General features: G+C 65.1%; 42 protein-coding genes. 17 read left to right on the top strand and 25 right to left on the bottom strand.

Annotated features, from left to right (window positions below):
- The first annotated feature begins 20 nt into the window (after positions 1-20).
- Together ACYOEI_RS33335 and ACYOEI_RS33330 are read left to right on the top strand one after the other, a co-directional pair.
- A complete protein-coding gene (locus ACYOEI_RS33335; protein WP_462854340.1) occupies positions 21-578 on the top strand; it encodes an RNA polymerase sigma factor in 558 nt (185 codons plus the stop codon).
- Positions 575-2,278, top strand: coding sequence for a LamG-like jellyroll fold domain-containing protein (locus ACYOEI_RS33330; RefSeq protein WP_462854339.1), 1,704 nt, complete (start codon positions 575-577; stop codon positions 2,276-2,278). The genes ACYOEI_RS33335 and ACYOEI_RS33330 overlap by 4 nt, the downstream gene beginning before the upstream one ends.
- Here the strand turns inward: ACYOEI_RS33330 and ACYOEI_RS33325 are convergent.
- Positions 2,242-2,505, bottom strand: a complete 264-nt coding sequence (locus ACYOEI_RS33325) for a hypothetical protein (RefSeq protein ID WP_462854337.1) — start codon at positions 2,503-2,505, stop codon at positions 2,242-2,244. The genes ACYOEI_RS33330 and ACYOEI_RS33325 overlap by 37 nt on opposite strands.
- 53 nt (positions 2,506-2,558) lie before the next feature.
- On the opposite strand from ACYOEI_RS33325, the gene ACYOEI_RS33320 reads away from it, so the two are divergent.
- The 4 genes from ACYOEI_RS33320 to ACYOEI_RS33305 all read left to right on the top strand — a co-directional run bounded on the left by ACYOEI_RS33320 (position 2,559) and on the right by ACYOEI_RS33305 (position 7,532).
- A complete protein-coding gene (locus tag ACYOEI_RS33320; protein ID WP_462854335.1) occupies positions 2,559-2,762 on the top strand; it encodes a hypothetical protein in 204 nt (67 codons plus the stop codon).
- Between the two features lie 252 nt (positions 2,763-3,014).
- Complete coding sequence (locus ACYOEI_RS33315; protein WP_462854334.1) at positions 3,015-4,076, top strand: DUF1559 family PulG-like putative transporter; 1,062 nt, start codon at positions 3,015-3,017, stop codon at positions 4,074-4,076.
- Between the two features lie 151 nt (positions 4,077-4,227).
- On the top strand, positions 4,228-6,093 hold the full coding sequence (locus ACYOEI_RS33310) for a DUF1592 domain-containing protein (protein ID WP_462854332.1): 1,866 nt from the start codon (positions 4,228-4,230) through the stop codon (positions 6,091-6,093).
- Positions 6,090-7,532, top strand: coding sequence for a DUF1552 domain-containing protein (locus ACYOEI_RS33305; protein ID WP_462854331.1), 1,443 nt, complete (start codon positions 6,090-6,092; stop codon positions 7,530-7,532). The genes ACYOEI_RS33310 and ACYOEI_RS33305 overlap by 4 nt, the downstream gene beginning before the upstream one ends.
- Before the next feature lie 55 nt (positions 7,533-7,587).
- Here the strand turns inward: ACYOEI_RS33305 and ACYOEI_RS33300 are convergent, their stop codons facing one another.
- The 3 genes from ACYOEI_RS33300 to ACYOEI_RS33290 all read right to left on the bottom strand — a co-directional run bounded on the left by ACYOEI_RS33300 (position 7,588) and on the right by ACYOEI_RS33290 (position 9,963).
- A complete protein-coding gene (locus ACYOEI_RS33300; RefSeq protein WP_462854329.1) occupies positions 7,588-8,064 on the bottom strand; it encodes a hypothetical protein in 477 nt (158 codons plus the stop codon).
- Positions 8,065-8,272: 208 nt separating this feature from the next.
- On the bottom strand, positions 8,273-8,656 hold the full coding sequence (locus ACYOEI_RS33295; RefSeq protein WP_462854327.1) for a hypothetical protein: 384 nt from the start codon (positions 8,654-8,656) through the stop codon (positions 8,273-8,275).
- Positions 8,657-8,901: 245 nt separating this feature from the next.
- Complete coding sequence (locus tag ACYOEI_RS33290) at positions 8,902-9,963, bottom strand: RNA ligase (ATP) (protein WP_462854326.1); 1,062 nt, start codon at positions 9,961-9,963, stop codon at positions 8,902-8,904.
- A gap of 388 nt (positions 9,964-10,351) precedes the next feature.
- Between ACYOEI_RS33290 and ACYOEI_RS33285 the strand changes: the two genes are divergently transcribed.
- Positions 10,352-11,056, top strand: coding sequence for a DUF72 domain-containing protein (locus ACYOEI_RS33285; protein WP_462854323.1), 705 nt, complete (start codon positions 10,352-10,354; stop codon positions 11,054-11,056).
- Positions 11,057-11,485: 429 nt separating this feature from the next.
- Positions 11,486-14,023: an ATP-binding protein gene (locus ACYOEI_RS33280; RefSeq protein ID WP_462854322.1), complete on the top strand. Its 2,538-nt coding sequence runs from the start codon at positions 11,486-11,488 to the stop codon at positions 14,021-14,023.
- A 106-nt stretch (positions 14,024-14,129) separates the two neighbouring features.
- Here the strand turns inward: ACYOEI_RS33280 and ACYOEI_RS33275 are convergent, their stop codons facing one another.
- The 3 genes from ACYOEI_RS33275 to ACYOEI_RS33265 all read right to left on the bottom strand — a co-directional run bounded on the left by ACYOEI_RS33275 (position 14,130) and on the right by ACYOEI_RS33265 (position 16,860).
- The gene (locus ACYOEI_RS33275) at positions 14,130-15,599 is read right to left on the bottom strand and encodes a sulfatase (RefSeq protein ID WP_462854321.1); all 1,470 of its coding nucleotides are present in this window, start codon (positions 15,597-15,599) and stop codon (positions 14,130-14,132) included.
- A 461-nt stretch (positions 15,600-16,060) separates the two neighbouring features.
- The gene (locus ACYOEI_RS33270) at positions 16,061-16,606 is read right to left on the bottom strand and encodes a helix-turn-helix transcriptional regulator (RefSeq protein ID WP_462854320.1); all 546 of its coding nucleotides are present in this window, start codon (positions 16,604-16,606) and stop codon (positions 16,061-16,063) included.
- A 17-nt stretch (positions 16,607-16,623) separates the two neighbouring features.
- Positions 16,624-16,860, bottom strand: coding sequence for a hypothetical protein (locus ACYOEI_RS33265; protein ID WP_462854319.1), 237 nt, complete (start codon positions 16,858-16,860; stop codon positions 16,624-16,626).
- 483 nt (positions 16,861-17,343) lie between these two features.
- On the opposite strand from ACYOEI_RS33265, the gene ACYOEI_RS33260 reads away from it, so the two are divergent.
- Positions 17,344-18,099 (top strand): GDSL-type esterase/lipase family protein, encoded by a 756-nt coding sequence (locus tag ACYOEI_RS33260; RefSeq protein ID WP_462854318.1) that lies wholly within the window; start codon positions 17,344-17,346, stop codon positions 18,097-18,099.
- A gap of 69 nt (positions 18,100-18,168) precedes the next feature.
- Here the strand turns inward: ACYOEI_RS33260 and ACYOEI_RS33255 are convergent, their stop codons facing one another.
- From ACYOEI_RS33255 to ACYOEI_RS33235, 5 genes are all read right to left on the bottom strand, one after another.
- Positions 18,169-20,391 (bottom strand): vWA domain-containing protein, encoded by a 2,223-nt coding sequence (locus ACYOEI_RS33255; protein WP_462854317.1) that lies wholly within the window; start codon positions 20,389-20,391, stop codon positions 18,169-18,171.
- A 47-nt stretch (positions 20,392-20,438) separates the two neighbouring features.
- Complete coding sequence (locus ACYOEI_RS33250) at positions 20,439-22,421, bottom strand: vWA domain-containing protein (RefSeq protein ID WP_462854316.1); 1,983 nt, start codon at positions 22,419-22,421, stop codon at positions 20,439-20,441.
- A 319-nt stretch (positions 22,422-22,740) separates the two neighbouring features.
- Positions 22,741-24,543 carry a hypothetical protein gene (locus tag ACYOEI_RS33245; RefSeq protein ID WP_462854314.1) on the bottom strand — a complete coding sequence of 601 codons (1,803 nt, stop codon included), beginning with the start codon at positions 24,541-24,543 and terminating at the stop codon, positions 22,741-22,743.
- 68 nt (positions 24,544-24,611) lie between these two features.
- Entirely contained in the window at positions 24,612-24,914 is a 303-nt protein-coding gene (locus ACYOEI_RS33240) for a S24 family peptidase (RefSeq protein WP_462854313.1), read from the bottom strand.
- A 16-nt stretch (positions 24,915-24,930) separates the two neighbouring features.
- Positions 24,931-25,500 (bottom strand): Uma2 family endonuclease, encoded by a 570-nt coding sequence (locus ACYOEI_RS33235; protein ID WP_462854312.1) that lies wholly within the window; start codon positions 25,498-25,500, stop codon positions 24,931-24,933.
- A gap of 162 nt (positions 25,501-25,662) precedes the next feature.
- Between ACYOEI_RS33235 and ACYOEI_RS33230 the strand changes: the two genes are divergently transcribed.
- A complete protein-coding gene (locus ACYOEI_RS33230) occupies positions 25,663-26,700 on the top strand; it encodes a GNAT family N-acetyltransferase (protein WP_462854310.1) in 1,038 nt (345 codons plus the stop codon).
- On the top strand, positions 26,687-27,715 hold the full coding sequence (locus ACYOEI_RS33225) for a polysaccharide deacetylase family protein (protein ID WP_462854309.1): 1,029 nt from the start codon (positions 26,687-26,689) through the stop codon (positions 27,713-27,715). Before ACYOEI_RS33230 ends, ACYOEI_RS33225 begins: the two co-directional genes overlap by 14 nt.
- Positions 27,716-27,948: 233 nt before the next feature.
- On the opposite strand, the gene ybiA is transcribed toward ACYOEI_RS33225, so the two are convergent.
- From ybiA to ACYOEI_RS33190, 7 genes are all read right to left on the bottom strand, one after another.
- The gene (gene ybiA, locus ACYOEI_RS33220; RefSeq protein ID WP_462854307.1) at positions 27,949-28,392 is read right to left on the bottom strand and encodes a riboflavin biosynthesis intermediates N-glycosidase; all 444 of its coding nucleotides are present in this window, start codon (positions 28,390-28,392) and stop codon (positions 27,949-27,951) included.
- 119 nt (positions 28,393-28,511) lie between these two features.
- Positions 28,512-28,946 carry a TIGR03067 domain-containing protein gene (locus ACYOEI_RS33215; protein WP_462854306.1) on the bottom strand — a complete coding sequence of 145 codons (435 nt, stop codon included), beginning with the start codon at positions 28,944-28,946 and terminating at the stop codon, positions 28,512-28,514.
- 124 nt (positions 28,947-29,070) lie between these two features.
- A complete protein-coding gene (locus ACYOEI_RS33210; protein ID WP_462854305.1) occupies positions 29,071-29,706 on the bottom strand; it encodes a hypothetical protein in 636 nt (211 codons plus the stop codon).
- Between the two features lie 321 nt (positions 29,707-30,027).
- A complete protein-coding gene (locus ACYOEI_RS33205) occupies positions 30,028-31,077 on the bottom strand; it encodes a prenyltransferase/squalene oxidase repeat-containing protein (RefSeq protein ID WP_462854303.1) in 1,050 nt (349 codons plus the stop codon).
- Positions 31,078-31,161: 84 nt separating this feature from the next.
- Positions 31,162-31,992: a metallophosphoesterase gene (locus ACYOEI_RS33200; RefSeq protein WP_462854301.1), complete on the bottom strand. Its 831-nt coding sequence runs from the start codon at positions 31,990-31,992 to the stop codon at positions 31,162-31,164.
- A gap of 38 nt (positions 31,993-32,030) precedes the next feature.
- On the bottom strand, positions 32,031-33,977 hold the full coding sequence (locus ACYOEI_RS33195; RefSeq protein WP_462854299.1) for a hypothetical protein: 1,947 nt from the start codon (positions 33,975-33,977) through the stop codon (positions 32,031-32,033).
- Between the two features lie 183 nt (positions 33,978-34,160).
- On the bottom strand, positions 34,161-35,099 hold the full coding sequence (locus tag ACYOEI_RS33190) for a zinc dependent phospholipase C family protein (RefSeq protein ID WP_462854296.1): 939 nt from the start codon (positions 35,097-35,099) through the stop codon (positions 34,161-34,163).
- A gap of 259 nt (positions 35,100-35,358) precedes the next feature.
- Between ACYOEI_RS33190 and ACYOEI_RS33185 the strand changes: the two genes are divergently transcribed.
- The 3 genes from ACYOEI_RS33185 to ACYOEI_RS33175 all read left to right on the top strand — a co-directional run bounded on the left by ACYOEI_RS33185 (position 35,359) and on the right by ACYOEI_RS33175 (position 38,027).
- Complete coding sequence (locus ACYOEI_RS33185; RefSeq protein ID WP_462854295.1) at positions 35,359-36,270, top strand: dihydrodipicolinate synthase family protein; 912 nt, start codon at positions 35,359-35,361, stop codon at positions 36,268-36,270.
- A gap of 407 nt (positions 36,271-36,677) precedes the next feature.
- Positions 36,678-37,460 (top strand): 5'/3'-nucleotidase SurE, encoded by a 783-nt coding sequence (surE, locus tag ACYOEI_RS33180; protein ID WP_462854293.1) that lies wholly within the window; start codon positions 36,678-36,680, stop codon positions 37,458-37,460.
- A gap of 12 nt (positions 37,461-37,472) precedes the next feature.
- A complete protein-coding gene (locus tag ACYOEI_RS33175) occupies positions 37,473-38,027 on the top strand; it encodes a hypothetical protein (RefSeq protein ID WP_462854291.1) in 555 nt (184 codons plus the stop codon).
- On the opposite strand, the gene ACYOEI_RS33170 is transcribed toward ACYOEI_RS33175, so the two are convergent.
- The 6 genes from ACYOEI_RS33170 to ACYOEI_RS33145 form a co-directional block, all read right to left on the bottom strand.
- Complete coding sequence (locus ACYOEI_RS33170; protein ID WP_462854289.1) at positions 37,957-38,700, bottom strand: hypothetical protein; 744 nt, start codon at positions 38,698-38,700, stop codon at positions 37,957-37,959. The genes ACYOEI_RS33175 and ACYOEI_RS33170 overlap by 71 nt on opposite strands.
- Before the next feature lie 115 nt (positions 38,701-38,815).
- Entirely contained in the window at positions 38,816-40,015 is a 1,200-nt protein-coding gene (locus ACYOEI_RS33165; RefSeq protein WP_462854287.1) for an alpha/beta hydrolase, read from the bottom strand.
- Between the two features lie 75 nt (positions 40,016-40,090).
- Positions 40,091-40,264: a hypothetical protein gene (locus ACYOEI_RS33160; protein ID WP_462854285.1), complete on the bottom strand. Its 174-nt coding sequence runs from the start codon at positions 40,262-40,264 to the stop codon at positions 40,091-40,093.
- 147 nt (positions 40,265-40,411) lie between these two features.
- Positions 40,412-40,825, bottom strand: a complete 414-nt coding sequence (locus ACYOEI_RS33155) for an RrF2 family transcriptional regulator (protein ID WP_462854284.1) — start codon at positions 40,823-40,825, stop codon at positions 40,412-40,414.
- 120 nt (positions 40,826-40,945) lie between these two features.
- Positions 40,946-42,061 (bottom strand): DUF1559 domain-containing protein, encoded by a 1,116-nt coding sequence (locus tag ACYOEI_RS33150; RefSeq protein ID WP_462854283.1) that lies wholly within the window; start codon positions 42,059-42,061, stop codon positions 40,946-40,948.
- A gap of 82 nt (positions 42,062-42,143) precedes the next feature.
- On the bottom strand, positions 42,144-42,599 hold the full coding sequence (locus ACYOEI_RS33145) for a hypothetical protein (protein ID WP_462854281.1): 456 nt from the start codon (positions 42,597-42,599) through the stop codon (positions 42,144-42,146).
- A gap of 1,146 nt (positions 42,600-43,745) precedes the next feature.
- Here ACYOEI_RS33145 and ACYOEI_RS33140 point away from each other — a divergent pair.
- From ACYOEI_RS33140 to ACYOEI_RS33130, 3 genes are all read left to right on the top strand, one after another.
- Positions 43,746-53,246 (top strand): beta strand repeat-containing protein, encoded by a 9,501-nt coding sequence (locus ACYOEI_RS33140; RefSeq protein WP_462854280.1) that lies wholly within the window; start codon positions 43,746-43,748, stop codon positions 53,244-53,246.
- Positions 53,247-53,270: 24 nt separating this feature from the next.
- The gene (locus ACYOEI_RS33135; RefSeq protein ID WP_462854279.1) at positions 53,271-54,371 is read left to right on the top strand and encodes a hypothetical protein; all 1,101 of its coding nucleotides are present in this window, start codon (positions 53,271-53,273) and stop codon (positions 54,369-54,371) included.
- A gap of 1,127 nt (positions 54,372-55,498) precedes the next feature.
- A partial coding sequence (locus ACYOEI_RS33130) for a hypothetical protein (protein ID WP_462854277.1) occupies positions 55,499-57,671 on the top strand: 2,173 nt, incomplete at its 3' end.

The following is a 57,671-nucleotide window of genomic DNA, read 5'->3' as shown; positions in this document are numbered from 1 at the left end:
ATCCGTGATCACTGACGACCATGCTGGAACGTTCCGAGATCGATGCGATTATCGACGAGACCCTCGGGGGGGACAGGGAAGCCTTCCGGAAGATCATCCGGGAATACTCGCTCTCCCTTCGGAGCTACATCGCGGCCTCGGTGCACGGGATGGACGCCGTCGATGACCTGGCGCAGGAGGTCTACCTCGCGGCGTTCCGCAACCTCCGCGAGTTCCGCCGGGGCGACGACTTCGGGGCCTGGCTCCGGGGGATCGCCCGGAACAAGGTCTATAAACATTTCCGGAGCTCGTCCCGCCGGAACAAGGCGATGGGACGGTTCCTGGACCGGGTCGCCGGCCTGACGGGGACACGGCTGGAACACGCGGTCTCCGGCGACCGTTCGGAATCGATCGAGGTGTTGCTCCTCTGCATCGGGAGGCTCCCCGACCGCCTGCGTCAAGTCGTGCATGGCGGACTCGACGGCGACAAGCCGGCGGACCTGGCCGGCGCGATGAACACGACGGTCGGGGCCATCTACCGGCTCCACTACCGGGCGAACCAACTCCTCCGCGACTGCATGCAAGGCCTGGACGCATGATGGACGACGACCTGATCGAGCTGATCTCGGCGTGGCGAGGGGCGGAGCTCGCACCGGCCCGCGGCGAGGCCCTGATCGCCCGGCTCGAGCAAGACGAGGCGTTCGCGCAGGCCTTCGTCGACGAGATTCGCATGTTGGGGATGCTCAAGGCCGTCCAGTCGACCGAGCCCCGCTGGCTCGCGCTGCACGAGGCGCTCGGGTGGGGGGAGTTGGCAGATCGAGGAGGGGAGCAGGACGACGAAGAGCGGGCCATGAGGTTCCTCGAAGGGAGCTCGCCCCGCCGGTTCACGCGACTCGGCATGTGGCGGACGGGGGCCGTGGCGGCGACCTTGCTGTTGGCCGTGCTGGCCTGGGCCTCGTGGTCGAAGGGCCTCCTCGGCCCCGCCTGGAGCTGGCCGGTCGCGGCCAGGCCGGGGAACGAGCTGGCCGTCCTGTCGAAGCTCGAAGGGATCCGCTGGGAGTCGACGGACGGCCGCGGGCCTGCCGAAGGGGAGCTCCTCGCGTCGGGTCGGTTCCAGGTCCGCTCGGGGCGGGCGGTGCTGGTCTTCCTCAATGGCGTGACCCTGACCCTGGACGGCCCGGCGGACATCGACCTCGTCTCGATCAACCGGGTCTACTGCCGCCGGGGACGGCTGCGGGCGAGGGTGCCGAAGGGGGTCGATGGGTTCGTCGTCGCCAGCAAGGGGTCGGCGGTGGTCGACCTCGGGACCGAGTTCGCGATGAACGTCGAAGATGGCGGGAAGTCCCGGGTCATGGTCTTCGAAGGGGCGGCCCAGGCTTCGCTGCTCGACGCCAAGGGGTTCCCCAGGCGAACGCAGCGTGTGGAGGAGAGCAAGCAGTTCGACGTCGACTCCACCGCCGGCCGCATCGCCGAGTCGGCCGCGAAGCCGGACCAGTTCCTGCCCGCCGCGGACCGGGGTCTCCCCGCCTTGCGGCTCGACCCGGCCTATGCCCGGGCCGTCATGGGCTTGAAGCCGCTCAGCTACTGGCGATTCGGGGCGATCGGGACGGACGGGATCCCCAACGAGGTCCGTAACGGACCTCCGCTTCGCGCCAACGGCTCGGTCCGGGTCGAGTCCGGGCCCCAGACACCCAACGGCCACGCCGTCTTCACGTCCGCCGCCCCGGAGCCGTACCTGACGACCAACACCCCCTGGAAGCTCACCCGAGGGACCCGGCACGCGATCGAGTTCTGGTTCCTGTCCGAGTCGATCGGCTGCGCCTCGCTCGTCGGGCTGTATCCGGCCGAGGCCGATCTCCCAAGGACGCTCAAATACAAGCATTTCATGCTGGTCGAGACCACGGCCTACCCGACCCTGTCACTGGAGAAGCCCGCGTCGGTCCGATTCCTCCGTCGTTGGCTCCGCGACGTCGACCTCGCGGCGGAGGACGACTCCCTTTTTTCGCAGAACATCTACGTCCCCGGCCGCTGGCACCACGTCGTCGCGCAGCGGAACGGCCCGCGGATGGAGTTGTATCTCGACGGCGTCCTCGACCAAACGACGACCCCCGAGATCGACCCCCCGGGCATCGGCTATCACCTGGTGATCGGGAGGAGGACCGCCGAGCCGACCCAGGTGGAAGAGAGCCGGCCGTTCGTGGGCCGGTTGGATGAATTGGTCCTGTACGATCACCCTCTGACCCCGGACGAAGTCCGGGCCCACTATCGGCTGGCCATGCCGCCGGCCGGGGCCAGGTGACTCCCGGGGCGGTGGACGCCCGCCGAGGCCCGAGCGGCCCCGGGCCCCGCCGTCGCCCAATCCTTGCCGAACTCTTTCCAAGCCCGAGACGATTTTGCCCGGCCGCTCGCGCCTTCGAAGCCGGGACGCCCCCGGCCAGGCCCGGCGGCGTCTGGGGCGATGCGCCCTCGAATCAGGAGCCACGAGCCTCGGACGAGGCCCCGGCGGATCAGGCTCATTGCGATCACGCGAATGAACGTCCAACTCCCCTTCGATTGTCAGTTCTGGAGACCTTCGATCGATGCGATATCCTCAGTCATCCTCGATCGGCCTGGCCCTGTCGATCCTCCTGGGACCGCTCGTGGGATGCGGCAACGACGCGAACTCCTCGATGGAGGTCCGTCGGACCGCCGAATTCCAGAAGGCCGCGCTCAACTCCCGAGACGCGATGATCGAACATATGAAGTCCCAGAAGAAGCCAAAGGGGTCATCCCGGAACCGTTGACCGCCACCGGGGCTTAGGCGAATCGGCCACGATCAGCCCAGCCCCGATCCGGCTCCCGATACCTCGACGCATCGTCGACGGAAACACACAAACGACGGTCAAGGCCTGGCCCCGAAGTCGGACCCGGGGCCGATACCTACCTCCCCGATCCCTCGGGCGGGACGGCCGTCCCGGGGAATTCGGGTGCCTTCGCCCGGTCTCATCGGCATGGTCCGGCTATCATCTCGTCCTCTCTTGATTTCGGAGCCTTTTATGCATTCCAATCGACGCGGATTCACCCTGATCGAGTTGCTCGTGGTCATCGCGATCATCGCCGTCCTCATCGCCCTGCTGCTCCCGGCCGTGCAGTCGGCCCGCGAGGCGGCGCGGCGGATCCAGTGCGTCAACAACCTCAAGCAGTTCGGCCTGGCCCTGCACAACTATCACCAGGCCGTCGGCTCGTTCCCGATGATGAACGGCATGGCCCACTCCGATCCTCCCGCGAGCAAGGGCACGGAGACGGGTTGGGGCGTCTTCGGCGCCCACGCCTTCATGCTCCCCTACCTCGAGCAGAACGCGATCTACAACGCCTGCAACTTCTCCTGGACGAGCTTCATCTTCCCCGACGGGAGCGGGAACGGCTCGATGTCGGCCTCGAACATCACGGTCTGGCACACCAAGATCGCGTCGTACATGTGCCCCTCCGACGGCCAGGTCGGCATCAACAACATCTGTAGTTATCAGGGGAATTGCGGCACGGGCACGAATTTCGAGAACACGTTCGACACCAACGGCCTCTTCGCCAACCACACGGCCTACAGCATCGCCACCGTGACCGACGGCACGTCCAACACCATCGCCGCCACCGAGTCGCTGGTCGGTGCGTCGGGGACGCAGCGGCACCGCTGGTCGAAGTCCGGCCTGATCGGCGGGAGTAATGCGCCGGCCGCCATCAACATCCGCGACGCCCGCACGAACCTCTCCGGCATCCTGGCCCAGGCGGCCCAGTGCCAGGCGGCGATCACGAGCCCCAGCCCGTTCTCCAACAAGGGATATTGCTGGCAGGTCGGGGCCCCCGGGTTCACGATGACCAACATCATCTTCACCCCCAACTCGTCGCAATTCACGTTCTCGACCTGCCGGATGACCTGCAACGACGGCTGCGGGGTCGACTTCGGCCAGTTCCAGATCCCCTCGAGCAACCACCCCGGGGGCGTCAACGTCGTCTTCGCCGACGCCTCGGTCCGGTTCGTGAAAGACACCGTCAACCAGCTGACCTGGATCGCCCTCGGCAGCCGCGAAGGGGGCGAGGTCATCTCCGCCGACGCCTACTAATCCCTCGCTTCGATCCGAAACCCGGTGTTTTCTTCAACACCGGATTTCTGTCGCGGTCAACATCGACGACCCCCTCGGGGCTGTCGTCGCCTCCTCCCTCAGAACCCCGGTTTCTCGGAAGAGGCCGGGGTTCTGGCAACGAAAGAGGCTTATGCTCGGCCGATTCGGAACGACCCTACTGCTCCTCCTGCCGAGCGGCACGGCCCTGGGGGAACCCGCGGGATTCGACACGGAGGTCCGGACGGTCCTCGCCAAGCACTGCCTCGCCTGCCACGGGGCGAAGGCCGCGAAGGGGGGGATCGACCTCACTCGGCTTGCCGAAGGGGGTCCGGTTGGCCCGGACACCGAGCTCTGGGCCCAAGTGGCCGAGGCGATCGGCGAGCGGACCATGCCCCCCGAGGGAAAGCCCGCGCCCAGTGAGGCCGAACGCCAGCATGCGGTCGTCGGGATCGAGCAGATGCTCGAGTCCCTCGAAGGCCCCCGCGACCCCGGGCGTCGAGTCCTCCAACGCCTGACACGAGAGCAGTACAACCACACCATCCGCGACCTCCTCGGGGTCGACTCCCGGCCTGCCGACGGCTTCCCCACCGACGGCGCGGGGGGCGGCGGGTTCGACAACAACGGCTCGACCCTCTTCATCCCGCCGATCCTGCTGGAGAAGTATCTGGCCGCCGCCGACGACGTCCTCGCGCGAGCCGACCCCGCCCGATACCTCGCGGCCAGGCCCGATCAGGGCACCGATACATCCAAGGACGCCGCCGCCCGGCAATGCCTCGAAGCCTTCGCCGCGCGGGCCTATCGCCGACCCGTCGCCGCCGAGGACGTCGAGGGCCTCATGCGGCTCTTCCGCCGGGCGGATGCCCAGGGCCGACCGTTCGACGAGGCGATCCGGCGTGCCCTCCGAGCGGTGCTCGTCTCGCCGCACTTCCTGTTCCTCGTCGAGCGAGACCAGGACGTTACGGAGCCTTACCGCGTCGGCGAATACGAGCTGGCCTCCCGGCTCTCGTACTTCCTCTGGTCGTCGATGCCCGACGACAGGCTCCTCAATCTCGCGAAGGACGGCACGCTCCACGAGCCGGAGGTCCTCGACGCGCAAGTGCGTCGGATGATCGCCGACCCGAGGTCTCGGGATTTCGCCAGGGACTTCGCCGGCCAGTGGCTCGGGGTCAAGGCGTTGACCAACCCGGCGGGGCCCGATCGCTCGAGCTTCCCCGAGTTCACCCCCGAGCTCCGCGACGCGATGGTCGAGGAGGCGATGACCTCGTTCCACGCGATGCTCCTCGAGGACGCGCCGGTGCTCGACCTGCTCGCGGCCGACCACGTCTACGTCAACGAGGTCCTCGCCAAGCACTATGGGCTCACCGGGGTCACCGGGCCCGAGCTCCGCAAGGTGGCGATCGACGACCCGAGCCGGGGCGGGGTCCTCGGGATGGCGGCGATCCTGACGATGACGTCGTACGCGCAGCGGACCAGCCCCGTCCTGCGTGGGAAGTGGATCCTGACGGAGCTCCTCGGGACTCCCCCCCCGCCGCCTCCGCCGAACGTCAAGGTCCTCCCCCTGGACGACAAGCCGGTCGACGGCCTGAGCTTCCGGGCTCGCCTCGAGAAGCATCGCGAGCAGGTCGCCTGCGCCTCGTGCCACGCCAAGCTCGACCCGCCCGGCTTCGGCCTCGAAGGTTTCGACCCCCTCGGCCGGCTCCGGACCGAGGTCGGCGGGCAGCCGGTCGACGACTCGGGCTCGCTGGCGACCGGCGAATCCTTCCGGGGGGCCGCCGAGCTGAAGCGGATCCTCAAGGGACGTAAGAAAGACCTCTTCGTCCGAAACTTGACGAAACGCCTGCTCTCCTACGCCCTCGCGCGCGGACTCGAACCATTCGACGCGCGGACCGTCAAGGAGATGATGGCGAAGCTCGAGTCTCGCGAATACCGCAGCCAGACGCTCGTCGAGGAAATCGTCCGGAGCTTCCCGTTCCAGTACCGTCGCAACGAACCGATCCTCGCCGGGGGGAACCCATGAGTCAGAAGAACCATCGAGTCACGCGCAGGACGGTGCTTCGAGGCGTCGGCGTCGCCCTCGGGCTGCCGCTCCTGGACGCCATGCAACCCCGCCCGACCCTGGCGCTCTCCGCCGGGGCCTCGGCCTCGCCCACGCGGATGGCCTTCCTCTTCTTCCCCAACGGGATCAACCAGGACACGTGGACGCCCGCCAAGACCGGGCCGTCGTTCGAGCTCTCGCCGGCCCTCCGGCCCCTCGGCGAGATGAGGCGTGAGGTCCTCGTGCTGACGAACCTGACGAACCTGGCCACCGACACCGGCGACGGCCACTACGTCAAGGACGCCGCCTTCCTGACGGGCACCACCATCACCCGGACGACCGGCGCCGAGCTGAACTCCAACGGCATCTCGGTCGACCAGCTCGCCGCGAAACGCCTCGGGAACCTGACGCCGCTTCCCTCGCTCGAATTGGCGGTCGAGCCGGTGACCACGGGAGTCGATACAGTCGTCGGCTATACCCGCCTCTACGGTTCGCACATCTCCTGGTCAACTCCGACGACCCCGGTGGCCAAGGAGATCAACCCGAAATTGGCGTTCGACCGCTTGTTCCGCTCAGACGCCGAGGGGCGCCGGGGGGATGCCGACGAGGATCGCAGCGTGCTCGACCTCGTCTCGGGCGACGCCGGTGCGCTCCGGTCTCGGATCGGGGGCGACGATCGTCGGAAGCTCGACGAATACCTCGACTCGGTGCGCGCCGTCGAGCGGCGGATCGCCTTCGAAGCGCGGGATCGCCGGGCCCAGGTCCGCGACGACCCCGAGGCCCGGAAAGACCTCGAGGCGCTCGGTGGCCAGGTCGACCTCTTTCATGTGGATCCCGGCAAGCTCCGCAAGCGGCAGATGGACCACACCCGGCACGCTCGCCTGATGCTCGACATCATCCTCCTGGCGTTCCAGACCGACTCGACCCGGATCGCCAGCTTCATGTTCGGCAACGCCGTCAGCGGGAAAGACTTCTCATTCCTCGAAGGCGTCAACGCGCAGCACCACGACGTCTCGCACCACGAGAACGACGCTGCCAAGCTCGAGCAATACACCAAGATCACCGCCTGGCACGTGGAGCAATACGCTTACTTCCTCGGCCGGATGGCGACGATCCGTGAGGGCGAAGGGACGCTCCTCGACCACTCGATGGTCCTCTTCGGCTCGGCCTTGCGCGACGGCAACACCCACAACCCCCACAACCTCCCGATCCTCCTCGGCGGCCGAGGCGGGGGGACGCTCGCACCCGGGCGGCACGTCGCGTACGGCAAAGACACTCCCCTGTGCAACCTCTACGTCTCCATGCTCGACCGCGTCGGCGCCCCGGTCGAACGCTTCGCCGACAGCACGGGCCCGCTCCCCGGCCTCGACGACCCGGCCTTCGAAGCCCCCGCCGGCGCCCGGGACAAGGCCCCGGCCTGACGAGTTGAACGACCATTCCAAGAGGTCGAGGGCCGGCTCAACGGACGCCGGCCCACTATACCCCGGCCCGCTTGATCCCCACCTTCACCAGATCACCCTGCGTGGCCTGCTTCCACCAGATCTGGCCGGGCTCGAGGGAGAGGACCCATTTCTGTTTCACCTCGCCCTTGCCGCTGTCCTGCGCGTTGCCGTAGCCATTGCTATACCCATACAGGGCCATGCCCCAGGGGAAATTGTCCCGCTCGCTCCCGTCGATCGCCCCGGGCTCACCCAGGTACAAGTCGACATAGGTCGCGTTCCCCGCGCCCGAGAAGCAGTAACTCGGCACGACCGGCGACGACCGGTTCGTCAGGAACGCGTCCCCGCGACCGGGGCGGAGGAAGCCCTGGTCGCTCGTCTCCCAGTCGCCCGACTGATACCGCGTCTTGTCGCAGTTCCAGAACTTCAGATTCGTCGCCGTGCTCGGCGTCCAGACGGTCATGAAGAACGCCTTCGCATGACTGTCTTCGATCATGATCAAGGTCTTGTTCATCGTTCTCCCCCTTGGCAATCGCGGTCGACGGCCGGCCCACGCGACAACGGCCCGGCCCCCACGACGTGAGGTCGGGACCTATGCCGTCCGGTTCGAGACCCTCCACCGTGTTATCAACGAAAGCCGGGGCGATCGGACACGACTGCCCAAAATACTTTTCGCATCCCGAGAATGAGGAAGGAACGATCCCTGACGTGAACCTGCGAGATCAGGCCCAGTAGGGCGTTTCGGCGACCACCTGATCGTCGTCCTCGTACACAATCTTGCCGGGCCTGGCCGACTTGACGAGTCGGACAGGCACGCCGTGTTCTTCGAGGATCGCGGCGATGTCCCAGAGGCGTCTGACCACGGATCGCCTCGCGCCGGGATGGAACCAGCTAACCGCCTCGCGGGACCATTCGCCCGAGCTGAGTTTCGCGGAGAACGGGGGGCAGGTCAGGTTCTCGTTGAGCCAGTCGTACGTCTCTTCCAGCCACTCGGCTTCGTGGCGATAGAGACGTCCGGCGTCCTTCAGGATGCGTGCTTCCGTGATGATGCCCGTCAGCCAGGCCGCATTCGCATCATCGCTCCCGACGACGAATCGTATGAACATCGCCGACAGCTCCCCGACGCCGGTCGTGCGGACGAAGGTCCGCACGTCCCGATGGCGCAAAGACGTCGACACAACACGAAACAGCCGGGTTCGTCGACGTCGACGGGAGGGACGTCACCGAATTCAGATGAGGATCATCCCCCGGTGAGTGGGGTACTCTTGCCCCGCGGATTTCGCGGATCCGTTTTCCCCTTATGCCATCGAGGGGGAAGCCCCACAGGGGAGAGAGCCAAACCCAGAAGTTATCACTCGTCATATTTCAGCAAGAACTTCGGGTTGATCGCCTTGAAGCTGAGCCTCCCGCCGATATCTTCGTCGTACTCTTCCGACAGGGGACGGAGCACGACGCCCTCGCGCCGGATCTTCGGATTGAGGAGGCTCGTCCCTTCGGAGTAGGCCACGAGGTCGTCCACCGAGTGGTCGAGGACGAGCGTGCCGAGTTGCGGCACGGGCTCGAGCCCGAGGTCGGCCAGGAGGGGGAGCATCGCCCCGTGGTCGATGAGTCGGAACGTGTCGACGTTCAGCACGCTGAAGACCCGGAGGTCGACGGCGGGCAGGGCGTACTTGTTCTTCTGGATCCCGGGCCCGATCACCTCGCCCTGGATCGCGAGGTCGAAACCCAGGCGGGCGCGGGCCTCGCGCAAGCGATCTTCGAGTTTGAGCCCGATCGCGAGCCGGGCCAAAAGGTTCGCCTCGTCAGCCTCGTCCATCCGGAGGTTCCGGCTGCAGATCCCGAATTCGCCTTGCCTCACGAACGCCGTGAACGAGGTGCCGTCGAGCTTCTCGGTGACGTAGAACGTCTTCCCGCGATGCCGCTCGAGCGTCGGCTCGAGGATCTGGACGCGGGTCTCATCCGTCTTGGGGAGGAAGCCGGGGAACAACCCTTTGACTTTCCCTCCCATCCCGACGGGGAGCGGCGGCTCCCACTTCCGGACGTCGAGCAACTCGGTCACCTCCTCCCCTTCGTCCAAGGGCGACCCGTCCGGCAGGATCGAGAGCGGGAAGCAGATCCCCTGGGAGACCTGCCCTCGCAGGCGGACCGTCTTGATCCGGAAGCCCGCGGGGAGGGTCGTGGCCCCCGAGGGATCGACCTGCGCGGGCTTGAAGCTGCTCGGGCGCAGGAACTCGAACTCGGGTCGCTCGGGGAGCAGCGAGTCGATCTCGCAGTAGACCACCCGATCTCCTGGGCTGTGCTCCCCCTTCTTGACGACAACCCACCACCCCAGCACGCGGATCTTCTCGATCGCGTCGGCGCCGGGGATCGGCTCGACGGCGTTCACCGTCTGAATACTGGCGAGCTTGCGCATGACGACCTCCCGTGCTGACGTTCGAGAAGCAGTGATCCGATTCCCATAAAATCATCCCGCTCTCTATCAGATCTTCGAGCCTGCCCGGACAGGGGCAGAGCCCTCGAAGATTGACGAGACCGAACGGACGCCCATTGCGTCCCCAACAGACAGGCCCCCGCCACCTCGGGTTCACCGGCTCGAGCGTGATGCGGCACCCCGCGACCGATCGCCCCCGAATCCTTGGGATTGCCGGCCTTCATCGATGTTCGTATGTTACGCTCCAACCCGACCTCATCTTGGTTGTGACCGTCTCGCGACGGCCTCATCAAGTGAGCCGGAGATGCCCTGTTGGACGGGGCGAGCTGAGATCCGTCGGCGATCTCAATTCAGGGAGGAGTGGCGACTCATGGGTCTCTACGTCGGCACCAGCGGCTTCTCGTATAAACCCTGGAAGGGCTCTTTCTACCCCAAGGACCTGCCCGACAAGCAGATGCTCCGGTTCTACGGCGAGTGCTTCCCGTCGGTCGAGATCAACAGCACGTTCTACCGGATGCCCAAGGCCACCGTCCTGGAAACGTGGGCCGGATCTGTCCCCGACCAGTTCCAGTTCGTGATCAAGGCGCCGAAGCTGATCACGCACATCCGGAAGCTCGGCGAGGTCGACGAACACCTGTCGCGTTTGCTCGAGACCGCCGAGGCCCTCTCGGGTCGCCTGGGCCCCCTGCTCTTCCAGCTCCCGCCGACGTTGAAGATCGCCCCGGAGAAGCTCCGCACGTTCCTCAAGTTGCTCCCGACGACGGTCCGCGCAGCCTTCGAGTTCCGTCACGCCTCGTGGTATGTCGACGAGGTCTACGACATCCTCCGCGAACAGGGCGCGGCCCTCTGCGTCGCCGACATCGACGACGAGTTGGACATCCCCTTCGTGTCGACCGCCGACTGGGGCTACCTCCGGCTCCGCCGACCCGACTACGACGACGCGGGACTCCAGGAATGGGTCGACCGCGTCCGGGAACAGGGTTGGCGCGATGCCTTCATCTTTTTCAAGCATGAGGACGAAGGCAAAGGCCCCCGCATGGCCCGGCGATACCTCGAGTTGGCCGCGTCTGCGTAGGCCCCACATCAAGGTACTGGCCATCCTTCGTTCGGGGACCTCGGACACAGGAGGGCTTGCAGTCGGCCCCCGTCGACGACATCCTGGAAGGGCTCCTGACCGCCGAAGGGCCGGGGAGGAACCAGATTGAAGGGCTCGGGCCAGCTTGCTGACGAGGGAGTCGCCGGTACCGGCCGCCCCAACAGTCTCGACGTGACGTTTCACACTCGCCCCGAATGATCGCAAGTCATGCGTGAGCATCGATGTCCGATGGACCCAGCCATGCCCCAGGCGGTGGCGCGGGGCGTTTCGCTGGGCAGGTCCGAGATTTGCTGACAACACGTCAAGAGCATCGAAGGGACGTGACCGCCCTCCCTCAACGGGCCGGCGCATACGGGCCGGTCGAGGCTCGCCCTCAGACAACCGAATCCGTGAAGTAAGCCTACCATCATGACCAAGGACTCCGACGCCGAGCGTCTGGCGGCCCTGGGGCCCCAGGGCCGGTTCGCCCCCCCGGCCGATCCTGCCTTCGAACGACTCGCGAGATTGGCGGCGAAGGTCCTGAACGCCTCGGCCGCGATGATCTCCCGCGTGGATGCGGGCCGCCACATCCTCGAGTGCGGCATCGGGCTCCCGAGGGCCTGGGCAGGCGACCAAACGAACTTACTCCCCCACCCGCTCTGCCGGCACATCGTCGAATCCTCGGCGCCCCTGCTCGTGGAAGACGCATGGGATCATCCGCTCGCCCCGGGCGCCCTTGCGATCCCCTCATACCTGGGCGTGCCGATGCGGGCCTCGGGCCAGGTCCTGGGAGCACTCTGCGTCATCGGCGAGTCGCCGAGGGCCTGGTCGACGGACGAGGTCTCGACGCTCGAAGGCCTGGCCGCATGCGTCGTGACCGAGGTCACCCTGCGGGCCCACGTCGCCGGACAGGCCGAGGGGGAGCGACAGCGGCGCCCCACCCCTGACGCGGAGGAGCCGAGGGCGAAAGGCATCGACGCCCTCACCCTCACGTTGGCCAGCGAAGAGCGGTTCCGCGCCTTCGTCACGGCGAGCTCCGACGCGATCTATCGCATGAACGCCGACTGGTCCGAGATGTACCACCTGGAAGGCCGCGCGTTCATCCCCGACACGATCGAGGCGAACCGCACCTGGCTCGAGAAGTACATCCACCCCGCCGACCATCCCCGAGTCCTCGAGGCCATCGATACCGCGATCCGCACCAAGGGGGTCTTCGAGCTCGAACATCGGGTCCTGCGCGTCGACGGTTCGCTGGGGTGGACGTTCTCGAGGGCCGTCCCGATCCTCGACGACGACGGCCACATCCTCGAGTGGTTCGGCACCGCGAGCGACGTCACGCCCCGCAAGGAGGCCGAGGCCGAGTACGAGCGGATCCAGGCGGAGTCGGACCGGCAGCGGCGGATCTACGAGGCCGCGCTCTCCAACACGCCGGACCTCGTCTACGTCTGGAACTTGAACCATCGCTTCGTCTACGCGAACGAAGCCCTGCTCCGGATGTGGGGCACGACGCGCGAAAACGCCCTCGGGAAGCACTGCATCGAACTCGGCTACGAGCCCTGGCACGCCGAGATGCACGACCGCGAGATCGACCGCGTCGCGGCATCGAAGGAGCCGTTCCGGGGCGAAGTCCCCTTCACTGGCACCAACGGCCGGCGCATCTACGACTACATCCTCGTGCCGGTCGTCGGCCCCAGCGGCGAGGTCGAGGCCGTCGCCGGGACCACCCGCGACGTGACCGACCGCAAGGCCGCCGAGCAGGCGACCGAGGCCGCCCGCGCCGAGGCCGAGCACGCCAACCGGATGAAGGACGAGTTCCTCGCCACGCTCTCCCACGAACTGCGGACCCCGCTCAACGCGATCGTCGGCTGGGCCAAGATCCTCCGCTCGGGCAGGGCCGACGAGGAGGATCTGAAGGAAGGGCTCGAGGTCATCGAGCGGAACGGCCTGGCGCAGGCGAGCCTGATCGAAGACCTGCTCGACGTCTCGAGGATCACGTCCGGCAACCTCCGGCTCGACCTCCAGCGGCTCAACATCGCCGACGTGATCGAGGCCGCCCTCGGGGCCGTCGCGCCGGCCGCCTCCGCCAAGGAAATCCGCCTCGTCAAGACGCTCGACTCCCTCGTCGGCCCCGTCACCGGCGACTTCGCCAGGCTCCAGCAGGTCGTCTGGAACCTCCTCACGAACGCCGTGAAGTTCAACTCCAAGGGGGGCAAGGTCCAGGTGCTGCTCGAGCGGGTCAACTCGCACATCGAGGTCAGCGTCATCGACACCGGCATGGGGATCAGCCCCGAGTTCCTCCCCCACGTCTTCGACCGCTTCCGCCAGGCCGACGCGACCACCACCCGACGTCACGGCGGGCTCGGCCTCGGCCTCTCGATCGTCAAGAACCTGGTCGAGATGCACGGGGGGAGCATCCGGGCCAAGAGCCCCGGCGAGGGCCTGGGCGCCACCTTCACCGTCACGCTCCCGATCACGGTCGTCCACCCCGACCGCACCGCGGCCCCCCGGGCGAAACCCCGAGAGGACGCGCCTGCGCACGAGCTCCACGGCAGCAGGGTACTCGCCGGCCTGAAGGTCCTCGTCGTCGACGACGAGCCGGATGCGAGGCAGATGGTGCGCCGCGTCCTGGTCGACTGCGACGCCGAGGTGGCCGTGGCGGGATCGGCCGCGGAGGCGATGGAGACGCTGAAGCACTTCGCGGCGGACGTCCTCGTGAGCGACGTCGGCATGCCCGAAGAGGACGGCTATGACCTGATGCGGAAGGTGAGGGAGACCACCTCGGCCAAGGAGCTCCCCGCCGTCGCCCTCACCGCCTTCGCACGGACCGAGGACCGCAAGCGGGCCATGCTCGCCGGATTCCAATCCCACATCGCCAAGCCCGTCGACCCCGCCGAGCTCAGCGCCGTCGTCGCCAGCCTCGCCGGCCGGACCGGGCGGAGCGACGATTCGTCGGGTCCCCACGGCTGAACGAAAGGCACACTACGGTTAGGCGGCTCCCGCAGGTCGAGAGTCGTCGTCCTCGGAATCGACCGCACGGCGAGGAATAGCCGTGCTCCCCGCCCGAGCGAGGGATTCAATCCGAAGCGTTCGTCGCCCCCGCATTGGCCTTGGGCGTGCCGGGGCCGTCGTTGGACGGGGAGCCGGCGGGCCAGTTCTTCCGCACGAGTGCCTGCATCTCCTTGACGACCTCGGCATGGGCCGAGTCTTTCGCCAGGTTGTGGTATTCGTGCGGGTCGGCGACCTCGTCGTACAGTTCGGTCCCGCGCTTGCCGTTATCCCACTCGATGTAGCGCCATCGGTCGGTGCGGACCGAATGCCCCGAGAATTCGTTGCGCGACACCTGCACGAACGCCGGGCGATCCCAGGCGGCCCTGGGGTTCTCGAGCAAGGGGACCAGGCTCGCTCCCTGGAGGTTCGACGGCGGGGTCAGGCGAGCCAGCCCGGCGAGCGTCGGATAAAGGTCCACGAGCTCCACGATCCTCGATGAGCCCCCTCCTTTCGTCTTGCCGGGCGCGGAGATGATCAAGGGAACTCGGGCCGACTCCTCGAACAGGCTCTGCTTCATCCAGAGGCCGTGCTCCCCGAGGTGGTAGCCGTGGTCACTCAGGAACACGACGATCGTGCGATCGGCGAGCTTGAGCCGATCCAGGGCGTCGAGCAGCCGGCCCACCTGGGCGTCGGCGAAGCTGATCGTGGCGTAATAGGCCCGCTTCGCCTCCCGGGCCGTGTCCACGGTGACGCCGAAGATCGGGTACGGCACGGTCGACCCCTTCGTCGCCTGGAGGAGCGTGTCGAGGTGCCCCGCCGGCTCGCTCGGCATCGACACCTTCTCGAGCGGATACGGGCCGAAATACGCCTTCGGCGCGATGTACGGACAGTGCGGCCGGAAGAAGCCGGCCGCGATGAAGAACGGGCCTCCGGTGTGCTCCTCCATCAGCCGGATGACCTCGGTGGCCGTCATGCCGTCGGTCTGCTCCTCGTCCTTCCCCTCGGCCTCGAGGACGGTCATGGAGCTGCCGATTCGCTTCACGGGCGAGAGAATCTTCAACTTGCCCTGCTCGGCCCGATCCCGCCCGCTCGGGTTCTTCCGGTAGTTCCACGACGCCGCGTCGTCGAGCCCGTTGGTACCGATGTCGCCCGGCACCCCGTAGTGGAAGATCTTGCCGACCCGCGCCGTGTAATACCCCGCATTCATGAAGAGTTGCGGCAGCGTCACCACGTCGGGCAACGTCGACTTCCGGAAATCCGTCTGGAGATCAAAGATCCGGGTCGTGTCCGGCCTCAGCCCCGTCAGGAACGAGACTCGGCTCGGGCTGCACAGGGGAAACTGGCAATACGCCCGCTCGAAGCGGACGCCCCGAGCCGCCAGGCGATCGATGTTCGGCGATTGGACCAGCGGATGTCCATAACACCCGAGGTCGGCGTTCATGTCATCGACCGTGATGAACAGGACGTTCGGCTTATCCTCGCCCCGGGCCCCCGCCTGTCCGCCCAGGAATATCGCCAGAGCCACCGACATGAATACCGTATGAGCCCGGATCATTTCGACTTCTCCAGGAACACCGAAGCGACCGCAACCGCGCGACGGGGCCTTGGACCGCCTCTTGAGGTCGGGATCGCTGAAATGCGGGGGAACATGCCAATCTATCCAATCGTCGATCCGGCCACAATGAGCTTGCCGGCTGAGCGACGAGCCAAGGATTGACCAGAACCCCTTGGGGATTGCCCAGCCAGCACCGAGCCTCTCTCACTCGCACGCGGTGTCAGGCCAGCCATCGCCTTTTGCGGGAGAGTCGAAACGGGAGACGCCCGGACCATGCTCCAAATGAGCTCCTGCCAAACCCGACCAAACAAATACTTTCAATGAATCCTAAATATTAATTAATAATCATCGTCTCTCACATCAACCAAATCACTGCGAGAACTTCTTCACCGAGCCCTTCGTGGCGAGTCTCCCACCGGGTCAAACGGAAGAGGGCTCGTTGGACTCCAGCGAGAAGTCCTCTATTTCCTGGCAACCAAGACGGAATCGAGGATCGACTCGGCGTCGTCGGGCGCATATCGCCTGAGCTCGAGGGCGGCGTTGAACGCCGCGATCACCTTCGCCTCTTGATGGCTCGCCTCGACGCGATCAGGCCCGAGGTGGTTGGCCGCCCAATCGGCGACATCAGTCCAGCGATAGAGGGGACTCGGGGAACCGAGGCCCGCGACCGGCTTGGGGAACTCGCCCGGCCCGCGTTGGCCCGATGCATAAAGTGTCACCGACTGCTTGGTCTGGCCGATCTTGCGGGCGATCTCGGCGGCCGTCACCAGGTCGTCGGGCTCGATCCTGGCGACCGTCAGGCCGGCACCGGCCCCCTCGATATGCGCGATCGCCGTCCCGACGGCCTCATGGAACGACAGGGCCTCGCGGGCGAACCCGATTCGATGCACCGTGTCCCTCGTGCTGACCGTCCCGTCGTCGCAGCCCGCCTCATAGAGCTTATCAACGACCTCGTCGGTGAGTTCTTCGGGGCCTTCGACGATGACGCTGAACCAGTATTCTTTCATCGGAGTACCCTCCGGCCTCATGATGAATTGTGGGCACATTTGTCGACCTCGGCCCGGATCCACTCGGCGTGCCCCGTCGGGTTCCTCGGGGTCGAGAACACGCGGATCTGGCATCCGGCTCGATCCTCGAACGGGCAACGGAGCGTGCCCCGGATATGGGCCGCCTTGCCCGGCTTGATGTACCGCCACCCCAGGCTTTCGGCGTAGGCCACGACCTCTTCGATGTCCTTCTTCGTGTGTCGAGGCCGGGCCATTCTCATCTGGTCCTACGCGGCGTTTGCGATTGTCAACAGCCCAAGTATAGCCCTAATGTTTCCGGCCGCAAACTCACGGGGGCCGCGATCGATCCAATCGCCCCCACCTTCGTAAAAACAATATCACGCAATCACATCATTGCGGCCAAGACTTTCCAGCCAAGCCCTTTCGCGCGATCCCTTGTCACCTCCTCGCCCCCATGTACGATGGGACCATGAGGGATCCGTTCCTGAGGACGGTTTGCAACCTCGGACGGGTCGGATGGAACAAAGATTTCTCCTGGCGCTCGGCCGTTGGTGCGCTCTCTTGAGCGGAAAACGGGATGGGATGGGATGGGATGGCCGAGTCGGAGGGCAGCGTCGCCCCGGAACGACGAGGATCCAGGGGCGTCGCTGCGTTCCGACCCTGCCACCCACCTGTCATGATCCTCGCGCATCATCTGGCGAGCGCCTTGAGATTCTCATCCGAGGATTAGGAAGACGATGAAGAACCCGGTGACGGCCGCGATCATTGCACTTGCCCTGTTGGCGGCGCTCCCGCCGGTGTATCGGCTCGGCCGGGGGACGTCGGCGAGCACCTGGTATGCCACGACGCGTAAGTATGGGAAGTGGGAGAAGGAGATCGCGGCGTACGAGGCGGCCGACCGCAAGAACCCACCCCCCAAGGGGGCGGCGCTCTTCATCGGCTCGTCGACGATCCGGCTGTGGAAGACGCTCGCCAGCGACTTCCCAGGTTCCAAGGTGATCAACCGAGGCTTCGGCGGCACCGAGATCGTCGACGCCACCCATTTCGCCGACCGCCTGATTTTCCCGCACGCCCCCAAACAGGTCTTCCTCAGGGCCGGGGGCAACGACATCCACGGCGGGAGGCTCCCCAGGGAGATCGCCGACGACTTCTCCGAGTTCGTCCAGGTCGTCCACGGCCGGCTGCCCGAGACCGAGATCCTCTTCATCGGCCTCAACCCGGCCCCCGCGCGCTGGGGCGAGGGGGACAAGAACCGCGAGCTGAACCGGCTCATCCGCGAGATGGCCCTCAGCATGCCTCGGGTCGGATATGTCGACGCCCAGGACGTCAGCCTCACCCCCGACGGCCAGTCCCTCCCCGAGCTCTTCGTGAAGGACCGGCTCCACTTCGGCCCGGAAGGCTACAAACGGCTCGCCGACCGCGTCCGTCCGTTCCTCATTCCGTGGGAAGCCCCCAAGGCCACCACTTCGGCAGGTCAAACGACCACGAAATGATCGGTCGGCCTGCCCGACGATAGAGGCGCCCCACCTTCGGGCGAGGCCGGCTTGGCGGAGCGTGGGCCGTCAATACTGGGGGACGAGCTTGCTGCGTTCGTCGTACTTCGGGCTGTGGTGCCACTCGCTGCGCTGACAGCTCAGGCCGCGGTCCATCTCGTCCAGGGCGAGGTCGGCCCAGGGGGTCCGAGGGTGGAGGTCGATGACCCGCTTGAGGAGTTTCTGCGCCTCGAGGTACTTCTTCTCGGTGTTGGCCTTCGGGGCCTTGCGTTCGTGCGAGTGGTCCATGACCCATTCGACGACGAGCTCGGCGGAAGGCATCGCCTTGGGCCGAGGGACGACCTTGGCCATCTCTTCGAGGCAAGCCCGGTATTCGTAGGCCTTGATCTGATACGTCACGATCTGGGCGAGCATCAGGTCGTAGTGGGCCTGCCAGCGCTTCAGGGGTTCCTGGTCGCGGAGCTTCTTCATCCCCTCGAGGCGCTGCTGGATCTTCAAAAGGGCGTCGAGCCGGACGCTCGCCACCTGGGCGGCCTCGACGCAGGCCGGGATCAGTTGCTCGGGCATGACCGGGAAGTGGCGGCGGAAGACGTAGCCGAGGTCCTCGGGCGACTTGGGGCGGGTCTCCTGGATGATCGCGTGGAGCGTCCGGCGGAACTCGGATTGGTTGCGATGCTGGACGTACGCGACCCGGTTGTCGTACTCGGGGAGATATTCCTTGAGGGTCGTGATCGAGTACAGCTTCTCCTTCTGGCGGACCCGCATGTTCTCCTCGCTCGGGAGGAGGAAGTAGATGCCGCCGGAGTCCTGCGAGATCCGGGCGAGCTCGTAAGGGCCGAAGCCGGAAGGCTGCTCGTCCCAGCGCTCGTGGAGGCCGTCCCACTGGACGAGCTCGGCGTCGGCAGTCTCGGGCCCTCGGCGGATCGTCGGCCAGTACACGTCCTTGGTCACGGGGTCGACGTATCTCAGGTGGGCGCGCTCGTAGCCGAAGAGCGACTGTCGGCCGATGATATAGACCGGCACCTTCAGGTTCACGACGGCCTCGCGAGCCTCCTCGACATGGCTGCCGTCGTCCCCCGACTCGTCCGTGACCAGGACGATCAGGAGTTTGTGGTCCTTCTTGATGCTCGGAGAGTAGTGGGCGACGACCCCCTGGATCGCCTCGAGGGTGTTCTCGACCCCCGAGTCGTCGACCCGGAGTCGCTCGATCGCCCGGCCGATGAGGTCGATGTTGGCGGTGGGCTTCTCGAGGTCGAAGTGGAGCTCCTTGCCGAACCCGACGACCGCGTGAGTGAGGGGCGGGGTCTGCTTCTTGGTCGTGTCGACGTTGAGCTTGAGCTCGGACGCGACCCGGTCGAACTTGCTCCGGATCTCGCGCTGGTCGTCTTTCATGCTCGTCGATTCGTCGAACATCCAGATGACGGTGAGCTTATGCTGGCTGAGATGGCGGAGGATCTCGCGGGCGAGTTGGCTGAGCGCCGCGCCGACGTCCTTGGCCTCGAAGGTGACGTCGCCCCGGATCAGGCCGCCGCCTCCGAGGTCGACGCCGAGCCTTGCGGCGGGGGGAATCATGCTCAGGCCGGAAACCTGGGCGACGACCTTGACGCCGGGCAGGTTGCTGCCGTCTCCGAGCCCCTTGCTCGCACCCTTGACGCGAGGAGTGGCGGAAGGGGGGCCGCTGCCGATCCCGCTGAAGTTATCGCCGCCCCCCAGGGCCGCGGCCGGGGAGGCGTCTGCCTCGTTGCCGACCGCCTGGTCGCTACGCTGCTCGGCGGGCTCGGCGAGGACGTGGAGTACCTCGTCCTCCGCCCCCTTGCTCGAGACCAGGGCCGAGTTGATGTTCGCGACCGCCTTGCGGACCTCGCTCTGCAAGGTGGCCACGCCCAGGGCCGTGAGCACGACCACGTGGACGAGCAGCGAGACCGCCCAGGACGGGGCGTCGAACCGGCGGCGAGGACGGCGCTTCTTCTTCTTGAGTCGAGGTGCGGGCGTGGATGTGGGCTCCGGCTCGGGCTCAGCACCGGCCCTGACATCCGACGAGGCACCAGCCTCGGGTGCCACAGCCGTGGCCTTCCCGTTTGTCTCTTCACCGGCGGCCGTGGATTCGCGTTTCCAGAGCGACCCGAGCCCTCGGCGAGGTTTGGGGGCGTTGGGGTTGGGCGCGGGCTGGGGTTCCGTTGGTGGGACGACGGCCTTGGGGGGCACCACCGGCGGGGGGACGACCGGCAGAGCGGGCTCCACCAGGTCGTAGAGCCCGTCACTCGACGACGGTACAGGGACGTGCAGATCCATGGCACTTCATCCCCAACGGAATGTGAAGAGGACTCACGCGATCCAGTTTAGAGTTTCGGCGGCTCGGCCGGCTTGGGCATGGTCATTTTTTTCCGTTTCGCCTCGGGCGACGCGTCTCCCTCCTTGGGGCGCTCGATCGGCCGGACGTACGTCTCGACCCAGTTGAACCCGAACTCGTCCTTCAGCTCGCGCTCGGCCAGCACGGCCCAGGGGGTATGGGGGTGCTCGTCGACGACGCGCTTCAGGAGTTCCTTGGCCTGCTTGGCGGCGGCCGCCGCCTTGTCACTGTACCGGACCTCGGCGCTGGGGACGAGCTTCCAGGCGTTCGACTTCGGATCCTTGAACTTGAGGGCGTCACGCTTCATCGACGCGCACGCCCAGTTGTACTCGTAGCAGCGGATCTTCATCGCCAGGAGCCGCCCCCGGATCAGGTCGTAGTGTGCCTGCCAGCGGCGGGAGTGCTCCTTGTCGCGGTACTTGGCGACGGCCGAGATCGTGGCCAGGGCGTCGTCGACCGCGCTGGCGGTGAGCGCGACCTTGACCTGATTTTCCTGAATCGCGTCCTTGAACTCGGGATCCTCGGCCGCGGGGAAGGTCAACGACGGCTGCGGCCCCATGCGCTGCTGGGTCAGTTGGGCCGCTTCCAGGACCGCCTGGCGGATCGGGCTGCGGGCGAGGGACGCGTACTGCTCCGAGCTGACGAGGTCGGGGGAATACTCGCGCATCAGGACCGGGTCGAACCCCATCCGGCTCTGGCCCATCCGCGTGAGGAAGTAGATCCCCCCCGTGGCGCTGGCGAGTCGGCTCAAGGCGTAGGGCCCGAAGCCGGAGTCGAGCATGTCGTACTGGTAGCCGCTGTACCAGAACGGCAGCTTGATCTGCTCGAGCTTCACGCTCTCGGGCCCCTGCCGCACCGGGAGGTTGTAGAAGGTCTGCTTGGTCTTGGGGTCGGTATAATTCATCCGCCCGTCGATGCGGCCGAACAGGGCCTGCGAGCCGAGGACGTAGACGGGGACCTTGGCGTGCTTGGCGACGTCGATGGCCTCTTCCAGGCGGGCCTCGTCGTCGCCGACTTCGTCGGTCACGACGATGATCATCGCCCGGTAGATGTTCCCCTTGCGGTCCTTGTAGCGACCCCAGTGGCGGACGGCCTCGGCGACGGTTCCGAAGGTGGTCTCGACACCGGTCGAGTCGAGCGGGACCGCATTGATGGCGCTGACGATCTCGTCGGTGTCGGCGGTGGGCGTGGGGGTGAGGGCCTTGCGGTCCTGGCCGAACGCGACGACGGTGGTCAGCAGGCCCCCGTCGTCGCCGAGGTCCTTGGAGTCGAGCTCGTTGATGTGGCGGTAGACCGTCTCGATGTGCTTGCCGAGCCGCTGGCGCTCGGCCTGGAGGCTGCCCGAGGCGTCGAACGCCCAGACGACCAGGGTGCGGCCTTTTTCGAGGCGGCGGAGGATCTCCTCGGCGAGCCGGTCGACGGCCCCGTTGACGTCGCCCGCGTACTCGGCGCCGGTGCCCTGGATCGAGACGTTGCGGCCGAGCATCGTCGCCGTGGGCACGGCGGCCTTGGTGGCCTGGTTGATGTCGAGCGAGGCGAGCCGGACCGAGGCCGACTTCACCGTCGGGGCCGGCGGCGTTGCGGCGGAGGCGGGGGCCGGGATGGTCATCGGTGCCAGGTTGGTCGAGAAACTCCCGCCGAGAGGCTTCTCGGTCAGGGGCTTGTCGTCCATGTCGAGGTCCTGGAAGTCGACCTTCGCCAGGTCGCTCACCACCGGGTCGCTCACCACTCGGCTCTGGAACTCTCGCTGGGATTCGCGATGGACGGCGTACCCGACCGTGGCCAGCACCAATAAGAGCGCGAGATGGACGCCCAGACTCGCCAGGATCGCGGGGAGCTCGATGTCGAGCCGCCCGCCGAACCAGCGAGACAACGTGGGGAACCTCTCGTCGAGTCCTCGAGGTCCGGCGAATTCCTCGGGCGATTCGACCTCGGCCCCCGCCTCCTCGCGCATGACGACTTGACTTGCCACGATCGGCATCTCCTCGGGACCGTCCTGACGTCACGGCGGAGCAGACAGGAGGACAGCCCAGACCGGGCGGCTCGAGCCCGACCGACCGGTGCCTTCCGCACCCGCCGGGGCCCTCGCGGCCGACGATACATTGCATCCATTCTCATCCTACCGGCGTCGTCAAAGCGGGGCAATCCGATTCCATTTGACAAGTTGAATGGAAGGGGAGGATTCACCACAAAGGCACAAAGGACACAAAGCAAAATTCAATCGAATCTGAAAAATTCCTTTTTTAACATTCTTTGTGTCCTTTTGTACCTTTGTGGTGAATCCTCCCTGGCTAAGGCACGAACGCGCCGAGCACCCGCTTGGTTTCGACGGGGTTGTGCTTCATCCGGATCCGCCAGACGAGCTCGTCGGGAGGGACGACGCGGACGCTCGCCGGCAATCGCTCGGCGCACCAGACGGCCGGGGAATACCCTCGGATGCCGCCGAGGGCCGGGGCATCGGACTGGGGCATGTTCTCGGCCTCTTCGTCGGTCCCGGGCGCCTTTCGGAAGTAGGACCAGGCGTGGACGATCGCCCAGTCGTCCCGCGAGGGTTGGCCCGGCGGGGTGGCCGCGACCGACTCTGCGACCTCGCGAGCGACCTTGGCCGGGGTGCCGCTGCGGGGGCGATTGTTGGTGTGCTCCCAGAGGGAGTAGCGCGCCGAAATCACCGGGATCTCGACCCCCTTGCGGTCCTTCACCCAGAAGGTCTTGCCCGCTCCCCCTTCATACGGGTCGTACTGGAAGACCACGATCGCGGCCAGCCCGTCCGTCTCTCGGGCGAAGACCTCGTATGACTTCAAAGCGTCGGGCGAGTCGAGCCGCCAGACGTTGAACCCGATGATCCGCGTGTTGTCGCGCGTCATCCACTCCCAGGTTCGCCTCGCGTGCCGGGCGAGGAGCCCCCAGCGGTCCGGGCGATTCAAGGCGAAGAGGTCGGGATAGTAGTAGCCGCCCCCCCACTCGACGAACCAGTCGTTCGGCGTCCTCGTGGTCGTGGCGTACCCGATCGCCTCGGGACAGAGCTGCGAGAGGTGGGCGAAGCAGCACGACCACCCGAAGGGGATACGGCCCCGGTCGAGGCTGCTCCAGTAGCTCGCGTCACCCCGGAAGAAGTTGTCCTCGAACCACTGGACGTTGTCGCCATCGGTGCTGATGAAGCTCAGGGTGCTCCTCGCGTCGTTCCAGTCGATACCCCTGGGGTCGAAGCCCTTCGCCCGAGGAGGCGCGGAGGTCTCGGTCCCCGCCATGAGCGGCGGGAGGTTCATGCACCAGTCCGTCGCCGTCTGGATGTGACCATAGACCGTGGAAAGGCGCGTCGACTTGAACTCGTCGCCGCCGTTCCATCCGAGGATCGGCGAGAGCGGCTCGAGCCACTCCATCGCCTCGGTGGCCGGGGCCCCGTCGCCGAAGAACGTCAGGGCCCGCTGCGCGATCGCGAGGTCGCGGACGTGGTACTTCTTCGGATCCTGATTGCAGAGCATCCGGCGATTGAACTGATCCTTATAAGTTCGGAAGCACCACTCCTGCGACTTGCCTCGCGCATCGGCGAGCGTCTTCAGGCCATGCGCCTTGGCCTCCCCCTCGAGCCCCTCCTCGACGATGATGCCGTCGAGGAGCCCGGCCAGGCTCGTCGCCACGTTGACCGAGCAATCCATCCCCTTGCGATAGGCGTTGATCTCCCCTTCGGACCGGTCGCGTGCGTAGAGGATATACCCCTTGATGATCCCGGCCCTGGCGTAACGGTCGACCAGATCCCAGGGACCGAACGTCCCTCGGACCTCGGGAGCGGGGCGGCGGGCAAGCCGGCGGGAGAACCAGTCCTCAAGGTCGACGTTGTTCGTCCCCACCCAAACGAGCTCGTCCCCCCGGCCCTCGTTCACCGCCTTCGCGGCCAACCCGGCCGCCGACTGCACCATCATCTGGTAGGAGTCCGCCGGCGCAGGGAACCCGTTCTGGTCCCCGGTCCGCACCAACCCCTTCGGGGCAACCTGGACCGGCCACCACCTCGGCTCCTCGGCCCCGCCTGGGAGAGGGAAACCGAGGACGATAGTCAGACTGATCCCAAAGGCGATCCGAAACGCGACGTCCACCATCACCCTCCTGCAGCAAGGCCCCAACTCAGCGTAGACCCCGATTGCCTTTCATTCCAGCACATTCTCAATCAACTCTCAACCTTGATGCAGAGCCCGAAAATCGCTCCCGCCGAGACCCACCCGTTGATCCGTCCACGGTTGTTGCCGATCTGGAACCGACTACCCTGGATCGCCTTCACGAGATGTAGGTATTCGCGACCGTTCACCTTGCACAAGACGATGTCTCCGACCTTGAGCGAAGCCGGATCGACGGGCCTGACGGTGCAGAGCTGCCCCGACTCGATCTTGCCGATCATGGAGTTCCCCCGCGGTCGAAACGCAACCGTGTCCCCCTTGCGGAGCGTCTCGATGTAACCCGAGGCCCACCCCATAGACCTATCCCTCACATTACGGCGGCGAAGGCGTGATGAACAGGTCGCCGACCCGACATCGGAACCCGGGAAGCGTGTCCTCGCCGCTCAGCTCATCCGGCTCGCGAAGCCCGAGGATCGTCCCGTCGCTACGATAGATGAGGACAGTGCGAGTGTCCGGGTTCACGACCCAGACAAGTCGGACTCCGGCCCGAAGATACTCTTCGATCTTCCGAGTCGTCTTGTAGCAGAAATCCTTGGGTGTGAGGACTTCCACCGCGAGATCGGGCGCGATGCCGACATGCCCCTCGGGCAGGCTTTCTCCTTCGAGTCGTCCGAATCGGATGAAGGAGACGTTCGGCTTACGAACTCGGCTGGGGTCGTCGGCAAAGCATTGATAACCGCAGCCGACACCACAGACCCATCCCAGGGCCTTGAGACTGACGTATTCACCAATGATCGAACTAAAACGTGCCCCAACGTAGCTCGACCAAAACCCCGTGTGACGTTCCTCCAGTTGGCCATCCACCAACTCAAAAAGATCGCCGTCCGGCATCAACAGCAGGGTTTCCGGGGTAACTTCCGGTTTCGACGTGACGATGCTCATCGGTCGAGCGTCCCAGTCTTGAGTTGAAGACAGGTCGGGTTCCTCCCACCGCGGGCGGACAACTCCCACTGCACGAGCGTATTAAGGATCAGACCGACAACGCTACGACGGAATTCCTCGCGCTCACGGCACGATCGCTTCCATGATATCCTGGTCTTCGCCATGGCATTCGAAATCCGACCGCTACACGACGACGACCTCGAGGAGCTGAGCCGGTTCCTGACCGAGGGCTTCCACGCGCCCCGCGAGTCCGCGTTTGCGGCGCCCGACGTCTTGCGGTGGAGGTATCTCGAGCCGATCGGAGACGACGCGAGCCCGAGGAGTTATGTCGCCCGCGCCGAGGGGAGGATCGTCGGGCACGTCGGGGTCTGCCGGACGACGTTCGGGGGTCCGGGGCTCCCTCCCGAGGGGGTCTCGACGCTGCACATGATCGACTGGCTCGGGTCTCGGGAGCACCGCGCGGTCGGGACCTCGCTGATGCGGCAGGCCCACGAGACGGCGGCGACCCAACATGTGCTCGTCGCCAACGACCTGGCCAGGCGGGTGACTCGGAGCGCGGGGTATTCGACGGCGGCGGAGATCCCGGTCTTCCACAAGGTGCTCCGGGCGGGGTACCGCCGGAAGGTCCCCGGGCTCAGCCCCTGGGGGAAGGCCTTAAGGATCGGCAAGGACCTCGCCCGCGTGGCGACGAACCCTGGGAAACCTCCCAGGATCGCGGTCGATCTCCGCGCGGTCTCGACGTTCGGCCCCGAGGCCGCTTCGATCGTCGACGCCAACCGGGCGCGGGCGATCCTGACGGCTCGCGACGCCGACCGCCTCGCCCATGCGCTCCGGTTCCCCCGGCCGGGGATGTCGGGGTGGTTGGTCCTTCGAGGCGGCCAGGCTGTCGGGTTCGCGCTCCTGAACGTCGTCGAGCAGGAGAACGTACGGACCGGGAAGCTCGTCGAATGCCTCGTGGAGGATCAAGACGACGACCTCTGGCACGCCGCCGTCTCGGCCCTGACGAAACGACTTCGAAGCCAGGGGGCCGACCTCGCCATCGGGTTCGGCAGCACTCCCTGTACGGCCGAGGCCCTCCGTCGCACCGGTTACGCGGAGGCCCATCGCCTCGAGTTCACGCTCCGGGACCGGAAGGGCCTGATCCCTCGCGACGCGACCTATCACCTCGCCCCGTTCGAAGCCGACTATGCTTATCACTAACAAGCGGGAATTTCTGGCTCGACGGTTGGGTAACCTCGGCGTCGTGGCCCTGCTCGAGCGATTCGCGAGGCGCCCGTCGCTCCTCGTCGCGACCTACCACCGGATCGGCGACCCGGCCGCGAACCCCTACTACCACGGCGTCTACTCGGCATCGCCCGAGGCCTTTCACGCCCAGGTCCGCCACCTCCGCGACCGCTTCCGCCTCGTCGGGCTCGACGATGTGCTCGCCCTCTCTAAGTCCAACTTTGCCGTCACCGAGCCCACCGCGCTGATCACCTTCGACGACGGCTATCGCGACAATCTCGACATCGCCTTGCCAATCCTCCAGGAGTTCGGCGTCCGCGCGACGTTCTTCATCCCGACCGGCTTCTTCCAATCACCCCGGCTCACCTGGTGGGACCACGCCGCCTTCGTCATCAATCGCTGCGCACTCGACCGAATCACGCTCGACTCGCCCGAGCCCCTGGTCGTCGAGCTCCTCCCCGGCCCTCGCCTCGACGCGATCATGGCCGTGATCCGGCTCTATCTCGACGGCAAGGTGATCGACGAGCCCGGATTCCGCGCGCATCTCGAAGGGCGTGCCGGAGTCGCCGTCGATGACCAGGCCCAGGGTCGCGCCCTCTTCATGGGCTGGGACGGGGTCCACAGCCTGGTCGAGGCGGGGATGGACATCGGCTCGCACGCCCACGACCATCGCAAGCTGTCGAGCCTCTCCGACGACGACCAGCGCCGCGAGTTGGCCGAATCCAAACGAATCCTCGAACACGAGACGGGCCGCGAGATCGCGACGCTCGCCTATCCCTTCGGCTGGCCCGGCACCTATGATGGGCGGACGATCCAACTCGCGCAAACCGCAGGCTACCGCGTCGCCTTCTCGTCCCATGAAGGAGTGAACCGTCCCGGAGAAACCCGGCCGTTCGAGCTCCGTCGTCTCAACATCGGCTTCACCGACTCCCCTCCCCTGCTCCGCGCCCGCATGGCCCTTCAATCAAGCCTGGGCCGCTCCTTCCTCTGACGGCCCGTTCCGATTACCCAACTCTCTCTTCAACGACCCGACCTCGAGCTTAGCCACGAAGGAAGCTGGCAAGAGTAGACAGACCTTTCCACGGATGGTGCAGTGGTGCAGATCGGCACGAATCAAAAGTCAGTCCACACAAATCTCATTTACTGATATCAAGTTTCTTCCTCCATGATCCGTGTTCAATCCGTGGCTAAAATCCATCGTGACGGCCCCAAGAGGCTGCTCTCTCAGCCGGCCCCTCGCAGTTCCTCACGTAAACGCATCAGCAATATCCCGAGCATGTTCTTGCCCCGGCCGTCGCCTCCGTCGCCCCAGTAGTCGTCGTTCGTCGTGTGCTCGACGAGCGTCGCGTCGCCGGTCCCCAGGAGGGTCTCGCGGAGCTCGGGGTGCTGGGTGAACTTCGCCTTGAGGGCCTCGTACATGATCGAGACCTTCGCCGACTCCCAGTCTTTCCGCAACGGCCGCTTCCGAGACCGGCCCATCCTCGCGGCGATCATGGGCGACTTCGCCTGCCGGACGTCATTCTCGTCGGGCGTGCCGACGAACTTCTGCCCCTGGAAGTAATGCTCGCTGGTCGGCCAAGTCTTGCCCCCGAGCCGGATCGGGTGGGGGGAGAAGTTCGAGAAGGAACCGTAGTCGTCACTCACGCTGTAGAAGTTGATGACGCTCATGGCCCCTCCCTGACCCCGCGAACCTGAACCTAGCCGAGGGACGGGCGACCGAACTCCCCGGCCCGAGCGCCCTGACACCGTCCTACCGTCCCTGGTTCGCCACACGATCTCTCAACGGCTCAAGGTGCCTCGCGCGTCAGGACCTCGAGGATCCGGCCGCCTTGCGGCTTGCTCTCGAACTCGGTCGGGCGCGGCTTGCCCTCGAGCCCGAAGCAGACGCGGAGCGTATCACCCTTGTTCTCATAAATACCAAAATAGGTAATCTTCTGGCGCAACCCTTCGTTGAGCGTGATGTCGATCGCCTTGGGCGAGGCGGACGGGTCGATCTTGAAACCGCCCAGGTCGGTGTACCCCGGGACCATCGTGGTTAAGACGCCCCCCTTGAGCATCAGCTTGCTATCCTTGAAGCTCTCGTCCGGGACCTCCTTGCCCTGGGATCGGATCGCGACGAACCGCCAGGGGCCCTCGATCGTCTTCAGCTCGGACTCGACGCCCGGATCCGCGGACCCGCCAAGCAACACCGCCGCGAGGGCAACCCAACCCTTCCGTCGCATGGACCAGTCCTCCGAACGCGTATCGAGATGCCACCCACGGCAGTCTACCGACGACAAGGGACGAATCAAGCGGGGATCGGCCACTCCTAAAAGCTAGTTTTCACAACCTAATTTTGATTTCTTCTTAATCACGGTCTTCCTTCTTGGCATTCTCCGACACCCCTTCTTCCATCCACAACCTCCGATGTCCAGAGAGGCGTCGAATCAGCGTGTCCATCGATACGGCCGCCTCGCCACTCATCGAGGCCTTGAAGCCCTCGAGGCGCGTGAGCATGGCGAGGCTCCACCCGAGGTCTTCGGTGAACTCGACCCCGACGGCCTGGGGGGATGACGCGGAGACAGTCAGAAAGTAGGCCGGCTCCAAGGGCCCCGGCGCGCGGGGCAGTCGCTTGGACGAGTCCCTGGCCCGGTCGAGGAAGCCCTCGAGGGCGAGGTCGTCGATGATCTTGGCCGCCTGCGTCCCACTGATCCCGTGGGCCGGGTGGAACGGCCAATCTCGCCGCTCCTGCAACTCGCCCACGGTCAACGTCAGCGTGTAATACGGCTTGTCCTGCCAGCCGACGTAATAAACCACCAGTCGAAACGTCCGGATCCCCGCCTTCAGTTCCTCAGCCCGTCGAGCGGCCCGCTCCGTCGGCTTCAGGGCGACCTTCGGGACAAGAGGCCCCCGCCCCGACCGTGAGTCCGCCCGGGCCTCGGCGTGGAGCACCCCGACGGCCAGCATCACGACCATCGCCACCACGAATCTCGAGTTCCTCATCACACAACGGCTCCTCGGGACGCGAACCACTCGGGTCATCACCGGGGCGACACGGTGGTCGCGATTCGGATCCTTCCCGACAATGATGACACCGCTCAGGTTAACGTCTCTCGGGCATAAATCTTGGGAAGAACTCGCTGACGTCCACCGAGAACTCTCCGGTCGCCCCGGGAAACCCTTCACCACAAGGGCACGAAGACACAAAGAAATACGGGAGGCGATCCATACTTTTAGAATGATCCCTCTTTGTATCTTGGTGCCTTTGTGGTGAAGAAATCTTCCGGTGAGAGCTCGACGGGGATCGACGGGGAGTGCCGAAACTCACGGCCGTTTCGGGACGAGCCGTGACAGGCCGAGCGTGGCCCAGGCGGCGGAGGCGCAGGTGATCGGGGTCATCAAGGTCGCCGATCCGGGCTTGCCGCTCGGGGTGGACCGAGAGGTCATCGGCCAACTCCCGTCCGACTCCTGCGTGGCGACGAGGAAATCGATGCCTCGCCGGATCTCGGGACGATCGGCCGTGTCGCCCGCAAGCGCGAGGACGTACAAGACCTGGCCGGTGGCATAGGCGTCGCTCTCCATCTCGGCGAGTTGCTCCCAGCCGCCGTCCGGTCGTTGGAGGGCGTAGAGTTCATCGATCGTGGCCTGCATTTCACTCCGAGGTCGGCCGTCGCGGGCCGCCAGCAGGACCTTGAAGGCCTTGTCCTGGAGGGTGCCGGGGCCCTGGACTCCGGCCAGCCAGGCCTTCGCCTTCGCGAGGGCGGAACGACGCGACTCGGGGGCGCCGGGGCCGGCTTCGCCCTGGAGCGCCATGATGAGCCAGGCGGCGTCGGTGGTCTCTGTCTCGTTGATCGGCGGCCGGCTGAGGAAGAACGCCCAGGAACCGTCGTCGCGCTGCTTCTTGACGATCTCGTCCGCGATCCGCCCGAGAGTCGTCTCCTGCCCTGCCGAGAGCGGGGGAAGCGACCGGGCCGCGAAGGCGATGAACGCCGTGGCGACATTCACCCCCTGGGCGAGCGGCCGAGGGTCGGGAGGATCGTTCGGCCCGCTGATCAGCCGCGAGGCGATCATCGCCTCGCGGCTCCCTACGACCGCCTCGACCGTCTCCTTCACCAAGGCCTGGTCGATCGCATACCCCTGTCGCCCGGCCTCCCCCAACGACCAGAGCACCATCGGCACGTGATGGCACGCCGCGCACTTGCGGGTCTTCAGCCACGCGCCGCTCTCGGCCCGCAAATATCCGATGGCGTGCTCGACCGTCGCCTGGACCTGTTCCGTCGTCGCATGCGGAGTTGTTGGCGGCTCATCGCCGAGCGCGAACCCAGGCAGGCCAACCACCAGGCAAGCTAACGACAATCGCGTCAGGCGAACCATTGAAATCGCCCCCTCGCAAGGACTGATCACCCGTGGCAATCATCGCACGACCCGGCTCGGCCTCGACCGACCCCATCCATTCGATCAGCTCATCTTGGTCAAGGTCAAGTGGACGACCTCGGGTCGACAGAAGAGGCGGACGGGCACGGTGACAGTGCCGACCCCTCGGCCGACGAAGACGCGGCAGTTGGGAGCCTGGACGAGCCCTTCGAGATACTTCTGGCCGTACTTCGACGGGACGACGGGGGATCCGATGCCGGGCAAGACGACCTGGCCGCCGTGTGTGTGGCCGGAGAGCATCAGGCCGACGCGAGGGTCGGTGAGCGTCTCGGCGAAGTCGGGGTTGTGCGAGAGCAGGAGCACGGCATCTTTGCGAGTGGCCGAGCCCAGGGCGGCGTCGAGGTCCTGCCAGTCGGTCCAGAGGTCGCCGACTCCTCCGAGTCGGATCCGCTCCCCTCCGCGTTCGATCCACGTCCCGGTGTTGGTCAGCTCGGTGATCCCCGCCTTCGCGAGCGCCGTCTTCGACTCTTGTTCGCCATCCCAGGCGTCGTGATTGCCGAGCACGCCGAACCGGCCCAGCGGGGCCTTAAGCTTGCCTAACTCGGCAATCCCCGGGGCGATATATCGGCCACCCGCGTGGACATAGTCACCCCCCAGGAGCACGAGGTCGGCCTTGAGCGAGTTCGTCAGTTCCACGATCTTCCGGATGTAGTCCAATGGGACGTGCGGCCCGTGGTGGGTATCCGACACGAACGCGACCGTCGTCCCGACGAACGCATCCGGGAGGTTGGGCACACCCACGATCGCCCGGCGCACCCGACACCACTTGGCCTCCAGGAACGGATACGCCGCCCCGACCGTCCCGACGCCGAGCGCGATCCCCGCGACTCGCTTGAAGATCTTCCGACGGTTCATCACCGCTGCCCTCCGTTGCCGAGAGGATCCGAACTCGCTCAATCCTCGATCCCTACGGCGATGTTCGCAACCCCAGAAGCTCGGCCACTTGCCCCTCGGGTCCCGAATTCTTCTCGCTCGCTGGCTTCGTCCGTTCGACCTCGGGGCAAGAGCGGACGACCGACCGCGGCATCGAACCCGAGGACGGCGGCCCTCGCCAGGAGGACGGCCCCGACCGCGTGCGCCAGGGTGCTCACCAGCCAGGCGGCCAGGAGGATCCAAGACCATCCCACGCCCCGAATGCCGATCATGGCGAACGGCGCGACCGGCAACGCATGGGTCAGATCGCGCACATCCTCATAGGAAAGCAACGACACCCAGGTCTGGACGGGGCCCGTGGACACGGCCAGGATCGCGGCGCCCGACACCGGCCACTGGAAGGGCACCACCCCCAACCCCATCCAGAGGAGGATCGTACCGACGGACCTCGAAGACGCCTGCTCTCGGTCTCGCGACCACAACGACGCGGCGACTCCCGCCGTCGCGATGAACCCGGTCGAGGCGACCATCCCCCAGAGCGCGGCCAGGAACCCGATCGGATGCAAGGCACCCGCGAGGAGCCCGACGCTCCAGAGGACAATGACCAGAATCGCGAGCCCCCGGGTCCTCCAGATCGCCCCGAGGATCTTGGCGCGGAGGATCTCCCAGCCCGACAACGGAGTCGCGATCAGCCCCAGCCAGGTCTCCCGCTCGCGCTCGACCGACACGCTGTCCGCCGCGGCGATCCCGAGACCGAGGATATAGATCACGTCGAGGATCGCCGTCAGGTGACGCAGGACGAGGTTGAACTCCAGTCGAGCCTGGCCGGGCGCAGGTGCCGACGCCGCCCCCACCCACTTGCCGACGAGGATCTGCGTCACCGGGTTCAATTCCGGCAGCCTCGAGCCGGCGGGCGCGGGGCGATAGCCAACGCCGGTAAGCTCGGCGAAAGCCGGCAGTGCGACCCACGAGACCACGTATGCGAGCAGCCCAACCCACACAATATGGATCGCCGTATCCACCAGCGTCCCGACGAGCCCCGACCGCCGTCGCGACTGCATCTCACGCCAAAGCACGGGGTCCTCGCCGCAAGCTCGACGCCTCCACCAGCGACGTTGCTGCGAACGCCAGAACGCGATCCGTCCCTCCACGTCGTAGACGGCGCGTGAGGCCGGCCTGAGCCTCGCGATCGCCCAGATCACGAGGAATGTCGAGGCCATCGCCTGCATCGCGACCATCCTCAGCACGACCTCGACCAACGACCCGCGCGGGATCACGCCCGCCAACGACAACACCACCACCATTGGGCTGCTGTCGAGGACCCGGACCGCGACCGGGGCCACCCAGGACACGGCCGCCGGCCAGAGTTTGGGCAGGATCATCAGGAGAAACGCGGGCAGGCAGAGCCACGCCATCATCAGCGCAACCGCCTGCGACTCCGCCCGCACCCTCGATCGTGCAAATGCCGACACGGCGACCGAGATCGACGCCAGCGTCACCGCCGTCGAGGCAATCCCCAACGCCGCCAACCCAACCAACCTCGGGTCGATCCCCCCGAGCACGACCAACAGCGTGACGACCGGCGCCAGGGCCGCCAGCCCATTGACGCACCGCAATAACCCCGCCGCCATCGTCCCCAGGACCACGTCCGCGGCGCTCAACCTCGTCGCCAGCAGCGAATCGAGGCTCTTACGGTCTCGCTCCGACGGGATCCCCGACGCGACCACCGTCAGCACGAACCCCAACCCCAGGAGCGTCTGCACCCCGACAGACCATCCAAAAACCGACCGCGCGAACTTCGACGCCCCTCTCACCGACGACCGGTCCCACCCATTCCAATCCCAGGCGAACACCCACCCCCCTAACACCACCGACATCAAGATCACCGCCGCCCGGCGCTCCGACGTCGCCGCCCCGCGTCGCGCCGAGACCACGATCTCACGCTTCAGGAATGGCCCGACACTCATCGTCTGGATCCGAATCGGCCCTGGGACATCTGTCACACTTCCGACCATTAGACGTCCTGATCCGGCCCCATGCAAGGGGCCGTCATCCCAGGAAACGCCGGGGCGACTCCCCTGCCCCTTCGAAAACCCGGCTTCTTCGTCAAAGCCAGGTTCTTTACGTAGGCAACGCATCCGTGAAGCGTGCTAGCGTCGACTGCAAAGCGACCATCGCCGTACCTCCAGACGGTGGTCAAGCTGTCGCAACGTTGAGAGCGTCAGCGGGTACACAGGTGGGTTCGAATCGATTCGTCCGGTGTCCAAGTTATAGTCAGGGTAGTCCCCGAATTCTGAGGAACACCGGGCGGGGAAGGCGGTAACGACGGTATCGACCGCAGCGGCCGCCTCGTCGAGCAACCAGTCGGGTGGACACAGAGGGTTCATGAAGGCCTCGATGGCCTCGTTCTGGCCGAATCGTCGGGCCACCCCAGTGGCTCGGCCATGTATCCAGCGCCAAGCCGCGGGGACCGGCTTGCCCGAGACGACCCGGCCATTGACGATCTGAAAATTGAAAAACCAGGGCGAGATTCGGTTCGCAAGCCGCAGGCGAAGCGGCGAGGGCGTGAATCCGTAGGTGTCTCTGTAAGCCGCGGCAATCAGCGTGGCGGCCTGGGCGTCCGGGGAGAACGGTGTGCAGACCACGGAATCCGGCCAATCCGCGTGTCCGGGCAGATACGCGTCGAGGCCCTGTTCGACGCGTATGTGCAGGAGTGGGTCGTCGACATAGGACATTGGGGGTAGGCGGCCTCCTCGGCACTGCTCGGCGGCCGCCTCGTTGATCAGCGGATGGATCGCCACATCGGCAACAACATGGGTGATCCAGCCCCAGGCCAGCGCGCGTCCGGCTTCGTTGCAGGCGAGCCCGAGCATGTTCCGAGCGAGTTGAGAGGGCCGCACGCAATGAGCGAGGTCGGCGAGGAGCGGGTCGCCGATGGGTAGGTAGCCCAGGTCGGGCCCAAGGCTCCCGAACAAGAACGCTCGCTGGCAGGCAGGGTCGTCGGCCTCGAACGGTCGACCATCGGGGCGTTCACACCAGCCGCGCAACAGCCTCCCCGCAATCTCAAGATGGACCGCACAACCTGGCATTCCCACCTCCCGCACTCGGGCGGCTCGGACCCGAGCGGCAATCACTCGACCCGAGCCTCGATCACATATTATCAATGCATTTTGTAATTTTCCACACAAACAACTAATAAATCGTCGATACCCTTGCGGCGAGGAGAACAGGCCGTCTCCTCCCTGGACAAGGGGCAGGACAACCAAACCCCTGGCCTTCGGCTCACGCTTCGAGGATAACGGGAGGCCTCACCGCCGTCTCGTTGAAAAGCCCCCCGGAGACACCCCGATGAGCTTCGAGCTCGCTCGCCTGTCCACGGTCCAGCTCGTTCCCTTGACGCCTTTTTCGGAAGACGGGGGGCATGTCGTCCCGGAGGCCCTCGGCGTCTTTGCCCGGTCGCTCTACGAGGCGGGGATCCGGGTCTTCCTGCCGGGGGCGGGGACGGGCGAGTTCCACTCGTTGTCGGCGAGCGAGGTGGTCTCGTGCGTCAGGGCGGTCCGCGAGGCCATCGGCGAGGACGCGACGGTGATCGCGCCGGTCGGGTTCGGGGTCGCGCATGCGCTCGCGATCGGCCGAGGCGCGATCGAGGCCGGCGCCGATGCGATACTCGTCATGCCCCCCGTCCACCCTTACCTCTGCGACGCCGGGATGCGCGACTATTTCCTCGCGTTGATGGACCGGCTCCCGCTCCCGTTCCTGGCGTACAAGAAGGGGCCCGTCCCCGGCGACGCATTGCTCGGCGAGTTGGCCACGGCAGGGAAGCTCGCGGGGGTGAAGTACGCAGTCAACGACGTCGACGCCGTCACCCGGTTCATCGGGACGTTCGGCGACCGCGTCGGAGTCTACTGCGGCACGGCCGAACGGTTCGCGCCGGCCTTCCACCTGGCCGGGGCGAAAGGGTATACCTCGGGGGCGGGGAACCTGTGCCCTCGCTTGACCCTGGCGATGCATGCCGCGCTCGCGGCCGGGGACTTCGCCCGGGCGATGGAGATCCTCCGCATCCTCCGGCCGATCGAGGACTACCGGGCCCGCTCCGGCGACTCCTACAACATCAGCATGCTCAAGGTCGCGTTGCGCCTGACCGGCCGAGACTTCGGCCCCCCCCGCCCTCCCCAGCGCCGACTGACCGCCGCCGAGGAAACCGAGGTCCAATCCCTCATCGAACCAATCCTCGCCGCCGAGGCCGCCCTCGCCCACTGACTCCCCGCTTTCGAAACCCGGCTTTTTCTTCAAAGCCGGGTTTCTGGCGCCGACCATGCCGTCCCCTCTCCAACGGACGCGTCACCGTCTCCTTGCTTTTGCCACTCGTTCGCTTGAGACAACCAAGCCCTCTCCGGTCGACTCGGTCGGAGACTCACCACAAAGGCACCAAAGCATAAAGAATTCCGGGGGGAATCGTTCTCTCGAGGCCTTCCCCGTTGTGCCTTCGTGCTTTTGTGGTGAAGAGCCCGCGAGACAAGTGCCTGGTGGCGATCGGCGTGGTTGGTCGGTTGACGCTGGTCCTCCCGGCCCGTTACGATCGCCTTCGGCCGGCCCGAACCGGAACGGGCCGGTCGGATTCGGCGTGCTCCCAGGCTCCGGTATGGCCCTTCCTCGGTGGCCGAATCGTGCATATCTTGCTGACCAACGACGACGGCGTCTTCGCCCCCGGCTTGCGGGCCCTGCGCAAGGAGCTCCTGAAGCTGGGCGAGGTGACCGTGATCGCTCCCGCGATGGAGCAGAGCGGCGTGGGTCACTCGATCACGCTGCTCAACCCCCTGGTCGTCAAGCAGGTGGACGACGACGACGGCTCGACCCTCGGCTGGATGGTCGAGGGGAGCCCGGCCGATAGCGTCAAGCTCGGGATCTGCGAGCTGATGTCCAGGCCCCCGGACCTCATCGTCTCGGGGATCAACTCGGGGTCGAACGCGGGGATCAACGTCCTCTACTCCGGGACGGTGGCCGCGGCGATCGAGGGCGCCTTCTTCAAGATCACGAGCGTCGCCGTCTCGCTCGAATTGGCCGAACACTTCGACTACCCCCACGCGGCGAAGCACGCCGTGCGGGTGATCCAGCGGATCCTGGCGAATCGGCCCCCCAACGGCTCGCTCTACAACATCAACCTCCCCGCGCACTCGCGAGGCGAACCCAAGGGGGTGCGCGTCGTGCCGATGGGCCTGGGACGCTACGGCGAGGGCTTCGAGCGCCGGCAAGATCCGCGAGGGCGAACTTACTACTGGATGACCTACAACCCGCCGTTCCACCTCGAAGGCCCCGAGACCGACGTCACGAGCCTGTGCGAGGGCTACATCACCGTCACCCCGCTCCACTTCGACCTGACGCGTCACGACCTGCTCGACGAGGTCGGCCGTTGGGACTGGACGGGGGCCACCGGACGCGTGGAGAAGTAAGGAGTGACCTCGATGAGTCCCCGATCGCGATCGCGAGCCGCCCGGCTCGTCGCCGTCCCCTGCCTCCTGCTCGCCGCCGGCTGTGGGCAGCAGCCCCGGCACCTCCCCAAGCCGCCAGGAGCCGCCCAGCAAGCGGCCCCGGCGCCGGTCGAGAACCCGGAGCCGGCACCGACGCGAGAGATCCTCGGCAAGCGGACCCAGGACGTCCGCAATGCCGACACAGAGCTCCAGAACGGCGCCCGAGTCGCCCCTGGCAGGATCACCGCCAAGGACCCGCTCACGCTCTCCGGCAACGCCTACGTCGTTGCTGTGAGCCAGACCGCCGCCCTGAACGTCAAGCACGCGATCGACCTCTACCAGGCCGAGCACGGTGCCTACCCCAAGAACTACGAAGAGTTCCGCGACGAGGTCCTCAAGGTCGGCAAGCCCGACGGCATCGCCCTACCCACACTCCCGTATTACCAGGAGTACGGGTACGACGAAAAGGAGCACAAGCTCATCGTCCTGGAATATCCCGATCGTAAGGGGCAACCCCAGACGCAGGGGGGTGCGACGGGGGCGCCGTGAGCGGGGCGATCCCCGATCGGTGCGGGAACCGCATGAACCGGCGTTCGTAGCGCCCTTGAGGCTTCGGCTGGGGCCTCGGCGGGCCGCCGCCGGGCGACGGGAGGTCGGTCGGGAACCGAGTCACGGTGATCCGGTCGACCTTCCACACCTTCGGCTCGACCTCCTGGAACCCCAGCGAGAAGTCGAGGTTGGTCGTGCCGAAGTTGTAGGTCACGTTCGATATCGGCGGCTGATAACTCCCCCCGGCCAGGACCCGGAAGACCGCACTCCCCCGCCCCGACTGCCGACCGGCGTTCGCCTCGAGATGGGTGATCCGCAGGAAGTCGAAGTGCGCCCCCCGCAAATGCAGCGCGATGAAGTTCCGCGCCGCCTCTCCCCAGATCGTGTGCTGCTGCTGTCCGTACTCGGCGTCCGGGGTCAGCTCCGCGAAGACCTTGGGCGGGTCGGAGGCCGCGACCGCGTCGCGAAGCTTGTACACAACGTCTTCGATCCGCTCCGTGTCCGTGACCCAGAAGGTCTCGACCACGATCGCGAGCGCCGCCAGCCCGAAGGCGGACGCCGCCCAGATGAGATACTTGCCTTGCTGCGTGCTCCGGAGCAGGATCACGAAGATCCCCCCCACGATCGCGAGCCCGCCGGCCAGGTAGGATACGTCTTCCGACAGGAACTCCATGGCTGACCGTCTCCGTTCTCCGGGCCTCTTCCGTGGGTTTCGGGAACCTCCCCCGCCTCGGGCATGGGGAAGCGATGGAGGGAGATCGACGTCGGATCCGGGACCGCCCGAATGACTACTCGGGAGTCCCCTTCTTCTCGGCCGGCTCGGCCTCCCCCTTCTTCTTCGCGGGCTCGGCCTCGTCCTTGGCGGGATCCGCTTCCTTCTCTTTGGCCTTCGCCTTCTCCGGCTCGGCGGCTTTCTTCTTCGCGGCGTCCTGGGCCTTCGGGCGGACGAGTTGGATCTCCCCGTATTGCACGGGGGTCATGTTGTAGCGAGGCTCCCACTCCAGGGCCTTGAGCTTGACCGTTCCCTCGAGGAACTTGCTGATGTCGGACGTGACCTTCGGCTCGAGCCGGAGGAGCTTGTAGCCGTGGAGCGACGAGGGGAAGAGCTCGACGCGGTTCAAGCGGTTCCGCTCGACGACCGTGCGCACGCTCCGCACGGGGTTGGCGGAGACGGCGTCGCGCTCGCCGGCCATGAGCAGGAGCGGGACTCGAGGCGCGAGCGAACCCATCACCTGCCGGAGCAGGAACCCTTCGCCATCGGCCAGCGGAGAGATCAGGACCATGGCGCAGAGGTCGCTGGTCCTCCCCTCGCTCGAGACGGCGCCACCGGGCAGGTGCGCCCAGGCCGCGGCGAGGTTCGCCCCCTCGCCCAGCGCGATCACCCCGAGCTTCGCGAGGTTGAGCTTGCCCCGGTTGTGGCGATCGACCAGGAACTGGTAGGCCGCCTGGAGGTCGTCCACCATCATCCGCCAGTCCTGAGCACTGAGCGCCCGCCGAGCGTTCGCCCCCTGCCCCCTCAGGTCGAGGAGCAAAACCGCATAGCCGAGGTCCTGCATGTGCGAGGCGAAGCCCTGGTCCTTCAACTCGCTGATCGGGTCCTCGAAGTCCTTCCCGGACCGGTCCTTCTCATGGATCATGAACAGGACCGGGGCGCTGGTGCCTTGCCTGGTCGGAAAGGCCGGATAGTACGTGATCGCCAGCGGGGCGCCGTCGACCGACTTCAGCTTGAGCCGGTAGTGGACCTTCGCATCCGCGGCCATCTTGTCGAGCGCATCGAGCCCCTCGTTTTCGAGCGGGTCGACGGCATTCGGCCCCCCCTTCTTCAGCACTTCGCCCTTCTCACGCCCCTTGCCGCGGGCCCCTTTGCCCGTCACTTTTCCCTTGGCCGGCGGGTTTTGCGCCGAGGAGACCCCCACGGTCGCCAGGGCCACCGCGACCGTCACGGCCGTCAACCTCGCCCAGGTCCACACGCCTCGCCGGCTTTCCATGACGACTTCCCCCAAATGACTCAGGATCCGGCGCGGCCCTTCGCGCTCGTCCGCACAATGATCATCGTACCCGCCTCAAGGTGTCCAGGAAAGGACGCCGCCCCACTTCTTCTGACTTTTGTAAAAGGTCCCGTCAAACCGCGTCGCGGCCGCCGCCTTTCGGCGGGTGGCCGGGTCGGAACGCAGCAGCGCCCCGGATCCCCAGAGGTCATGATCCTCGCGCACCGTCAGGCGAGCGTTTGGACGCATTGGCGAAGAGGACTCGACGTTTCGGTCGACGGCCATCGCCGAAACCCGGACTTGCGAGAGGTCGAGGAGCCGAGGAGAGGCGGCCAAGGGGTTCGCCAAGAGGAGAGGGGCGAGGCGGGGGCCGCTCGGTTCGTCGACGGGAGCCTCTCAGATGACCCACTCGTGGGGTGCGGAGCGGTCGGCGAGTTGTGCCATCGAGGTGCGGTCGAGCACGGCGCGTTCGGCGGCGCGGAGGTGCTCCATGACCGAGGCGAGGACCTGGGCCGCGAGCCCCTGGGACTCGTCCCTGGGCGACTCCTGCGGGCCTTCGATTGCGATCAGGACCTCGCCAAGCGAGATCGACGCGGCGTCCCTGGCGAGGCGATAGCCGCCCGACGCGCCTCGGGTGCTGAAGACCAGGCCCGCCGCCTTCAACTGGAGGAGGATCTGCGCCAGGTAGTTCTCGGGGATGTGATAGCCTTCGGCGATGACCCGGGCCCGGACCGGCTGCTCGTCCTGGTGATGACGGGCCAGGGCGATGACGGCGAGACACGCATATTCAGCCTTCGCGGAGAGTTTCATGGGCGGCTCTCTCAACGTTCGGGGCTTCGAGCGGAAACGAAGCGGCCCGAGGTCGATCCCTGCGATCGACCCCGGGCCTTGGATTCGCAAAGCCGGCGGGGATGGAGAGCCTCCCCGGGCTCAGAACGAGTCGGCGGAGACGACTTCGCCGCCGTTCAGGCTCAGGATCCCGCGGAAGGCCGCGAGGTTGATCGTATCCTTGAGGAACCGGACCGAACCGTCGCCGAAGAGGGCGTTGACGCCGCCCGGGTGGAACGAGGCCGGCTCCTCATTGGCCCCGCCCTGCTTGCCCGCCGAGAACGAGCCCCACGCGGGCCAGCTCGACTGCTCGTGGACGAACTGGACATTGGCCTTGTTGTTCGGCTTCCCCGAAGTCCCGAACGCATTGCCCGGGTCCGCCCATCGCCAGTAGCGGTGCGGCACGGTCAGCGACAGCCCGCCCGCGGGCCCTTGGCCGCGTTGGCCGGTGGAATACAGGCCCTCGGCATACTGGCTGATGTACTTCTCGTCGCGCCCGGCGCACTCGATGTAGGCGATCGTGTTGCTCGTCCCATCGGTGATCTCGCCAATCGCGGTCTTGCCGTTCTTGAGCAGGCCCGCGACCGAGGTGTTCGCGTTGCGATAGGGGACGACTTCCGTCGCCTTGCTATTCGTGACACTACCGCCCGGCGTCGCGACACCGTTGACGACATAGATGTCCGTATAGACCGACGGTGCATAGTCCATGTAGCCGTAGCCGGCCGTGGTTGTCTTCTCATACGGCGAGGCATTGGGGTCGGCGGAGGCCGTGTCGCGGGTCGCCGACCGGGCGGACGACGGGCAGATGAAGACGCTCACCGCCGCCGAGGTGCCGGTGTAGTTGCAGCCACTGGCGTCGTTGTATTCGACGGTGAAGTTGAACGAATTGTAGAGGTTCCCGCCCTCCATGTTCGTCAAGAGGCGAGCCGAGGTGCTCCAACCCCCGTCGACGAACACCACCGCCGGCGGCGACTGGGTCAGGTCGATCGACTTGCCCGACGGGGGGAAGGCGCTGTTGCTGCTCTCGTAGTTGTGGAGAGCCAGGCCGATCTGCTTGAGATTGTTCGTGCACTGGGCGCGACGGGCGGCCTCGCGGGCCGACTGAACCGCCGGCAATAGCAGGGCGATCAGGACGGCGATGATGGCGATCACCACGAGGAGCTCGATCAGCGTGAACCCACCCACAGAGGACTGCGTCGTCTTCCTTCGCGAAAGCATCTAACATCCTTTCAAGAACGAATCAGAAAATATCGGAGTCTGGCGGCTGCGGGGGGGAATTTCAGAAACCGTTACGGACCGCTCACTTCAACCGGAACGGTTCCAGCGTGTTGGGCTCAGCCTTGACGATGGCCGTCAACGCCGAATTGTCTTCATCGAGATATCGCTTGGGGAACGGCATGGCCTTGCCCCCCTTCCGCTTGTTCGAGTAGGCCGAGGCATCGCCGGGCTCGAGCCGGATCTTGTAATTTCCGGGAGGAGCCCCTTCGCCTTCCGCCCCGGTCTGCAACGAATACTCGCCGTCGGGGCCGATCGCGCCGTGGGAGGTGGAGAGGCCATCCGCCCGCTCGAAATAAATATGTCCACTCTTCAATGGCTTGCCGTTGGCCAGCAAGACCTTCCCCTTGACGGCGAAGATCGGCCCGATCGAGGGACGCGACTCGCCGCAACCGGCGACCGCGACCAGGGCCCCCAGGCCAAGCCACCCGATGGACGTGGAGATACCTCGCCTCGAGATGAGACCTTCGATCGAGATCATGGCCGCGTTCTCTCTCAAGAATCCTGGGGGACGGTCCCGGCGGGCCGGTCAACAATCCTCTCCGCCACCATCCCCGACCACACGACACCCCTCGCCACAAATGGCTCGGGCATCGCCTCGAGACACGAGCCTCGTTGCCGTGTCGACAGACGAAGATTATGTTTTTTGACTGACTTAGTCAAGATAATCTTCGGCCAAATTGATAGGAATGATGAGGAATCCCTCTCCCAGCGTGGATTTGGGCCGGAAACCAGGCGAACCAGCCTCATTCCCGCTTCAGAAACGGGAAGAGGAATCCCCATTCGGGTGCTCAGGATTCAGGACGTGAAGCCGTACGACCCAGGACGAGCTCCTGGACATCCGCTCCACGGACGATGAAATGCATCCTCGACCGTACGGTCTGGGGTGAAGACGTTTTTTCGAACGGCCAAGGCCCGGAAGTGACATTCCCGCACCAGGCTCCGCCCCGGACACGAAACCCGCGACCATGGCCGACACTCACCCTATCATGTTGGCTTGCAAGCACTAAAATCGAGCCTCCTCATTCCCCGGCCTGACCGATCTTGCCCGATCCTCACGAGCTGCCTTTTTCGCCGATTTCTTGTTTGCACTTTCCTGTTCACCTCGCTAGTGTATTAATTCCGTAGAGGAAAGAACAATGAGACGTATGCATCCGTACGATTAAAACGCCCGTGTCAGCCCGGTGTCGTGGGCGGCGAAAGCCGGGAGAGGGATCCCGGCGACGGGCCATTCGCCCGTCGAGAGGCGCAGTCGGAGAAGACGAAGATCTCGACGGAGAGATGTGCCTCGCGAGATGCCAGCGATCTCGCGAGAGGGGCCACAGGCGTCGGGAGCCGGGGCGGAGTGGGCCGACGTTCGACCGGGCACCCACGCAAGGTGCACGCTCGGCCTCTCAGTCGGCCGAAATACCGGGCCTATTCGGGAATGGTCCGCAGCCCGGGATCATCCCCGAGTCCGGAGAGTGATGGGCCACGTTCCGGGCAACGAAGGCGCCCGAGGGCGACCTCATCTCTGTGCGCCGACCATGCCCCACCCTTCCATCAACGCCATCGGCGCGACAGGACCGACGGCGTCCGCTAAGAAAAATCAAGCGAACCAGGCTTTCCCCTTTTGAGATTAGACACCATGCGACCCATCGATTGGATCAAGGGCCTGCGCTCCGCCTCGACCGACCGCCGTCCCTCGGCTCGCATACGGGCCAAGCGTCGGTCCCGAGCCATAGCCAAGTCGTGGAATGGTCTATCCAATTGGGAAGCCCTCGAGCGGCGCCTCGTCCTGAGTGCCTCGCCCGGCGACAATCATTTCTTCGGCGCGATCGCAGTCCCGGGCCAGGTCGATACGTTCCAGCTCAACCTCGCGACGTCCACCAACCTTTGGTTCGATGACGTCGGAAGCTCACCCGACCTGAGATGGACGCTCTCCGGCCCGCAAGGCGATATCGACTCTGAGTTCTTCTATCAGGCTGATGATGCCCTGGGCCGGTTCGCGGCCGGGACTTACACGATCACCGTCGCCGGCCAGGGCAGCGACACGGGGTCCTTCGACTTCCGGATCATGGACACGGCCGCCGCGTCGACGCCGATCACCCCGGGGACGACCGTCGGGGGTTCGCTCACCCCGGCCGTGTCGTCCAACCTCTACCAGTTCTCGGGGACCGCGGGGTCTTCGGTGTTCCTCGACGCCACCTGGTCGAGCAACACGACCCCCAACACCTTCTACGGCGTAACCACGCTCATCGGTCCCGACGGGACCACCGTTTGGAGCCAGAGCATCCAGGCACCCGCAAATCGGGTGACACTGCCGACGAACGGGACCTACACCATCGCCATCGGCGGCCTGGAGAATTCCGTCGGCACGGCAACCTACCAGCTCCGGGTCCTTCCCATCACCGACGGCAATGCGGCCTTGAGCCTCAACACTCCGGTCACGAGCAGCATCACGAGCCCGGGGCAGCAGAACAACTACACCTTCACGCTCAACTCGCCCACGCGGCTACTCCTCGACGTCCGGGCGCGGAGCGGAGACCTGATCTGGAACCTCCAAGGGCCACCAGGCGCGGTCACAAACGTCTCGCTCAACAACACCCAGGACAGACTCCTCGGCCTACTCCCGGCCGCGACCTACACATTGACGGTCTCCGGCTCGGAAGGCGCCCTGGGCAGCCTCGAATTCAACCTCCGCGATCTCGCCACGGCCACGCCCATCACCGTGGGAAGCTCGGCCACCCCAACGGGACAGCTCGTCTCCGGCAACCTCAACCCCATCGGCTCCACGAACCTCTACAAAATCAACGGCAACGCGGGCGACTCGCTTTTCTTCGACAACCTCAGTCTCACCGGATACCCGAGATGGGAACTCATCGATCCCTACGGCAACGTCCTCTTCAACACGGACGCAGGATCTGACGTCCCCCACGTGACCTTGCCCGTCGACGGGGCCTACACGCTGGTCATCAGCGGGTCGCTGCAGAGTAACGTCGCCCCCTCCTATAGCTTCCGGGTCAATTTCGAGTCGCACACCATTCCCCCGGCCATCGTCGGGACGGCGATCGTGCCCGGCACTCCGGTCACCGGCTCACTCGCAGCGAATTCGCAGGCCAACTATCGATTCACCCTCAGCACGCCGACCCGCCTCTGGCTCGACATTCTCTCCCAGACCTCGGATGCCGCGTCGACCACCTGGTCCCTCTCAGGGCCAGAGGGCGTGATCAGCGATTTCCGATCCTTCAGCCAGGGCGATCAAAACCTCGGGCTACTCCCGGTGGGCACGTACTCCCTCCAGATCAAGAGCACTCAGGCCGCATCCTACGCGTTCACCCTCCATGACTTCGCCGCAGCAACATCCATCGCGGCAGGGCAGAACATCACCAGCTCGCTCAACCCAGCGAACTCCACGGACCTCTTCCGCATCAGCGGCAACGCTGGCGACGTCATCTTCCTCGACAATACCGCTTTCACGACGACCGATCCCGGCGGACGCTCGGGGACGTGGACGCTCATCGGCCCGTACGGCACTCAGGTCTTCAGTGGGGCACTCGCGACAGATTCCGGCCGCATCACCCTCCCGACGACGGGTGTCTACACTCTCGTTCTCCAGGGTGACCTCAACGCCACCGGAACCTCGAGCGACTCCTTCACCGTCCGCTCCGTCGCCGACACGACCACGGCGTTGACTCTTGGCACTCCCGTCTCGGACTCCATCGCCACTCCGGGGCAGAAGAAGAGCTATACCTTCACCCTCAGCACGTCCACCACACTCTGGTTCGACAGCCGGACGAACAACAGTCAACTGTACTGGACCGTCAGTGGCCCGCAGAACCCGCTCAGGTATGGGAGCAGTGAATTCGTCTCAAGCGACCTGGACCTCGGCTCCCTGCCGTCCGGGACCTACACCCTGACCGTTTCGGCCTCCGGCGACGCGCTGGGAGCCTTTAGCTTTAACCTCCAGAACGCCGCCGCAGCCACGCCCATCACGCTGGGCACCAACGTCAGCGGCTCGCTCAACCCCGCCTCCTCGTCCAACCTGTACCGCTTCAACGGGGTTGCCGGCTCCTCCGTGTACTTCGATACCCTCGCCTTCTCCAACACCGATTCGAGCACAGGGACCGTCTCCCCGACGCTCCTGAGACCGGACGGGAGCGCCGTCACCAGCGGATTCCAAACCACCGTCTCGGGGCGGGTGACATTTGACGAGACGGGCATTTACACCCTGATTGTTCAGGGGGCGAACACGGCCACCGGGACGTCAAGCTACACCATCAACGTCCGGCCCATCACCGACACGACTACCCCGTTGACCCTTGGCTCTCCCGTTTCGGGGACCATCTCCAGCCCTGGGCAGCAGAAGAACTACACCTTCACCCTGAACTCGCCTGCGAGACTCTGGCTCGACGGCCGCTCGAGTGCCACGCTATTGTACTGGGCGATCAACGGTCCCCAGGGTACCATATACTACAATATGCCCTTCAACTCGAATGATGAAGGCGTCGGACTGCTCCCGGCTGGGGCCTACACCATTACCGTGATCGGCTACGAGAACGCTCAGGGCGACTTCAGTTTCAATCTCCAGAACTTCGCCGCGGCCACTCCCATCTTGCCGGGGTCCACGGTGAGCGGTTCGCTCAATCCTGCCTCCTCATCTAACCTGTACCAGTTCAACGGGAACGCTGGCGACGTCATCTACCTCGACAGTCTCTCGACCTCGACGACAGACCCACACGGAGCCATTGGCACCCTGCTCCTCCTCGACCCGCTCGGCATCCAGGTCACGACAAACTACCTGTCTGTCGACGGCGGCAGGGTGACGCTTCCCCTGACGGGCACCTATACCTTGATCGCCGGGGGATACTACTATTCCACCGGAACCTCGAGCTATTCCTTCAATGTCCGGCCCGTCACCGACACGAACGCCGTGTTGACTATCGGCACCCCCGTCTCGGGAGCCATCTCCAGTCCTGGGCAGCAGGCCAACTACACCTTCACCCTAAACGCACCCACCAAACTCTTCTTCGACGGGCTCACGACTGCATTTGGTCTTTCCTGGAGCTTAGCAGGTCCCCAAGGAGTGGTGTCGCTCCCAAATAACCTCAATTCGGCAGACAAAAGTATTGGGCTCCTGCCAGCCGCGACGTATACCCTCACGGCCTCAGACTCGGATGACACGATCGGGAGCTTCGGCTTCAACCTCCTCGACCTTGCCTCCGCCACTCCCATCACTGCAGGTAATTCCTCAACCCCGATCGGGCAGGTCGTCTCCGACACACTCAATTCCATCAACTCCGCGAGACTCTACAAGTTCGATGCCCCGGCGGGCGAAACGTTACAATTCCACACGATCAAGGGTACTAATCTCGCCGCGTCCTGGCAGCTCATCGATCCCCTCAATAACGTCATCTCGACAGGATACGTGCAAGGGGACTACAATAACGTGACCACCCCCACGTCGGGCACCTATACGCTGGCAATCTACGCATCGAACGCGTCCACTCCTCCGAACTTCCAGTTCCAGATCAACTTCGGCTCGTACACCCAGCCCCCTGCTCCTGACGGGACTCCCATCACGCTCGGCACGCCCGTGAGCAGCACACTCCCCGCCACAGGGTCGAGCACATTCCTATTCACCCTGGCAAGCCCCACTCAAATTTGGTTCGACACCCAGACTGACGCGAGTTCGCTCTCCTGGCTCCTGAGCGGCGCCCAGGGTATGGTCAAGTCAGGCGCTTTCCTCTCGGGTGACGCAAACTTTGGGCTACTTCCGGCCGGAAACTACTCGCTCCGTGTCAATGGCAACAATGGCGACAACGTCGCCTTCAATCTCCTCGATCTCGCCACCGCGACTCAGGTCTCCATCGGCACTCTCGTCGACAGCCACTTGACACCGGCCGATTCGACCAACCTCTACCAATTCAGTGCCTCGGCTGGGACGACGATCTATCTCAACAACGCATTCTTCACCGTGGATTCTCAGGGGCACGCCGCGACCTGGACCCTCATCGATCCACTCGGCAACGCACGCAACACCGGGAGTATGACGAACTCCTCCGGGCGGCTGACGCTCACCATCTCGGGCACGTATACGCTCGTCGTCGCCGGGGACGCCGGATCGACCGGCTCGACGTCGGCCACCTTCGTCGTCACGCCAATCACCGACGTCGCCTCTACCCTGACTCTCGGGACACCCGTCTCGGATAGCATCAGCAGCCCCTACCAACAGCGGACTTACACTTTCACCCTTTCGGCCCCAACCCAAGTCTGGTTCGACAGCCAGGCTTCCAACAGCGGCATGACCTGGAAGCTGACCGCACCGCAGTGGACAATCCACTCGAACGGGAGTTTCTCTTACGGCGACCGAGATCTCGGCTTGCTCCCCGTTGGGACCTACACTCTGACCGTCCTCGGTTCCGGGAACACGACAGGATCATTCCAGTTCAATCTCGTGGACCTCGACGCGACCGCCACGCCGATCACGCTCGGAAGCACCGTAACCGGGACGCTGACCACCGCGAGCCCGTCGGGTTATTATCGCTTCTCGGCGGCGGCTGGCAGCGTGGTCTACATCGACTCAGTCTCCTTGTCCACAACGGATCCCAGCCTCTACTCTCCTACCTGGCAACTCCTCGACCCTTACGGGAAGACGATCGCGACAGGCCTCCTGGATAATGACCTCGGACGAGTGACCCTCCCGGCGACCGGGAACTACACCCTCGTTCTCGGCGATCCTTCGTCCCCCCAGGGCACAACGAACTTCAGCTTCAACGTTTGGCCGGTTGTCGACAACGCCGTGCAAGCCTGGGGCACTTCGGGCAATGACGACTTCTCCGTCAGGTTCCTCGACGCGAACACGCGCGACGTCTACTTGAACGGCTATCTCCTGGGGACCGTGACCGGGACCACGCCCCTCACCATCAACGGCCAGGGCGGGACCGACACCCTCGTCGTCATCGGCACGGCCGGGGCCGACACGTTCTCGATTACGTCGTCGCAGATCTCCCTCGGCAATGTCACGACCTCGCTCGTCGGGATCGGGTACCGCACCGTCGACGGCGGCGCGGGCAACGACGTCTTCAACTACAGCGGAGCCAACCCGCAGCTCTACCTCATGGGCGGCTCGGGCGTCGACACCTTCAAGCCCGGCCCCGCCACCAACGTCCTCAGCCTCGACGGCGGCCCGGACGGAGCTGTCCTCGACGACTCCGCGAGCGAGGTCGGCCTCGTCCTCGACCTCGCCGGGAAGCTGATCACCAGGGTCACCACCTTCGCCAACATCAACAGCGCCATCGGCAGCACCAGGAGCGACGCTCCCGTCGGCAAGAACAATACGGTGACCACCCTCGAAGACACCCCCTACACCTTCACCACCAGCGACTTCGGCTTCACCGACCCCGGCGATGTCCCGGCCAATTCCCTCCTCGCCGTCAGGATCATGACCCTGCCGGCGCCCGGCTCACTCACCAACAACGGCGTCCCCGTCGCCGTGGGTTCCTACATCCCCGCGGCCGACATCGCCGCAGGCAAGTTCAAGTACACGCCGGCCGCCAACGGCGCCGCCGACCTCTACAGCAGTTTCACCTTCCGGATCCAGGACGATGGGAGCACCGCAAACGGCGGCGTCAATATCGACCCCACCTCGCGAGTGATGTACGTCAACGTCACCCCCGTCAATGACGCGCCCGTCGGGACGGCCAAGACCGTCACCATGCTTGAAGACACCACCTATACCTTCAAGGTCTCCGACTTCGGGTTCGCCGACCCCAATGACGTCCCCCCGAACAACACCGGCTATTTCGACCTCGACGACTGGCTCTTGAACGACTTCGGATCCATCGTCGTCTCCAACCTGCCCACGAGCCCGGGCCTCACCCTCAACGGATCGCCGCTCTCTTCAGGCCAGGTCATCACCACCGCCGACATCGCCGCAGGCAAGCTCACATTCACACCGCCACACAACGCCTCAGGCGGCTCCTACATCAAGTTCTCCTTCCAGGTCCGCGACAACGACGGGACCGCAAACGGCGGCGTCGATACCGACCCCATCCCGCGGTCGATGTACGTCACCGTCACCCCCGTGAACGACGCGCCCGTCGGCACCCCCAAGTCCGTCACCATCCTCGAAGACTCCTCCTACACCTTCGGAGTCAACGACTTCGGGTTCTCCGACCCCGACGACTCACCTGCCAACGCTTTCGGATACATCGTCGTCTCCAATCTACCCACCAGCCCCGGCCTCACTCTCAACGGATCGCCCATCACCGCCGGGCAGGTCATCACCACCATCGACATCGCCGCAGGCAAGCTCAAGTACACGCCCCCGGCCAACGCCAACGGCGCCGCATCCATCAAGTTCTCCTTCCAGGTCCGCGACAACGGCGGCACGGCTAATGGTGGCATCAATACCGATCCGACGCCCAAGACCTTCACCGTCAATGTGACTTCGGTCAACGACGCGCCCGTCGGCACGGCCAAGACCGTGACGATGCTCGAGGATTCCACCTATACCTTCACCATCGCCGACTTCGGATTCTCCGACCCCAACGACAATCCCGCAAACGCCTTCGGATACATCGTCGTCTCCAACCTGCCCACCACCCCCGGACTCACCTTGGGCGGGGCCCCACTCACCAACGGGCAGGTCATCACCACCTACGACCTCGCCGCGGGCAAGCTCAAGTACACGCCACCTGCCAACGCCAGCGGCGGATCCTACATCAAGTTCAGCTTCCAGGTCCGAGACAACGGCGGAACCGCAAACGGCGGCGTCAACACCGACCCCATCCCTCGGTCGATGTACGTCACCGTCACTCCCGTGAATGACGCACCGCTCGGCACCTCCAAGTCCGTCAGTATCGCCCAGGGCTCCTCCTACACCTTCGGCGTCAACGACTTCGGATTCTCCGACCCCAACGACTCACCCGCCAATGCGTTCGGCTATATCGTCGTCTCTAACTTGCCCACAACCCCAGGGCTCACCCTCAACGGGACGCCGCTGACCGCCGGGCAGGTCATCACCACCTACGACATCGCCGCGGGCAAGCTCAAGTACACATCACAGGCCAACGCCAACGGCGCAGCCTCCATCAAATTCAGCTTCCAGGTCCGCGACAACGGCGGCACGGCCAACGGCGGCATCAACACCGACCCTTCGCCCAAGGTCCTGACCGTCAACATCACGCCGGCCAACAACGTCCACGCCAACGCTCTCGAGACGAGTTCGATTGCCAGCGCCTCGACCTTTGCCGTGCTCGACGTCACGGACCAAAACAGCCGCCCTGTTGGCCATCACAAGTCGATCACCATCCTCGAGGACACCTCCTACACTTTCAGCGTAGACGACTTCGGCTTCACCGACCCCTATGACTCGCCCCCCAACAATTTCGCCGCCGTTCTCATCACCGTCGTACGCCCAAACTCTCCCGTCACTCTCGACGGCACGCCGATCTTCGTGGGACAGGTCATCAGCACCGTCGACATCGCCGCCGGCAAGCTCAAATTTACGCCACCGGCCAACGCCAACGGATTCAGTTACGCCGGATTCTACTTCCGCGTCCGCGATGACGGCGGGACCGCAAACGGCGGGCAGGACACCGACAACAATCAAACGACCGACATCAATATCAATGTCACGCCGGTCAATGACGCCCCAGTCGGCACGGCCAAGACTGTGACCACGCTCGAAGACACCCCTTACACATTCAAAGTCGCCGACTTCGGATTCTCTGACCCCACTGACTTCCAGGCCAACCACTTCGCCTCTATCATCGTCTCCAACCTCCCCACGACCCCTGGGCTCACCTTCAACGGGGCACCGCTCACCTCGGGGCAGGTTATCACCGCCGCCGACATCGCCGCCGGTAAGCTCAAGTTCACGCCGCCGGCCAACGCCAACGGCGGCTCCTACATCAAGTTCTCCTTCCAGGTCCGCGACGACGGCGGGACCGCAAACGGCGGCGTCGATACCGACCCCACCCCGCGGTCGATGTACGTCACCGTCACAGCGGTTAATGACGCTCCCATCGGCACGGCCAGGACCGTGACCACGCTCGAAGACACCCCCTATATCTTCAAGGTCACCGACTTCGGATTCTCCGACCCCGTCGACCACAACGCCTTCGGCTACATCGTCGTCTCAAACCTGCCCACCAGCCCAGGGCTTACCTACAATGGCTCGCCGCTCGCGTCGGGACAGGTCATCACCACCGTCGACATCGCCGCAAACAAGCTCAAGTACACGCCCCCTGCCAATGCCAACGGCGCCGCCTACTTCAAGTTCAGCTTCCAGGTCCGCGACAACGGCGGCACCGCGAACGGCGGCGTCAACACCGACCCCGTCCCTCGCTCCATGTACGTCAACGTCACGTCGGTCAACGACGCGCCCGTCGGCACGGCCAAGACCGTGACCACGCTCGAAGACACCCCCTATACCTTCAAGGTCACCGATTTCGGCTTCTCCGACCCCGTCGAGCACAACGCCTTCGGCTACATCGTCGTCTCCAACCTGCCGACAAGCCCGGGGCTCACCTTCAATGGCTCGCCGCTCACCTCCGGACAGGTCATCACCACCATCGACATCGCCGCAGGCAAGCTCAAGTACACGCCACCGGCCAACACCAACGGCGCCGCCTCCATCAAGTTCAGCTTCCAGGTCCGCGACAACGGTGGAACCGCGAATGGCGGCGTCAACACCGACCCTGTACCGCGGTCGATGTATGTCAATGTCACCTCGGTCAACGACGCTCCCGTCGGCACGGCCAAGACCGTGACCGTGCTCCGGGGCTCCACCTACACCTTCAAGGTCACCGACTTCGGATTCTCCGACCCGAAGGATTTCCCCGCCAACGCCTTCGGCTACATCGTCGTCTCGAACCTACCCAACGAACCGGGGCTCATCTTCGACGGCGGGCCGGTCTTCTCTGGCATGGTCATCACCACCATCGACATCGCCGCGGGCAAGCTCAAGTTCACGCCCCGGGCCAACGCCAGCGGCGCCGCTTCCATCAAGTTCAGCTTCCAGGTTCGCGACAACGGCGGCACGGCCAACGGCGGCATCAACACCGACCCCACACCCAAGGCCTTCACCGTCAACGTCACACCGGTCAATAACCCCTCCGCCAACACGCTCACAACGGGCTAGAGTACCAACGGCTCGACCTTCGCCTTGTTCGACGTCACACCCGCCAACCACGCGCCCGTCGGCACGTCCAATAGGGTGACGATGCTCGAGGACTCCACCTACACCCTCAGGGTCGACGACTTCGGCTTCGCCGACCCCTATGACTCGCCCCCCAACAACTTCGCCTCCATCGTCATCCGGAACCCAAGCGTGAACTCCGCGCTCACTCTCGACGGCACGCCGGTCATCCGGGAACAGGTCATCACCACCGTCGATATCGCCGCGGGCAAGCTCAAGTTCACGCCACAGGTCAATCGCTACTCAAATGGAACTGAGTTTTTCGGGTTCGACTTCGAGGTTCGCGACGATGGCGGCACCGCAAACGGCGGAGTCGATACCAGCAGTTCGCGGGAAATCACCTTCAACGTCATCTGGGTCAACGACGCCCCCGTCGGCACGACCAAGACCGTGACCATCCTCAAGGGCACCACTTATACTTTCGGCATTAACGACTTCGGCTTCACCGACCCTAACGACAACCTCGCAAACTTCTTCACCGACTTGACCATCACCAGCTTGCCCGCGGTCCCCGGCCTGACCTTCTTCCTTGGACGGATCCAAATGGGCGAGGACCTTAACCACTTCGAGCTCTCCGTAGGCGAGCTCAAAGTCACGCCGGGCAACGCCAATGGCACTTTCAGCTTCGGCTTCAAGGTCCGCGACTCCGGCGGCACGGCCAACGGCGGCGTCGACACCGACCCCATCTCCAAGACTATCACCATCAATGTCACGCCCGTCAATTCCGCACCCGTTGGGGTTTCCAAGGCCTTCACGATCGCCAAGGGGTCAACCTATGTCTTAACTGCGGCAGACTTCGGCTTTTCCGACCCCTATGACATCACCGCGAACAACTTCCTTGGGGTGAAGATCGTCGACTCATCGAACGCCGGAGGGCTCACTCTCGACGGCACGCCTGTCACCCAAGGCCTCATCATCCTCGTCTCAGATATCAACGCAGGGAAGCTCAAATACACCCAATCTGACAACACCAGCACCGATGTCTTTTCGCTCATCGACGATGGTGGAACGGCTAACGGCGGGCGCAACACGGGTGTATCCAATTCATTTATCTTTAGGATGAGCTGATCGCCCCTGACCTCTCGCGCCGAACCGTTGCCTGGCTCGGCGCGAGGGGCCCCCACACCGACCAATCCTTTCTCTCCCCTCCCCTCGCATAGAACTCGGCCCGAGCCTGCCGGGAACGAAAACTCACACCGCTCACATCCAATCAACCTGCCACCCACCCACGCACGCATTTCGCCTTCCGATTCTTCGCTGCACACGGCCTCATCAATCGATATCCATGACCTCCGTGAGGCCGTTTCGTCGAACTCTCAATCAAATTGGCTTGTCGATGATTTCGGCTGTGACGAATTCCAATTCGTTGCAGGATAGATGTCATGTGGCCGGCACTCATCAGAGCCAGATGACCAAAAAGCCGCCAAGCCTGGCCGTTTCGCGTGCACGACTGCATGCGAAATTCAGGAGGCGAAAGAAACCCTTAAAGCACAAAACGTTCTTTTTTAACCTAAATCGGGTCGTTCGCCCCGTGGCTTCGGGCGACGAAATCTCAGGAAGAGGGATAAACAAGGAAACGATCAATGATTCACCTCCTACCATGTGATTATTTTCATCACAAAGAGACAATCTTCAAAAAATTCCGATTTTCCCCTTTGCAATGCGAATCCCAGGGCGTTAGTCTTGGGCCCGTGCGCTCGGCACCTAGATCATATGTCCGAAATGAGTCGTTGGCAGCGGTCATCACGGGATGGGCGGCACCAGGAGTGAATGGTGTTCCCGCGAGGATCTCGTCGCTCCGCGCGTCTTTCGCCAGGTTCGTCGATCGTCTCGATGTTGAGACCCACGATCCCAACAGGAATGATCTCGCACCATGAATCGCTAACACCGTCCGGTTGATGAGGCCCCGAGGCTGGGGCCGTCGAGGGGAGCGAGGGTATCGCTCCCCGGCAATCCGAGAGCCCAAGAATCGACCTCCGGGCGACTTCGCCGGGGCCGGTCGGGCCGCGCCTCGGGATAGACCGGTCGTGGTCCGTCCCCGTTCGATCGCCGCACGCTCATCGGGTCGACGGTCCGGCTTCCGCAAGCCGGCCAGGCTCTCCATCCATACATAAATTCGGTCGCATTCGCTCGAACGGTCCATCGAGCCGATTCGATTCCACCCGCACTTTGCCAAGCACCAGGGATATACGACCATGCAACCGAGCAACTGGCTCAAGAGCCTCAAGTTTTCCCTGTCCGATGGTCGTGCGCGTTCCCGCAAGCGGGCCAAGGCGCGGGCCCGGAATCGGCGAATCGACCTCAAGGGCCTGGCCCTGGTGGAAGCCCTCGAAGAGCGGGTCGTCATGAGCGCCCCCGCGGGCGACAACCGATTCTTCGGCGCCATCTCGAGCCCCGGGCAGGTCCAGACCTACAACTTCACGCTCGCCAACCCGACACGTCTCTGGTTGGACAACGTGATGAACTCCGGCGCGCTGAACATCAGCATCACCGGGCCCAACGGGCTGGTCACGTCTCGCCCCCTGGGCTATGACGACGTGGCGCTCGGCCTCGAGCCCGCCGGGACCTACACGGCAACCGTCTCCGCGGGCAGCAGCGACGCGACCGGAGCCTTCGCGGTCCGGATCCTCGACATGAGCGCCGTGGCAGCCCCGATCACCCCGGGAGCCCCGGTCAGCGGCACCCTCTCCCCCGCCGACACCACCAATATTTACAGCTTCTCGGGCACGGCCGGATCCACGATCTACCTCGACAACACCGCCTTCTCCAATACCGGAGGGGACGGAAATGGAGGCACGTGGACCCTCTACGACTCGTACGGGGCCCAGGTCTACAGCAATTGGATCCCTTCGGATTCGGGCCGCCTCACCCTCCCCACCACGGGCACCTACACGCTCGTCGTGTCGGGCGGCCTCAACGTCACCGGCACCACCAACTACACCTTCAACGTCCAGCCGACGAATGACACCACCATCTCGTTGGCCACCGATACGCCGGTCTCTGACAGTATCGCCGTGCCCGGACAAGCCAAAAATTACACCGTCACCCTGGCCGCTCCGACCCGGCTCTTCTTCGACAGCCAGACCAACGATGGCAACTTGAACTGGTCCTTGACCGGCCCCCAAGGGAACCTCGTCGGCGGGAGGCCATTCTCTTATGACGACTTGGTTACCGACCTGCTCCCGGCCGCGACGTACACCCTGACCATCAACGGCAACGGCGGCTATACGGGCAGCTATAGCTTCAACCTCCTCGACTTCGCCGCCGCCACCCCGATCACCGTCGGCACGGCCGGCACGCCCGCGGGTGCCGTCGTCAGCACCACGTTCAGTCCGGCCAGTTCGGACAAGCTCTACAAATTCACCGGGACGGCCGGCGATAACCTCCTCTTCCACAACCTCTCGGTTTCGGGCGACCCGGCCGGTTGGGCGCTCATCGACCCCTACGGCCATTTCGTCTTCAGCAACGAGGCGCAGACCGACGCCAGCGGTGTCCAGATCACGTTCAACGGGACGTATACACTGATCGTCGGCGGCCACCTAAGCGATACGTTCGCACCATCGGTCAGCTTCCAGGTCAATTTCCAATCCCACTCCACCCCCGGATCGCTCGGGACGCCGATCGGCCTGGGCACCCCGGTGAGCGATGTCGTGCCCGTGGGAGGCGTCGCCAACTATCAGTTCACCTTGGGGACCGCCACACGCCTTTGGTTCGACAGCCAGACGTACGACGGATCCCTGAATTGGAGCCTGAGCGGACCCACCGGGAATGTGATTTCCGGGGCCAACTTCACCTGGGATGACCAAAACCTTGGCCTGCTTCCGGCCGGGACCTATTTGCTCCAGGTAAGCGGCCCCGGAGGCGAAGCCTACGCGTTCAGCATGCTCTCCTTCGCCGCGGCCACTCCGATTACGCAAGGAACGGCGGTTACCGGGAGCCTCAATCCGGCGAATTCGACGCAGCTCTACTCGTTCTCGGGGACTGCGGGAACGACGATCTACCTCGACAGCACGGGCGTCACTCCCAACGACCCGAATAACGGCAGCACCGGCAACTGGACGCTCTACGACAGCTACGGCGTCCAAGTCTACAACGGGCAAATGCAGAGCGACTCGGGCCGGCTCACGCTGCCCACGACCGGCACATACACGCTTGTCGTCCACGGATACACCTACGCGAGCTCTTCCTTCACAACCGACTTCGCGTTCACGGTCCGACCCGTCACCGACGCCACCGCCGCATTGACCCTCGGCACGGCCGTCTCCGGCTCCATCGCAAGCCAAGGACAGCAGAAGAACTACACCTTCACACTCGCCTCGCCCGCTCAGATCTGGTTCGACAGCAGGACCTCCGACGGAAATCTCTACT

The sequence above is a fragment of the Singulisphaera rosea genome (assembly GCF_054877945.1).
This window is presented reverse-complemented; position numbering and strand designations above follow the sequence as displayed.

What these genes read in the sequence shown, in the direction of transcription:
- ACYOEI_RS33305 (WP_462854331.1), top strand. Translation starts at nt 6,090, where the DNA reads ATGAGTCAGAAGAACCATCGAGTCACGCGCAGGACGGTGCTTCGAGGC.
- ACYOEI_RS33195 (WP_462854299.1), bottom strand. Translation starts at nt 33,977, where the DNA reads ATGAGTGTCGGGCCATTCCTGAAGCGTGAGATCGTGGTCTCGGCGCGA.
- ACYOEI_RS33300 (WP_462854329.1), bottom strand. Translation starts at nt 8,064, where the DNA reads ATGAACAAGACCTTGATCATGATCGAAGACAGTCATGCGAAGGCGTTC.
- ACYOEI_RS33165 (WP_462854287.1), bottom strand. Translation starts at nt 40,015, where the DNA reads ATGGAAAGCCGGCGAGGCGTGTGGACCTGGGCGAGGTTGACGGCCGTG.
- ACYOEI_RS33260 (WP_462854318.1), top strand. Translation starts at nt 17,344, where the DNA reads ATGAAGAACCCGGTGACGGCCGCGATCATTGCACTTGCCCTGTTGGCG.
- ACYOEI_RS33315 (WP_462854334.1), top strand. Translation starts at nt 3,015, where the DNA reads ATGCATTCCAATCGACGCGGATTCACCCTGATCGAGTTGCTCGTGGTC.
- ACYOEI_RS33160 (WP_462854285.1), bottom strand. Translation starts at nt 40,264, where the DNA reads ATGCGTCCAAACGCTCGCCTGACGGTGCGCGAGGATCATGACCTCTGG.
- ACYOEI_RS33155 (WP_462854284.1), bottom strand. Translation starts at nt 40,825, where the DNA reads ATGAAACTCTCCGCGAAGGCTGAATATGCGTGTCTCGCCGTCATCGCC.
- ybiA (WP_462854307.1), bottom strand. Translation starts at nt 28,392, where the DNA reads ATGAGCGTCATCAACTTCTACAGCGTGAGTGACGACTACGGTTCCTTC.
- ACYOEI_RS33185 (WP_462854295.1), top strand. Translation starts at nt 35,359, where the DNA reads ATGAGCTTCGAGCTCGCTCGCCTGTCCACGGTCCAGCTCGTTCCCTTG.
- ACYOEI_RS33290 (WP_462854326.1), bottom strand. Translation starts at nt 9,963, where the DNA reads ATGCGCAAGCTCGCCAGTATTCAGACGGTGAACGCCGTCGAGCCGATC.
- ACYOEI_RS33170 (WP_462854289.1), bottom strand. Translation starts at nt 38,700, where the DNA reads ATGGAGTTCCTGTCGGAAGACGTATCCTACCTGGCCGGCGGGCTCGCG.
- ACYOEI_RS33175 (WP_462854291.1), top strand. Translation starts at nt 37,473, where the DNA reads ATGAGTCCCCGATCGCGATCGCGAGCCGCCCGGCTCGTCGCCGTCCCC.
- ACYOEI_RS33225 (WP_462854309.1), top strand. Translation starts at nt 26,687, where the DNA reads ATGCTTATCACTAACAAGCGGGAATTTCTGGCTCGACGGTTGGGTAAC.
- ACYOEI_RS33210 (WP_462854305.1), bottom strand. Translation starts at nt 29,706, where the DNA reads ATGAGGAACTCGAGATTCGTGGTGGCGATGGTCGTGATGCTGGCCGTC.
- ACYOEI_RS33255 (WP_462854317.1), bottom strand. Translation starts at nt 20,391, where the DNA reads ATGGATCTGCACGTCCCTGTACCGTCGTCGAGTGACGGGCTCTACGAC.
- ACYOEI_RS33190 (WP_462854296.1), bottom strand. Translation starts at nt 35,099, where the DNA reads ATGCCAGGTTGTGCGGTCCATCTTGAGATTGCGGGGAGGCTGTTGCGC.
- ACYOEI_RS33230 (WP_462854310.1), top strand. Translation starts at nt 25,663, where the DNA reads ATGGCATTCGAAATCCGACCGCTACACGACGACGACCTCGAGGAGCTG.
- ACYOEI_RS33270 (WP_462854320.1), bottom strand. Translation starts at nt 16,606, where the DNA reads ATGAAAGAATACTGGTTCAGCGTCATCGTCGAAGGCCCCGAAGAACTC.
- ACYOEI_RS33245 (WP_462854314.1), bottom strand. Translation starts at nt 24,543, where the DNA reads ATGGTGGACGTCGCGTTTCGGATCGCCTTTGGGATCAGTCTGACTATC.
- ACYOEI_RS33215 (WP_462854306.1), bottom strand. Translation starts at nt 28,946, where the DNA reads ATGCGACGGAAGGGTTGGGTTGCCCTCGCGGCGGTGTTGCTTGGCGGG.
- ACYOEI_RS33285 (WP_462854323.1), top strand. Translation starts at nt 10,352, where the DNA reads ATGGGTCTCTACGTCGGCACCAGCGGCTTCTCGTATAAACCCTGGAAG.
- ACYOEI_RS33320 (WP_462854335.1), top strand. Translation starts at nt 2,559, where the DNA reads ATGCGATATCCTCAGTCATCCTCGATCGGCCTGGCCCTGTCGATCCTC.
- ACYOEI_RS33235 (WP_462854312.1), bottom strand. Translation starts at nt 25,500, where the DNA reads ATGAGCATCGTCACGTCGAAACCGGAAGTTACCCCGGAAACCCTGCTG.
- ACYOEI_RS33200 (WP_462854301.1), bottom strand. Translation starts at nt 31,992, where the DNA reads ATGAACCGTCGGAAGATCTTCAAGCGAGTCGCGGGGATCGCGCTCGGC.
- ACYOEI_RS33330 (WP_462854339.1), top strand. Translation starts at nt 575, where the DNA reads ATGATGGACGACGACCTGATCGAGCTGATCTCGGCGTGGCGAGGGGCG.
- ACYOEI_RS33295 (WP_462854327.1), bottom strand. Translation starts at nt 8,656, where the DNA reads ATGTTCATACGATTCGTCGTCGGGAGCGATGATGCGAATGCGGCCTGG.
- ACYOEI_RS33140 (WP_462854280.1), top strand. Translation starts at nt 43,746, where the DNA reads ATGCGACCCATCGATTGGATCAAGGGCCTGCGCTCCGCCTCGACCGAC.
- ACYOEI_RS33265 (WP_462854319.1), bottom strand. Translation starts at nt 16,860, where the DNA reads ATGGCCCGGCCTCGACACACGAAGAAGGACATCGAAGAGGTCGTGGCC.
- ACYOEI_RS33205 (WP_462854303.1), bottom strand. Translation starts at nt 31,077, where the DNA reads ATGGTTCGCCTGACGCGATTGTCGTTAGCTTGCCTGGTGGTTGGCCTG.
- ACYOEI_RS33280 (WP_462854322.1), top strand. Translation starts at nt 11,486, where the DNA reads ATGACCAAGGACTCCGACGCCGAGCGTCTGGCGGCCCTGGGGCCCCAG.
- ACYOEI_RS33310 (WP_462854332.1), top strand. Translation starts at nt 4,228, where the DNA reads ATGCTCGGCCGATTCGGAACGACCCTACTGCTCCTCCTGCCGAGCGGC.
- ACYOEI_RS33145 (WP_462854281.1), bottom strand. Translation starts at nt 42,599, where the DNA reads ATGATCTCGATCGAAGGTCTCATCTCGAGGCGAGGTATCTCCACGTCC.
- ACYOEI_RS33150 (WP_462854283.1), bottom strand. Translation starts at nt 42,061, where the DNA reads ATGCTTTCGCGAAGGAAGACGACGCAGTCCTCTGTGGGTGGGTTCACG.
- ACYOEI_RS33240 (WP_462854313.1), bottom strand. Translation starts at nt 24,914, where the DNA reads ATGGGGTGGGCCTCGGGTTACATCGAGACGCTCCGCAAGGGGGACACG.
- ACYOEI_RS33335 (WP_462854340.1), top strand. Translation starts at nt 21, where the DNA reads ATGCTGGAACGTTCCGAGATCGATGCGATTATCGACGAGACCCTCGGG.
- ACYOEI_RS33275 (WP_462854321.1), bottom strand. Translation starts at nt 15,599, where the DNA reads ATGATCCGGGCTCATACGGTATTCATGTCGGTGGCTCTGGCGATATTC.